This window comes from Sphingopyxis sp. GW821-FHT02C12 (assembly GCF_059421785.1).
This window is the reverse complement of sequence record NZ_JBWKVQ010000002.1, coordinates 57,672-115,342: the sequence shown is the minus strand read 5'-3', so window position 1 is coordinate 115,342 and position 57,671 is coordinate 57,672. Positions and strand designations below refer to the sequence as shown.

50 protein-coding genes (2 of these 50 cut by a window edge) are annotated in these 57,671 nt (G+C 64.3%); 23 read left to right on the top strand and 27 right to left on the bottom strand.

Annotation, left to right across the window (positions count from 1 at the left end; genetic code table 11):
- From cobT to AC07U1_RS15640, 7 genes are all read left to right on the top strand, one after another.
- Positions 1–872: the final stretch of a cobaltochelatase subunit CobT gene (gene cobT, locus AC07U1_RS15670; RefSeq protein ID WP_495178378.1), read on the top strand. 952 nt of this gene lie to the left of the window's left edge; the window shows 872 of its 1,824 coding nt (coding positions 953–1,824); the start codon falls outside the window, past its left edge; it ends in the stop codon at positions 870–872.
- Positions 873–897: 25 nt separating this feature from the next.
- Positions 898–1,131: a hypothetical protein gene (locus tag AC07U1_RS15665; protein WP_495178379.1), complete on the top strand. Its 234-nt coding sequence runs from the start codon at positions 898–900 to the stop codon at positions 1,129–1,131.
- 159 nt (positions 1,132–1,290) lie between these two features.
- Positions 1,291–2,937, top strand: a complete 1,647-nt coding sequence (locus AC07U1_RS15660; RefSeq protein ID WP_056348827.1) for an acetolactate synthase large subunit — start codon at positions 1,291–1,293, stop codon at positions 2,935–2,937.
- 60 nt (positions 2,938–2,997) lie between these two features.
- A complete protein-coding gene (locus tag AC07U1_RS15655) occupies positions 2,998–3,291 on the top strand; it encodes a GIY-YIG nuclease family protein (RefSeq protein WP_495178380.1) in 294 nt (97 codons plus the stop codon).
- Positions 3,292–3,340: 49 nt separating this feature from the next.
- Positions 3,341–4,780, top strand: coding sequence for an aldehyde dehydrogenase family protein (locus AC07U1_RS15650; protein ID WP_495178381.1), 1,440 nt, complete (start codon positions 3,341–3,343; stop codon positions 4,778–4,780).
- Between the two features lie 243 nt (positions 4,781–5,023).
- Complete coding sequence (locus AC07U1_RS15645) at positions 5,024–5,905, top strand: UDP-2,3-diacylglucosamine diphosphatase (RefSeq protein WP_495178382.1); 882 nt, start codon at positions 5,024–5,026, stop codon at positions 5,903–5,905.
- Positions 5,905–6,960 (top strand): glycosyltransferase family 4 protein, encoded by a 1,056-nt coding sequence (locus AC07U1_RS15640; RefSeq protein ID WP_495178383.1) that lies wholly within the window; start codon positions 5,905–5,907, stop codon positions 6,958–6,960. The genes AC07U1_RS15645 and AC07U1_RS15640 overlap by 1 nt, the downstream gene beginning before the upstream one ends.
- Here the strand turns inward: AC07U1_RS15640 and AC07U1_RS15635 are convergent.
- Positions 6,957–9,446, bottom strand: coding sequence for a TonB-dependent receptor (locus tag AC07U1_RS15635; protein ID WP_495178384.1), 2,490 nt, complete (start codon positions 9,444–9,446; stop codon positions 6,957–6,959). The genes AC07U1_RS15640 and AC07U1_RS15635 overlap by 4 nt on opposite strands.
- Positions 9,447–9,792: 346 nt before the next feature.
- On the opposite strand from AC07U1_RS15635, the gene guaA reads away from it, so the two are divergent.
- Together guaA and AC07U1_RS15625 are read left to right on the top strand one after the other, a co-directional pair.
- Complete coding sequence (gene guaA, locus AC07U1_RS15630) at positions 9,793–11,352, top strand: glutamine-hydrolyzing GMP synthase (protein ID WP_495178385.1); 1,560 nt, start codon at positions 9,793–9,795, stop codon at positions 11,350–11,352.
- Positions 11,353–11,944: 592 nt separating this feature from the next.
- Positions 11,945–12,775 (top strand): 23S rRNA (adenine(2030)-N(6))-methyltransferase RlmJ, encoded by an 831-nt coding sequence (locus AC07U1_RS15625; RefSeq protein WP_495178386.1) that lies wholly within the window; start codon positions 11,945–11,947, stop codon positions 12,773–12,775.
- Positions 12,776–12,902: 127 nt separating this feature from the next.
- Here AC07U1_RS15625 and AC07U1_RS15620 read toward each other — a convergent pair whose 3' ends face one another.
- The 3 genes from AC07U1_RS15620 to AC07U1_RS15610 form a co-directional block, all read right to left on the bottom strand.
- The gene (locus AC07U1_RS15620; RefSeq protein ID WP_492739887.1) at positions 12,903–13,223 is read right to left on the bottom strand and encodes a hypothetical protein; all 321 of its coding nucleotides are present in this window, start codon (positions 13,221–13,223) and stop codon (positions 12,903–12,905) included.
- Positions 13,224–13,452: 229 nt separating this feature from the next.
- Positions 13,453–13,773, bottom strand: coding sequence for a 2Fe-2S iron-sulfur cluster-binding protein (locus AC07U1_RS15615; protein ID WP_056348803.1), 321 nt, complete (start codon positions 13,771–13,773; stop codon positions 13,453–13,455).
- Between the two features lie 3 nt (positions 13,774–13,776).
- Complete coding sequence (locus tag AC07U1_RS15610) at positions 13,777–15,051, bottom strand: aromatic ring-hydroxylating oxygenase subunit alpha (RefSeq protein ID WP_495197809.1); 1,275 nt, start codon at positions 15,049–15,051, stop codon at positions 13,777–13,779.
- 94 nt (positions 15,052–15,145) lie between these two features.
- On the opposite strand from AC07U1_RS15610, the gene AC07U1_RS15605 reads away from it, so the two are divergent.
- Positions 15,146–15,862 (top strand): SDR family NAD(P)-dependent oxidoreductase, encoded by a 717-nt coding sequence (locus tag AC07U1_RS15605; RefSeq protein WP_495178388.1) that lies wholly within the window; start codon positions 15,146–15,148, stop codon positions 15,860–15,862.
- Between the two features lie 47 nt (positions 15,863–15,909).
- Positions 15,910–16,410, top strand: coding sequence for a lactoylglutathione lyase (gloA, locus tag AC07U1_RS15600; protein ID WP_495178389.1), 501 nt, complete (start codon positions 15,910–15,912; stop codon positions 16,408–16,410).
- Between the two features lie 8 nt (positions 16,411–16,418).
- Here the strand turns inward: gloA and AC07U1_RS15595 are convergent, their stop codons facing one another.
- The 5 genes from AC07U1_RS15595 to AC07U1_RS15575 all read right to left on the bottom strand — a co-directional run bounded on the left by AC07U1_RS15595 (position 16,419) and on the right by AC07U1_RS15575 (position 23,307).
- The gene (locus AC07U1_RS15595) at positions 16,419–17,204 is read right to left on the bottom strand and encodes a FadR/GntR family transcriptional regulator (RefSeq protein WP_082545088.1); all 786 of its coding nucleotides are present in this window, start codon (positions 17,202–17,204) and stop codon (positions 16,419–16,421) included.
- A gap of 63 nt (positions 17,205–17,267) precedes the next feature.
- Positions 17,268–18,593 carry a spinster family MFS transporter gene (locus tag AC07U1_RS15590; RefSeq protein ID WP_495178390.1) on the bottom strand — a complete coding sequence of 442 codons (1,326 nt, stop codon included), beginning with the start codon at positions 18,591–18,593 and terminating at the stop codon, positions 17,268–17,270.
- Positions 18,590–19,372: an SDR family NAD(P)-dependent oxidoreductase gene (locus AC07U1_RS15585; protein ID WP_495178391.1), complete on the bottom strand. Its 783-nt coding sequence runs from the start codon at positions 19,370–19,372 to the stop codon at positions 18,590–18,592. Before AC07U1_RS15585 ends, AC07U1_RS15590 begins: the two co-directional genes overlap by 4 nt.
- A gap of 12 nt (positions 19,373–19,384) precedes the next feature.
- Positions 19,385–20,920, bottom strand: a complete 1,536-nt coding sequence (locus AC07U1_RS15580; protein ID WP_495178392.1) for a class I adenylate-forming enzyme family protein — start codon at positions 20,918–20,920, stop codon at positions 19,385–19,387.
- Positions 20,921–20,979: 59 nt separating this feature from the next.
- A complete protein-coding gene (locus AC07U1_RS15575) occupies positions 20,980–23,307 on the bottom strand; it encodes a TonB-dependent receptor (protein WP_495197741.1) in 2,328 nt (775 codons plus the stop codon).
- A gap of 242 nt (positions 23,308–23,549) precedes the next feature.
- Here AC07U1_RS15575 and AC07U1_RS15570 point away from each other — a divergent pair, with 242 nt between their 5' ends.
- The 6 genes from AC07U1_RS15570 to AC07U1_RS15545 all read left to right on the top strand — a co-directional run bounded on the left by AC07U1_RS15570 (position 23,550) and on the right by AC07U1_RS15545 (position 29,495).
- Positions 23,550–24,854: a cytochrome P450 gene (locus AC07U1_RS15570; protein ID WP_495178394.1), complete on the top strand. Its 1,305-nt coding sequence runs from the start codon at positions 23,550–23,552 to the stop codon at positions 24,852–24,854.
- A 6-nt stretch (positions 24,855–24,860) separates the two neighbouring features.
- Entirely contained in the window at positions 24,861–26,561 is a 1,701-nt protein-coding gene (gene dld, locus AC07U1_RS15565; RefSeq protein ID WP_495178395.1) for a D-lactate dehydrogenase, read from the top strand.
- Positions 26,562–27,046: 485 nt separating this feature from the next.
- Positions 27,047–27,208 carry a hypothetical protein gene (locus tag AC07U1_RS15560; RefSeq protein ID WP_156377640.1) on the top strand — a complete coding sequence of 54 codons (162 nt, stop codon included), beginning with the start codon at positions 27,047–27,049 and terminating at the stop codon, positions 27,206–27,208.
- A 149-nt stretch (positions 27,209–27,357) separates the two neighbouring features.
- Positions 27,358–27,672 (top strand): hypothetical protein, encoded by a 315-nt coding sequence (locus tag AC07U1_RS15555; RefSeq protein ID WP_495178396.1) that lies wholly within the window; start codon positions 27,358–27,360, stop codon positions 27,670–27,672.
- Between the two features lie 141 nt (positions 27,673–27,813).
- Positions 27,814–28,680 carry a hypothetical protein gene (locus AC07U1_RS15550; protein WP_495178397.1) on the top strand — a complete coding sequence of 289 codons (867 nt, stop codon included), beginning with the start codon at positions 27,814–27,816 and terminating at the stop codon, positions 28,678–28,680.
- A complete protein-coding gene (locus tag AC07U1_RS15545; RefSeq protein ID WP_495178398.1) occupies positions 28,677–29,495 on the top strand; it encodes a Stf0 family sulfotransferase in 819 nt (272 codons plus the stop codon). The genes AC07U1_RS15550 and AC07U1_RS15545 overlap by 4 nt, the downstream gene beginning before the upstream one ends.
- 11 nt (positions 29,496–29,506) lie before the next feature.
- Here the strand turns inward: AC07U1_RS15545 and AC07U1_RS15540 are convergent, their stop codons facing one another.
- From AC07U1_RS15540 to AC07U1_RS15530, 3 genes are read right to left on the bottom strand one after another with little or no spacing between them, the layout of a single operon-like run.
- Positions 29,507–29,782 carry a PqqD family protein gene (locus tag AC07U1_RS15540; protein WP_056346462.1) on the bottom strand — a complete coding sequence of 92 codons (276 nt, stop codon included), beginning with the start codon at positions 29,780–29,782 and terminating at the stop codon, positions 29,507–29,509.
- Positions 29,783–29,794: 12 nt separating this feature from the next.
- On the bottom strand, positions 29,795–31,702 hold the full coding sequence (locus AC07U1_RS15535; protein ID WP_495178399.1) for an asparagine synthetase B family protein: 1,908 nt from the start codon (positions 31,700–31,702) through the stop codon (positions 29,795–29,797).
- On the bottom strand, positions 31,699–31,986 hold the full coding sequence (locus tag AC07U1_RS15530) for a PqqD family protein (protein WP_056346457.1): 288 nt from the start codon (positions 31,984–31,986) through the stop codon (positions 31,699–31,701). Before AC07U1_RS15530 ends, AC07U1_RS15535 begins: the two co-directional genes overlap by 4 nt.
- A gap of 52 nt (positions 31,987–32,038) precedes the next feature.
- On the opposite strand from AC07U1_RS15530, the gene AC07U1_RS15525 reads away from it, so the two are divergent.
- On the top strand, positions 32,039–33,997 hold the full coding sequence (locus AC07U1_RS15525) for an acyltransferase family protein (protein ID WP_495178400.1): 1,959 nt from the start codon (positions 32,039–32,041) through the stop codon (positions 33,995–33,997).
- Here AC07U1_RS15525 and AC07U1_RS15520 read toward each other — a convergent pair.
- On the bottom strand, positions 33,987–34,598 hold the full coding sequence (locus tag AC07U1_RS15520) for a 2OG-Fe(II) oxygenase (protein WP_495197740.1): 612 nt from the start codon (positions 34,596–34,598) through the stop codon (positions 33,987–33,989). The genes AC07U1_RS15525 and AC07U1_RS15520 overlap by 11 nt on opposite strands.
- A 100-nt stretch (positions 34,599–34,698) precedes the next feature.
- Here AC07U1_RS15520 and AC07U1_RS15515 point away from each other — a divergent pair, with 100 nt between their 5' ends.
- Positions 34,699–35,790, top strand: coding sequence for a 50S ribosomal protein L11 methyltransferase (locus tag AC07U1_RS15515; RefSeq protein ID WP_495197739.1), 1,092 nt, complete (start codon positions 34,699–34,701; stop codon positions 35,788–35,790).
- Here the strand turns inward: AC07U1_RS15515 and AC07U1_RS15510 are convergent.
- From AC07U1_RS15510 to AC07U1_RS15480, 7 genes are all read right to left on the bottom strand, one after another.
- On the bottom strand, positions 35,738–36,751 hold the full coding sequence (locus tag AC07U1_RS15510) for a lasso peptide biosynthesis B2 protein (RefSeq protein WP_495197738.1): 1,014 nt from the start codon (positions 36,749–36,751) through the stop codon (positions 35,738–35,740). The two genes, AC07U1_RS15515 and AC07U1_RS15510, sit on opposite strands and share 53 nt — an antisense overlap.
- A 664-nt stretch (positions 36,752–37,415) precedes the next feature.
- Entirely contained in the window at positions 37,416–38,837 is a 1,422-nt protein-coding gene (locus AC07U1_RS15505) for a sodium:solute symporter family protein (RefSeq protein WP_495178404.1), read from the bottom strand.
- 52 nt (positions 38,838–38,889) lie between these two features.
- Positions 38,890–40,062: a mandelate racemase/muconate lactonizing enzyme family protein gene (locus tag AC07U1_RS15500; RefSeq protein WP_495178405.1), complete on the bottom strand. Its 1,173-nt coding sequence runs from the start codon at positions 40,060–40,062 to the stop codon at positions 38,890–38,892.
- A 29-nt stretch (positions 40,063–40,091) separates the two neighbouring features.
- Positions 40,092–40,784 (bottom strand): SDR family NAD(P)-dependent oxidoreductase, encoded by a 693-nt coding sequence (locus AC07U1_RS15495; RefSeq protein ID WP_495178406.1) that lies wholly within the window; start codon positions 40,782–40,784, stop codon positions 40,092–40,094.
- A 4-nt stretch (positions 40,785–40,788) separates the two neighbouring features.
- A complete protein-coding gene (locus tag AC07U1_RS15490) occupies positions 40,789–41,733 on the bottom strand; it encodes a dihydrodipicolinate synthase family protein (protein WP_495178407.1) in 945 nt (314 codons plus the stop codon).
- A gap of 22 nt (positions 41,734–41,755) precedes the next feature.
- Positions 41,756–42,568, bottom strand: a complete 813-nt coding sequence (locus tag AC07U1_RS15485) for an IclR family transcriptional regulator (protein ID WP_056351946.1) — start codon at positions 42,566–42,568, stop codon at positions 41,756–41,758.
- A gap of 209 nt (positions 42,569–42,777) precedes the next feature.
- On the bottom strand, positions 42,778–45,705 hold the full coding sequence (locus AC07U1_RS15480; protein ID WP_495178408.1) for a TonB-dependent receptor domain-containing protein: 2,928 nt from the start codon (positions 45,703–45,705) through the stop codon (positions 42,778–42,780).
- A 362-nt stretch (positions 45,706–46,067) separates the two neighbouring features.
- Between AC07U1_RS15480 and bla the strand changes: the two genes are divergently transcribed.
- The 3 genes from bla (at position 46,068) to AC07U1_RS15465 (ending at position 49,506) form a co-directional block, all read left to right on the top strand.
- The gene (bla, locus tag AC07U1_RS15475) at positions 46,068–47,051 is read left to right on the top strand and encodes a metallo-beta-lactamase (protein ID WP_495197737.1); all 984 of its coding nucleotides are present in this window, start codon (positions 46,068–46,070) and stop codon (positions 47,049–47,051) included.
- Positions 47,048–48,469, top strand: a complete 1,422-nt coding sequence (locus AC07U1_RS15470; protein WP_495178410.1) for an LVIVD repeat-containing protein — start codon at positions 47,048–47,050, stop codon at positions 48,467–48,469. Before bla ends, AC07U1_RS15470 begins: the two co-directional genes overlap by 4 nt.
- A gap of 296 nt (positions 48,470–48,765) precedes the next feature.
- Positions 48,766–49,506, top strand: a complete 741-nt coding sequence (locus tag AC07U1_RS15465; protein WP_495178411.1) for an SDR family NAD(P)-dependent oxidoreductase — start codon at positions 48,766–48,768, stop codon at positions 49,504–49,506.
- Positions 49,507–49,515: 9 nt separating this feature from the next.
- On the opposite strand, the gene AC07U1_RS15460 is transcribed toward AC07U1_RS15465, so the two are convergent.
- From AC07U1_RS15460 to AC07U1_RS15430, 7 genes are read right to left on the bottom strand one after another with little or no spacing between them, the layout of a single operon-like run.
- The gene (locus AC07U1_RS15460) at positions 49,516–49,917 is read right to left on the bottom strand and encodes a GFA family protein (RefSeq protein ID WP_495178412.1); all 402 of its coding nucleotides are present in this window, start codon (positions 49,915–49,917) and stop codon (positions 49,516–49,518) included.
- Complete coding sequence (locus AC07U1_RS15455) at positions 49,914–50,684, bottom strand: TetR family transcriptional regulator (protein ID WP_495178413.1); 771 nt, start codon at positions 50,682–50,684, stop codon at positions 49,914–49,916. The genes AC07U1_RS15460 and AC07U1_RS15455 overlap by 4 nt, the downstream gene beginning before the upstream one ends.
- Positions 50,681–51,178, bottom strand: a complete 498-nt coding sequence (locus AC07U1_RS15450; RefSeq protein ID WP_495178414.1) for a hypothetical protein — start codon at positions 51,176–51,178, stop codon at positions 50,681–50,683. The genes AC07U1_RS15455 and AC07U1_RS15450 overlap by 4 nt, the downstream gene beginning before the upstream one ends.
- A complete protein-coding gene (locus AC07U1_RS15445) occupies positions 51,148–52,161 on the bottom strand; it encodes a hypothetical protein (protein WP_495178415.1) in 1,014 nt (337 codons plus the stop codon). The genes AC07U1_RS15450 and AC07U1_RS15445 overlap by 31 nt, the downstream gene beginning before the upstream one ends.
- Before the next feature lie 11 nt (positions 52,162–52,172).
- On the bottom strand, positions 52,173–52,970 hold the full coding sequence (locus AC07U1_RS15440; RefSeq protein ID WP_495178416.1) for a crotonase/enoyl-CoA hydratase family protein: 798 nt from the start codon (positions 52,968–52,970) through the stop codon (positions 52,173–52,175).
- A 19-nt stretch (positions 52,971–52,989) separates the two neighbouring features.
- Complete coding sequence (locus AC07U1_RS15435) at positions 52,990–54,213, bottom strand: acyl-CoA dehydrogenase family protein (RefSeq protein ID WP_495178417.1); 1,224 nt, start codon at positions 54,211–54,213, stop codon at positions 52,990–52,992.
- 11 nt (positions 54,214–54,224) lie between these two features.
- Entirely contained in the window at positions 54,225–55,325 is a 1,101-nt protein-coding gene (locus AC07U1_RS15430) for an acyl-CoA dehydrogenase family protein (RefSeq protein WP_495178418.1), read from the bottom strand.
- 161 nt (positions 55,326–55,486) lie between these two features.
- On the opposite strand from AC07U1_RS15430, the gene AC07U1_RS15425 reads away from it, so the two are divergent.
- On the top strand, positions 55,487–57,671 hold the 5' portion of the coding sequence (locus tag AC07U1_RS15425) for a CaiB/BaiF CoA-transferase family protein (protein ID WP_495178419.1). 119 nt of this gene lie beyond the right edge of the window; 2,185 of the gene's 2,304 nt are visible here — the first part of the coding sequence; the start codon lies at positions 55,487–55,489; its stop codon lies beyond the right edge, outside the window.

Below are 57,671 nucleotides of genomic sequence, written 5' to 3'. Positions count from 1 at the left end.
ACCTGTGCGACGCCGACGAACTGACCCGTCTGCGCGCCTATCTCGACCAACAGATGCAGCATCTGCAGGGCGCGGTGACCAAGCTCGCCAACCGGCTCCAGCGCCGCCTGATGGCGCAGCAGAACCGCGCCTGGGATTTCGACCAGGAGGAAGGCCAGCTCGACGCCGCGCGGCTCGCGCGCGTCATCGTCTCGCCCGGCCAGTCGCTCTCCTACAAGATCGAACGCGACACCGATTTTCGCGATACCGTCGTCACCCTGCTGATCGACAACAGCGGGTCGATGCGCGGGCGGCCGATCAGCATTGCGGCGATCAGCGCCGACATCCTCGCGCGCACGCTCGAACGTTGCGGCGTCAAGACCGAAATCCTGGGCTTCACCACCCGCACATGGAAGGGCGGGCAGAGCCGCGAAGACTGGCTCGCCGCAGGGCGTCCGCCGCACCCCGGCCGCCTCAACGATTTGCGTCACATCATCTACAAGCCCGCCGACGAACCCTATCGCCGCGCACGCAAGTCGCTCGGGCTGATGATGCGCGAGGGGCTGCTCAAGGAAAATATCGACGGCGAGGCGCTGATCTGGGCGCACAGCCGCATCGTCAACCGCCCCGAGGAACGCCGCATTTTGATGGTGATTTCGGACGGCGCCCCGGTCGACGACAGCACGCTGTCGGTCAATCATGGCGCCTATCTCGACCAGCATCTGCGCCAAGTGATCGAATGGATCGAGAATCGCTCGCCGGTCGAGCTGTGTGCGATCGGCATCGGGCATGACGTGACGCGTTACTACAGCCGCGCGGTGACGATCATGGATGCCGAGCAGCTCGGCGGGACGATGGTCGAGCAACTCGCGGGATTGTTCGACATCGATTGATCACCGCTCGCCGGGAGGCCTTGATATGGTGAAGGTGGGCGAGTTGACCTGGGACGGCGACGGGCACTCCCGCATCCGAAATGGCCGCCGCGGCGACGCGGTGGTTGCGCAGCTCGTGAAGAATTTCAACCACACGCACAGCAACGATGGAATATGGTCTGTCCATGTAATGGGTCAAGCCTTGAACGAGCGCTTCCGCCATGCGCGTGACGCGCAATCGGCCGCGTGGGAAGCTTATCAGCGCCATCGCCAGCGCTAGGGTGACAACCCCTTTTCCCCTCGTTACAACCGCTTCCCGATGCAGCAGGGACTCGCGGCCTGACGACGAGCGCCGCTGTATCGATACTTGTGCTGAGGGTCGCCGGCACACACTAGGGGCCGCACCGATGGGGTGCATGGCTGAGGGGGCGACTGTCACATGAAAAAAGCATCCGACCTGTTCATCGAATGCCTGGAGGAAGAAGGCGTCGAGTATATTTTCGGCGTCCCGGGCGAGGAGAATCTCGACTTCCTCGACAGCCTGTCGCGGTCGACCAAGATCAAGCTGATCCTGACGCGGCACGAACAGGGCGCGGGCTTCATGGCCGCCACCTATGGCCGCCACACCGGCAAGACCGGCGTCTGCCTCGCGACACTCGGCCCCGGCGCGACCAACTTCGTCACCGCCGCCGCCTATGCCCAATTGGGCGGCATGCCGATGATGATGATCACCGGACAAAAGCCGATCAAGAAATCGAAACAGGGCCGGTTCCAGATTCTCGACGTCGTTGCGATGATGGGGCCGATCACCAAATATACCCACCAGATGGCCTCGTCGGACAATATCCCGAGCCGCGTGCGCGAAGCCTTTCGCCTCGCCGAGGAAGAAAAACCCGGCGCGGTGCATATCGAACTGCCCGAGGATATCGCCGACGAACATACCGACAGCCTGCCGATCAAACGCAGTCATTCGCGCCGGCCAACCGCCGACGTCAAATCGATCCGCGAGGCGGTGAAGGCGATCGAGGAAGCGACATCGCCCGTCCTCGTCATCGGTGCCGGCGCGAACCGCACGATGACCAGCCGCATGCTGCTGCAGTTCATCGAAAAGACCGGCATCCCTTTCCTGACGACGCAGCTCGGCAAGGGCGTGATCGACGAGCGCCATCCGAAATTCCTCGGCTGCGCCGCGCTGTCGGCGGGCGATTTCGTCCACCGCGCGGTCGAGGCGTCGGACTGTATCGTCAACCTCGGCCATGATGTGATCGAAAAGCCGCCCTTCTTCATGAAACAGGGCGGTCCGACCGTCATCCACGTCTCGACCAAGACCGCCGAGGTCGACCCGGTCTATTTCCCCGATATCGAGGTGATCGGCGACATCGCCAATGCGGTGTGGCAGATCAAGGAAGACATCGTCCCCAACGGCGGCTGGAAATTCGACCATATGCTCGCCTTCCGCAAGGGCGAGGTCGACCATACCGCACCGCTGGCACAGGACGCGCGTTTCCCGATCTTCCCGCCGCACCTGGTGCAATCCGTGCGCGATTCGATGCCCGACGATGGCATCATCTGCCTCGACAACGGCGTCTACAAAATCTGGTTCGCGCGTGGTTACACCGCCTATCGCCCCAATACGGTGCTGCTCGACAATGCGCTCGCGACGATGGGCGCGGGGCTGCCGTCGGCGATGATGTCGGCGATGGTCTATCCGGGGCGCAAGGTCATGGCGATCTGCGGCGACGGCGGTTTCATGATGAACAGCCAGGAAATGGAGACCGCGGTCCGCCTGGGGCTCAACATCACCGTGCTGATTTTGAATGACAACAGCTATGGCATGATCCGCTGGAAACAGGCGAACATGGGTTTCAAGGATTGGGGGCTGACCTATGGCAACCCCGATTTCGTCAAATATGCCGAAAGCTATGGCGCCCACGGCCACCGCGTCGAAAGCGCCGCGCACCTGAAGGAACTGCTCGCGCATACCCGCGACACGCCGGGGGTGCATCTGATCGATTGCCCGGTCGATTACACCGAGAACGACCAGATTTTGAACATCGACATCAAGAAGATATCGAAGGAAATGTAAGCGCCTGCCACCGCCCGCTGTTTCTTGTCATCCCCGCGAAAGCGGGGACCCAGGAGCGAAATGGAACAGACCTATCACGTCTATATCCTCGCGAGCGGGCGCAACGGCACTCTCTACACGGGCGTTACCGGCAACCTGGCACAGCGATGTTCGCAGCATAGGAACGGCCGAGGGTCGAGCTTCACGAGGCATTATGGCGTGCATCGGCTGGTGCATGCCGAAGCCTTCGCCGATGTGAACGAAGCGATCGCGCGCGAGAAGGCCGTAAAGAAATGGCGCCGCGCTTGGAAACTGGAATTGATCGAACGAGGCAATCCGCAATGGCTCGATCTCTATGATCGGCTCAACGGCTGAGCTTGGCACCCTTGGGTCCCCGCTTTCGCGGGGATGACATGGTTGGAGAATGATTGTGAAGTTGAAAGACGTCTACCCGCTCTACCTCAACAACAAGGCGGTGCAGCCGAACACCGACCTCGAGGTCATCGACAAATATACCGGCGAAGTTGCGTTCCGCACCGCGCTCGCGACCCCCGACGTGATCAACGAGGCGATCGCCGGTGCCGTGCGCGCCGCCGAGCCGATGGCGCGGCTCGCGAGTTTCGAGAAGCGCGATGTGCTCACCCATTGCGTCGGGCGCTTTCAGGAGCGGTTCGACGAACTCGCCTATGCGCTGTGCGTCGAGGCGGGCAAGCCGATCGCCGACGCCGAGGGCGAGGTCAGCCGCCTGATCGACACCTTTCGCATCGCCGCAGAGGAAGCGGTACGCAACTATGGCGAGATCCAGCCGCTCGACATTTCGGCGCGCGCCAAGGGCTATATGGGGATGTGGAAGCGCGTGCCGATCGGCCCGTGCAGCTTCATTTCTCCGTTCAACTTTCCGCTCAACCTCGCCGCGCACAAGATCGCCCCGGCGATCGCGATCGGCTGTCCGTTCGTGATGAAACCCGCGTCGATGACGCCGTTGGGCGCGATCATCATGGGCGAAGTGCTTGCCGAATGCGATATCCTGCCCGAGGGCGCGTTCAGCATCCTGCCCGCGAGCCGTGCGGGGGCCGATTTGTTCACCACCGACGAGCGGCTGAAATTGCTCAGCTTCACCGGCTCGCCCGGTGTCGGCTGGGATTTGAAGGCCAAGGCGGGCAAGAAGAAGGTCGTGCTCGAACTCGGCGGCAACGCCGCGGTGGTCGTCGACAAGGACGCCGACCTCGACCATGCGCTCGCACGGATCATCTTCGGCGGCTATTACCAGTCGGGGCAAAGCTGCATCCACGTCCAGCGCGTGATCATCCATGAGGATATCTACGATCGTTTCCGCGACATGCTCGCCGCAAAGGTCAAGACGCTGAAATCGGGCGATCCGAAGCTCCACGACACCTTCATCGGCCCGATGATCTCGGTCAAGGAAGCGCAGCGGCTGAAAGGCTGGATCGACGCCGCGGTCGCCGCAGGCGCGACCCTGCTCGCGGGCGGCGGTTGCGAAGGCAATATGCTCGAAGCGGCCTTGCTGGAGAATGTGCCGCGCGACGCCGATGTGGTGGTCGAGGAAGCTTTCGGCCCCGTCGTCGTGCTGTCGAAATTCTCGAAGTGGGAGGACGCCCTCGCCGAAGTCAACGACAGCAAGTTCGGGCTCCAGGCCGGGCTGTTCACCAGCGACCTGCACAAGGTGCTCGAGGCCTGGGACCATCTCGAGGTCGGCGGCATCGTCGTCAACGACGTGTCGAGCTACCGCGTCGACAATATGCCCTATGGCGGGGTGAAGGACAGCGGGCTGGGCCGTGAGGGCGTGCGTTTCGCGATCGAGGATATGAGCGAAATCCGGAATTTGGTGATCCGGCGGGTCTAGCCCGCAATAAATCTCGTCATTGCGAGCGGAGCGAAGCAATCCAGGGCGGTTTGCGCCTACGCTGGATTGCCGCGTCGCCCCGGATCAAGTCCGGGACTCCTCGCAATGACGAAGATTGAAACCCTCCGGGCCGTCACACAACCGCCGCCAAACTTTCTCCAAACTGTCGCGGCTTCGATTCCCGCCGTGTAACAAAACTCCTGTCTAGGCCGTGGGCAGCTAAGGCTGTCCACGGAGCATGACATGGCATCGATTTCGACCCTGCCGATCCCCGCCCGTTTCCCCGACCCCTTCACCACCGACCCGCATATTCCCGAACGGGTCATCGGCGAACGGCGGAGCTATCGGACGGTGTGGGTCAGCGACATCCACCTCGGCACCCGCGGCTGCAACGCCGCGATGCTCATCGATTTCTTCGACCATGTCGATTGCGAGACGCTCTACCTCGTCGGCGATATCATCGACGGCTGGCGATTGAAAAAGCGCCATTTCTGGCCGCCCGAGCATAATGACGTGGTGTGGTGCGTGCTCAAGCGCGCCAAGCGCGGCACCCGCGTCGTCTATGTCCCCGGTAATCATGACGAGATGATAAAGCCGTTCGACGGTTTCGATTTCGGCGGGGTCGAAATCCGCCGCGAGGCGATCCACGAAACCGCCGATGGCAAGAAACTGCTCGTCGTCCATGGCGACGATTTCGACGCGGTGATGCTCGCGCATCGTTGGCTCGCCTTCGTCGGCGACGCCGCCTACACCGCGCTGATGAAGTGCAATGTGATGGTCAACCGCATCCGCAGCAAGCTCGGGCTGCCCTATTGGTCGCTGTCGATGGTCGCGAAGCACAAGGTCAAGAACGCCGTCCAGTTCATCGGTCGCTACGAGGAAGTCGTCGCGCATGCGGCACGCTCGCGCGGGGTCGACGGGGTGGTATGCGGCCATATCCACAGCGCCGAGATGCGCGAGATCGAGGGCGTCGACTATTATAACGACGGTGACTGGGTCGAAGGCTGCACCGCGCTGGTCGAACATCACGACGGCACGATGGAAATCCTGCACTGGGCAGAGGAGGTCGCGGCCCGCGCCGCGCCGACCCCGCTGGCGCTGCCCGCCCCGGCACGGGCGGCCTGATGCGGATCCTGATCGTCAGCGACGCGTGGGAGCCGCAGGTCAACGGCGTCGTCCGCACCTTGCAGGCGACGATCGGCGAATTGCGGCGCGCGGGGCACGAGGTCGGCATCGTTTCGCCCGACCTGTTTCGCTCGATCCCCTGCCCCTCTTATCCCGAAATCCGCCTTGCCTTCGCCGGCTGGCGCAAGGTCGGGCGGCATATCCGCGCCTTTGCCCCGCAGGCGATCCATATTTCGACCGAGGGTCCGCTCGGGATGGCGGCGCGGCGCTGGTGTATCCGCAACAAACTCCCCTTCACCACCGCCTATCACACGCGCTTTCCCGAATATGTCGCGGCGCGATTACCGCTGTCGCCCGCCTTCGTGTGGCGCTTCATCCGCTGGTTCCACCGCCCGGCGCGCCACATCATGGTCGCGACGCGCAGCCTCGCCCGCGAACTCGCCGACCAGGGCCTGACCCAGACGATGCTGTGGGAACGCGGGGTCGACCATGACCTGTTCCGTCCCGACCGCGCCGCCCATTCCGCGCTCGCGGGACTGCCGCGCCCGATCCAGCTCTATGTCGGCCGCGTCGCGGTCGAAAAGAATATCGAGGCGTTCCTCGATACCGCCCAGCCCGGCACCAAGGTGATCGTCGGCGACGGCCCGGCGCTCGCCGAACTCAAGGCGCGTTATCCGGGCGCCGTCTTCCTCGGCAAGCAAACCGGCGAGGCACTCGCTTCGATCTATGCCGGCGCCGACGTCTTCGTCTTTCCGAGCCGGACCGACACCTTCGGCCTGGTGATCATCGAGGCGTTGAGCGCGGGCACGCCGGTCGCCGCTTATCCCGTCCCCGGTCCGGGCGACATCGTGGCCGGCGGCGCGGGCGCTCTCGACGCGGATCTGGGCCAGGCCATCGCCGCGGCGCTGCGATGCGACCGCCGCGACGCGGCGGCGCTCGGCGCGCGTTACAACTGGCCCGCCTGCACCGCGCAGTTCGCCAAGGCCCTCACCTTCGTGCCCGCCGAAATGGCGCACGAAGGCGCCGTGCTCGGCACGACGATCCTCTCCGCCTAAAAGGTCTTGCGCCACTCCAGCTCGATATAACGGCCGAGCGGATCGATATAGCCCGGCTGGTAGTTGAGCGGCACGATGCCGTTGCCGTCGGTGATCTTGCGCTGCGCGTCGAAGATGTTGTCGACCGCGAAGCGCAGGCGCGAACCCTTGAGGAACGGCATCTTCTCGATCAGCTTCGGCTTCTGGCCCAGATCCATGAAGACGCGCAGGTTGAAGGTCGCGAGGTCGCCGAAATCGAGGTCGCCCGCGGTGCCGCCGGTCACGGTGCTGCCGCTGTCGTACTTCGCGCTCAGCCGCACCCCGAGCCCCTTGTTGAACACGCCGCCGTCGAGTTCGACGAGGTGTCGGTTGCTGCCGCCGCCGCTGCCCGTCGCCGAGCCGTCGAGCAGGTCGAGTTCGGGCACGCCCGGGCGGATGAAGATCGTGTCGGTCAGTTTGACCGTGTGATAGAGCGAGACCTGCCAGCGCCCGCCCTGCGGGCCGCCGAGCATGCCGCCGGGGCCGCCAGGACCGCGACCGCCGCCGCCCGCGCGCGGACCGCCGCCACCGGGGCCGCCCGGACCGCGCTGTGCGCCGGGTCCGCGTTCGCCGCCGGGCGGACGTCCGCCCGCGCCTTCGGGCCGCGCGCCGCCAGGGCCGCCGGCAGCGCCGGGTCCGCCCTGCTGTTGCTGGCCGAAACTCTTGCCGAAGTTGAAACCCCAGCGAATCTGCGAATTTTCGGTGCGGTCGAAATTGACCGGCCGCTGGTCGAGCGCGATCAGCACACCATCGGCATCACGCGTAACCCGGTCGGGGAAGGCCGCCTCGATCTCGGGGGTCAGCAGCGGGAAGCTGTTCGCGGTGTCATAGCTCTTGTTCTTGTTGTAATTGACCGAGAAGTTCAGCCCCTCGAGCATCGGCGGCGACCAATTCAAGCCCAGCTTAAGGTCGCGGCGCTGCTCGGCGAGCAGGAAGGGGTTGCCGCCCGTGGTCGTCGTGATCTGCACCGTCTGGCCGGTCGAAAAATCATAATAGGTAACCCCCGGGGTCACCAGCGGCGCGGCGCCGAGTTGCTGGATGCCGGGCGCCGCCTCGTCATTGTTGAAGCTCGCGACGAGCGACAGATTGTCGGTGATCCCCCAATTGAGGTTCGCGCCCCAACTCTTGAGCGCCGCGAAATCGCTCGGATCCTGATATTGCCCGCTGAGCGTGAGCGACACGCGGCCGATATTGCCCGCGCCATATTCGGGGTCGAGCAGCGGGATCGTCAGCGAGCCGAGGACGCCCGGCAGGTCGCGCGCGAGATCGGTCGTCGTGACCGCCAGCGCCGTTTGCGACCGGCTGTCGAAGCGCAGTCCCGCATAATTCGCGGTCGCCGACAGACGGATCGGTCCGGCCCAGCCGTCGCCCATCCCGCCCGAGATATTGGCGGTGCCGCCGAAACTTTGCTGGCTGCTGTCGAACCGGTCGCGCGCGCCGCTGACGCGATCTGTGAAGATCAGCGAATCGGCGTCGGCATAATTGGCCGCCGCCGACCAGCGCCAGTTGCCGAGCATGCCGTTGATGCTGGCGGTCGTCGACAGGTTGCGGCTGCGGCTGTCGCGCGTCAGCGGGTCGGTGACACCGCCGACGCCGGGGCCGATCAGCGACAGGCTGTCGGTCTGGTCGAAACGGACATTGAGCGAGGCGTCGGTCAGCTTGTTGAGGCTGCGCTGGACCGTACCGTCGATCTTGTAGGTGTCGCTCGCCCCGAGCAGGCTGCGCGCCGGGGCGCCGGCAGCCAATGCCTGGCCGTCCGCGTCTGAAGCATAGTCGAGGTTACGCTCGCTCTCGCGCAGCATCGTCTGATGCTCCCACCCGGTATTCAGGTTGAAGCGGCCATTCGCGCCGATCATCAAGAAGCTCGGTTCGATTTCGCTTTGGAAGCGTCCGCCCTGCGTCGGAATGCCGCCCTCGGCCTCGACCGCGACTTGCCGGAAATTGGGCTTGAGCACGAGGTTGACGACGCGTTCGTCGGCCGCATAGCCATATTGCAGCGCGACCTCTTCGGGGAACACTTCGACCTTGGCGATCGCTTCGGGGGGCAGGTTGCGCACTTCGCCAAAACCGCCGATGCGGCGCCCGTTGACGAGGATGATCGGTCGCCCGCTGCCGCGCCCGCGGCCCGAACGCGTCTGGGGCGCGAGTGCGGTCAGCAGTTCCTCGACGTTCGACACGCCATAGCTGGCGATCGCCGCCTCATCGAGTTCGGCCTCGGCGGTAAAATCGGTGTCGAGCTGACCGACGAGCCGCGGCGCGGTGACGACGATTTCGTCCTCATAGCCGTCGTCGTTGCTGTCCTGCGGATTGGCGGCGGCACCGTCGGCGGGCTGGTCGGCCGCGACGGTGGTCGTCACGGCGACCGCGATCGGACTGTCGACGGCTTCGGCCATCGCCGGGCAGGCGAACGAAGCCCCCGCCGCGAGCAGGGCGGCCTTGACCGACAGCGAGGAGGAGAATTTTGGCATGGGAGAGACGAGCCTTTTTCTTTTGTCTTTGTTTTCTTTAGCGAAGCAGGCTGAACCCGCCCTGACGTCCAGTTGCCCCGGCCGTTCAGCTAGGCGGCGTTTGTCGCAACAATATGGCAGTGCAACAAAAGTTCCACGAACGGCGGTTAGGCGCCGCCCGACAGCAGTCCCATGCTCGAACGGAAAAGGGGCGCCCCTTCGGGACGCCCCTTTTCTATCCCGATGCGCGGCGCTCGGTCTCCGAACTCGCCGCCTTCATCAGCCGCTGCCGGCCCTATTGCACCATAGCCCATGGTCGAGACCTAGAAATACTGGACAGCGCCGGGGTCCATCCTTAGGTGGCGCCATGTCCATACAACCTCCCGAATCCATCCTGATCGTCGACTTCGGTAGCCAGGTGACCCAGCTCATCGCGCGCCGCGTGCGCGAGGCCGGGGTCTATAGCGAGATCGTCCCGTTCAACAGCGCCGCCGAGGCCTTCGCGCGGATGCAGCCCCGGGGCGTGATCCTGTCGGGCGGCCCCGCGTCGGTCACCGACGACGGCAGCCCGCGCGCACCGCAGGCGATCCTCGACAGCGGCCTGCCGATCCTCGCGATCTGCTATGGTCAGCAGACCTTGTGCGTCCAGCTCGGCGGCACGGTCGAAGGTGGGCACGCCGCCGAATTCGGCCGCGCCGACGTCGAAATCCTGAAAGCCAGCCCGCTGTTCGACGGCTTCTGGGAGGTCGGTCAGAAATATCCGGTGTGGATGAGCCACGGCGACCGCGTCACCGAGGCGCCCGACGGGTTCGAGATCGTCGGCACCTCGCCCAACGCCCCCTTCGCGATCTGCGTCAACGAGGCGAAGCGCTATTATACGACGATGTTCCATCCCGAGGTGGTCCACACCCCCGACGGCGCGAAATTGCTGTCGAACTTCGTCCACAAGATCTGCGGCCTCGCCGGCGACTGGACGATGGCCGAGTTCCGCACCAACAAGATCGCCGACATCCGCGCCCAGGTCGGCGACCAGCGGGTACTCTGCGGCCTGTCAGGCGGGGTCGACAGTGCGGTCGCCGCGGTGCTGCTCCACGAAGCGATCGGCGAACAGCTTACCTGCGTCTTCGTCGATCACGGCCTTCTGCGCCTCAGCGAACGCGAACAGGTCGAGCGGCTGTTCCGCGACCATTATAATATCCCGCTGGTCGTCGTCGACGCCGAGGAACGCTTCATGGCCGGGCTCGCCGGCGTTTCCGACCCCGAGGCGAAGCGCAAGTTCATCGGCAAGACCTTCATCGACGTCTTCGACGAGGAAGCGCAGAAGCTCGGCGGCGCCGATTTCCTCGCGCAGGGCACTTTGTACCCCGATGTCATCGAATCGGTGTCGTTCACCGGCGGGCCGAGCGTCACGATCAAGAGCCACCACAATGTCGGCGGTCTGCCCGAACGCATGAAGATGGCGCTGGTCGAACCCTTGCGCGAATTGTTCAAGGACGAAGTGCGCCTGCTCGGCAAGGAGCTCGGGCTGCCCGATATCTTCGTCGGCCGCCACCCCTTCCCCGGCCCCGGCCTCGCGATCCGCATCCCCGGCGAAGTCACCAAGCCGAGCTGCGACATTTTGCGCAAGGCCGACGCGATCTATCTCGAAGAGATCCGAAGCGCGGGTCTCTATGACGAGATCTGGCAGGCGTTCGCGGTGCTGCTCCCCGTCCGCACCGTCGGCGTGATGGGCGATTACCGCACCTACGATCAGGTCTGCGCACTGCGTGCGGTGACCTCGACCGACGGCATGACCGCCGACATCTACCCGTTCGAAGCCGCCTTCCTGTCGCGCTGCGCGACGCGCATCATCAACGAGGTGCAGGGCATCAACCGCGTGGTGTATGATTATACGTCGAAGCCGCCGGGGACGATCGAGTGGGAGTGACGATAACAATCGATATCGATCGACTACAATCGATACCAGCACTTCGATTGCTCATCTGAGTTACCCTGGCCCGATCTCAAATATGATCGGCGCCGACAAAACGAGCGGGAGCCAGCTTCGGGACTTTGAGTTACTTGTCGGTTTGACCGGCGAAGTTCTGCTTCGAGGGATTTTGGGTGCGGGCGCCACCTTCGCACGACCTTCCAGGCTGCTTTGGCGACACGCTCCGATCCAGGTCATTCGACATTGAGCGGGTGCAGATCCGCTCCTGACAGACGCGGACGTCGAAGCGCCGCAATTCTGATCATGCGCTGTTATATGAATGTTCGGCCGACATCAGGCGACCGGGCGCTTCGCGGCAATGCCAATCGCATCCGGCTCCCCGATGATCGAACCTTCGCATGCGGCCCGGAGCCCGGCGCCTCCACCTCTGGTGACGGTCGCTAACGCGGGCTTGAGGCCTTGTGCAGAATGCTTTGAAGGTTTCCGCCCGACGCTATACGGGCACCGGATGGGTTGCTTCCCTCGCCTCGCGCTCGGCTTCCGCGCCCGGCCGTTCGATGAAGGCAGATCGCCAGGATTTTGAATTACAATGAATTATCGCCATAGCTTCCATGCCGGCAACAGCGCCGATGTCGTAAAGCACAGCCTGCTGATCGCCCTCGTGCGGGCGTTGCAGCTCAAAGAGAGCGCGCTCACCCTGATCGACACCCATGCCGGTTGCGGGCTGTACGACCTTGGCGGCGAGGAGGCGAGGCGCACCGGCGAGGCCACACAGGGCGTGCTGCGGGCCTTTGCCGACCCGAACCCCTTGCTGGACGACTACCGCGCCGCCGTTCAGGCCGTGAATGCCGGGGACGAGCTTCGCTTCTATCCCGGATCGCCGCGATTTCTGGCGCAGCTTCTGCGTCCGCAGGATTTTCTGATCCTGAACGAGAAACATCCCGACGACGCCTATGCCCTGCGCGGCGCGATGCGCGACACATCCGCCGCCGTGCACGAACGCGACGCCTATGAGCTTTGGCTGGCGATGCTGCCGCCCCGCACCGCGCGCGGCGTGGTGGTGGTCGACCCGCCGTACGAGCAGACCGATGAACGCGCCCGTATCACCGCCACCATCGCCGCGGCTACCCGCAAATGGGCGCATGGCGTGACGGTGGCCTGGTATCCGCTGAAAGACCGCGCCACGCATGTGCGTTGGAAGCAGCAGTTGCGCAACCTCGGCATCCCGAAATTTCTGGTGGTGGAGCATTGGTTGTACGATCGCGATCAGCCCGACATCTATAACGGCGCGGGCCTCTTTATCATCAACCCGCCCTATGCCTTCATGCAGGCGCTGCCGCCTCTGCTGGGAGCCCTGCGCACCGCGCTGGCGCCCGAGGGGCATAGGGGCGAGATTACAAGCGATTGGTTGGGCGATTAAAATTAACCCTCATCTTCCCCTTCTCCCAAAGGAGGAATTGGGGCGCTTCAGATTTTAAACAGATTTGCTCACGCTGAATTTGAAACGCGGTTTTCGCGCCGAATGCCAGTGCGCCAGACGATTGCGCTTAGTGGCCCTCGGCATCAACCATGAAGACCGTCGGCTTGCCGCGAGACGCCGGGTCCCATCCTGCCGACAATGCCGCTCGCACCCCTCGCGAGGCTATCGCGTCGTTGATGTGCGACCGCCCTTTCGGCAATCCTTTCAACAGGCGCTTTGGCGTCGGAAATTCCAGCACGGCTTCGCGGGGCATATCTCTCTGGCGCAAGGCGACCGTCATGCCCTTCCAGCCTTCGGAAGAGGACAGTTGGGGCTCGCTCAGGAGTTCCCAGTCATATTTGACACCATCGATTTGGACGGTGCCGCCGCGGCCGTGCATGTGAAGCATGGGATGCCCATAGCATGTTAAGCGCGGCGCTCCAGTCGGTTCACATCAGAGATCGGCTACCGGACCGTCTAGCGGCCAAGACAGCCGCTCCGCAGCCACGATTGGCATGATTGCAGACCGCCTGCAATCAAGCCGATTACCCCGATTAGCGGACGCGCAGTTCACGCTGCGAGTGGAGATTTCGCGATTTCGACGCAAGTTTTATCACTATCCGAAGACTGGGAGCACATCATCGTTGCTCCTCTGAAAGCTTGACGGTTAGACCGTCCAATTCGGCAGAGACATCGATCTGGCAAGAGAGGCGGCTGTGTTCGTCTCGACCTTCGACGAATTCGAGCATCAGATCTTCGGTCTCGCCCAATGATGGCAGACGGTTACGCCATGCGGGGTCCACATGGACATGGCAGGTCGCACAGGAACAACCCCCGCCGCAATCAGCCCGGATCGCATCGATGCCATGCCGTAGCGCCGCTTCCATCAGTGAATGGCCGACCTCCGCCTCGACATTGCGCTCGGTTCCATCGGGCTCGACAAAAATGACTCTCACCATGCCTCAGTCTTCGGCCGCGAGATATTGATCGAGGCTGTCGTAGAAATGGCGCAACCGGCGCTCCTGCCGGTTGAAGAGCATTCCTTTGAACCCCTTGGAATTGACGCCCTTCTGAAGCCAGGGGATGTTGCGCGCGTCCTGGTTATAGACCTCATTCTCGAACTTATAGTCGAGTCCGCGCCCGTGTACCGTCTTGGGCCGCTCCACCGTCATCCCCGGCTCTGCCGGACGTTCGAACTGCTGGACCCAGAAAGTCGCTCGCCCAGGATCGTCGGCATGCGGCATGTAGCGAAATATCGAGAAGCGCTCGGCGAATGTGTTGATCGTGATATTGGGAAAGATGAAATAGTGGAAATCGTCGGTCATCTGATCGTCCGACAGCGCCGCGACGTCATAGCCCGCTTCCGTCAGCTTAGCCCGCATGCCGCGCTGCATAGCCAGCCGCATGTCGTCGAGCCGCCCCTCATATTCATCAGCATCGACCCCAGCGGCAGCCGCCATCGCCTTCAGCCCCGGCTGTGCCTTGCGTCGCTGCTCCTCGGGCAGGCGCGAACAAGGCGCGCCCATATGATAGAGGCCGCGGCTGTGGAGACCATAAAGATCGATCGGCATGTCCTCCGCGTCTTCCAGATAGAATTGCAGCTGCGGGTGCGTCACCGGGCCGTGGTAGCCCTCCTGGAATGCATCCGCGGCAATCTTCCAGTTGCAGTCCCATTCAACGATCTGCTCGCCGACGAAATTATAGGTATCAAGCCCATACCCGGCGAGCTGGCGTCCCGCCTCACCCAGAAACTCCTCGAGGCTACCGGCATTGGGATCGAGATTGATCCAGACGAGATTCTGCCAGACCTGACAGCGGATCGGCGGCAGGGCGACATCCTTCTCGTCGGTATAGCCCTGAAAGCTCTCCTTATCGGGAATGTTGCGCAACGACCCGTCGAGGTTCCACTCGAAGCCATGGAACCAGCAATAGAGCGAGCGGATGTTGCGGCGCTCGGTGACGATCTGGCGCCCGCGATGCTGGCAGACATTGTAGAAGGCGCGGATCGCGCCATCGTCGCCATGCACGACCACCACCGGCTCCTTGCCGATCATGATCGGAAACGCATCGCCGGGCCTTGCGACGTCCGCAACAGGACACGCCAGGAGCCAGACCTTCGAGAAAACCTTTTCGAACTCGTCGGAAAGCACATCGCGACCAGTGAATCTATGAGGCGAGATTCGCGACGTCGAAAATCCATCCGCGTCAAAAACCCCTTTATTTTTGGCAAGAATCATCTCTCCGGTCATATTCGACTTTCCTTTTTCATCCTCTTATCTAGTATCATAAATATAAGAAGATCGGATGGAGGGCAAGAGGATGAAGACTGCCGTGATTACCGGCGCCGCATCGGGTATCGGCCGGCACATCGCCATCGCACTGGCTTTGCGAGAAGCTGAAAGGCTGGTCCTGATCGACGTCGATGTCGATGGCATGAAAGAGACAGCGAGCCTTGCCTCGGGTGCGGAAACCATGCTGATCACGGCGGATCTTACATGCGCCGACGCCATCGCCTCGGCCTTTGCCTCGCTCGCCGACGACCAGATTGTCATCGATCTCCTGTTCAATTGTGCCGGCATACCCGCCGGCACGCCGGCTTGGCCCGACACGCCTGCAGCGCGAATCCACACCATCATCGATCTCAACCTCGCAGGCACGATTCTCAGCGTCCAGGCGGCGCTGCCGTTGATGCGCTCACCCGGCGGCTCGATCGTCAACATCGCGTCGGTCAGCGGCCTCAATCCCTATGCGACCGGCGCCGTCTATGCCGCGAGCAAGGCCGGCGTGATCATGTTTACCCGCTGCTGCGCCGAGCTTGCGGTCACCCATGGCGTCCGGGTCAACGCGCTTTGTCCGGGCATTGTCGATACGCCCTTCCTCCGGAAGACGGGGCCTAGTGGCCAGACGGCAGACTGGCTTGCCGAGCGCCTCCGTGACCGTTCGATCCTCACCGCAGCCGAGGTAGCGGACGCGGCGATAAAGCTCGCGCTCGAGCCCGACACGGCGGGCGAATATGAAGTGCTGGTCGCCGGCACGGCCGACGCCTAATCACCTGCCTCACGCCTCCCTTTCCCCTCCGACAAGGATTTTCTTGCATGACCACCTCATCCGAAACAGCCGGATATGCGTTGAACCAGACGATGCTTCGTGTGCGAGATCCCGAAGATTCCCTGCGTTTCTATCGCGACATACTGGGCATGACGCTCCTCCAGCGGCTCGATTTCGAGGACATGCAATTCTCGCTCTACTTCCTTGCCTATCTCGGTGAAGGCGAGATCATTCCATCGGATCCAGCAGAGCGGGCGCGATTCATATTCGATCGCGAAACGACGCTCGAGCTGACGCATAACTGGGGGAGCGAGAAGGAAATCGCTACGCCCTACCATAATGGCAACAGCGAACCGCGGGGGTTCGGCCATGTCGGAATCAGCGTGCCCGACGTCCATGAAGCATGCCAGCGCTTCGAACGGCTGGGTGCAACCTTCGTGAAGCGCCCGGATGACGGCAAAATGAAGGGGATCGCCTTCGTTTCCGATCCCGATGGCTATTGGATCGAAATCCTCTCTTCGCCGCGCATGACCGACTTCCTGACCTGAGCGCCGTCCTAGAGGGGGTCGAGATCAGGATCGAAATCGGCGAAGGAAACGGTCCGCGCGACTTCGCTCGGAAACAGCTGGCGCATGTCCGCCAGATAGCCGTCGACAAGGCCACTCATCGCCCGGCGCGCCTCTTCGGCATCGCGCGCGCGAACCGCATCGAAGACCTTGCGCGCGCGCTGGAGGGCGAGAACCCGAAAGGGCTCGGCAGGGACCATTCCGCCCGACCGGGTCAAACGTCGCAGGGCTGGCGCCAGCATCTCGATCAGCGGATTACGCGTCGCATCGGCGACGGCGTTCCAGAAGCGCGAATAGGCACGATAATAAGTCGGATAATCACCGACCGCTGCGTCCATGTCGGTGATCGCCTGCGCCATCCGATCGCAGTCGTCGGCCGTGGCGTTGCGCGCCGCAAGCGCGATCATCCCCGGCTCCATCGCCGCGCGCGCAATCATGAGCGAGTCGACCGTGGCACCCGAAAACTGGAGAACAAGCGCCAGAGTCGAAGCAAGCTCCTCCCAGTTCGGCTTGCCGACATAGGTTCCGCCCCCTGGCCCGGACTTTATCTTGATTACGCCTTGGATCTGGAGGAAACGCAGCGCCTCGCGCAACGCCCCGCGCGATACACCGTGGAGGGCCAGCGCCTCGGCCTCGGACCGGTAGCGGTCTCCGGGCTTCATGCCGCTATCGTAGATTTCCTGGGCTATATCACGCGCCAGGTGCAACGCCGTACCACCGCGCGGGCGCGCATCCCCCCGTTTGTCCTTCGCTCGCTCCCCTGCCATGCCTTGCATTCGTCTCCGCCGCCAATCTCGCCTAGCTAGTCAGTCCGGCGGCATATGGAAAGGCCGCAGCGTTCAGAGCGGTATCGCGTTCCGGCGCATGTGGCGCGATCCGAGCAGGAAATGCAGCGCAGACCACAGGGAGAAGGGGACGAGCAGAAGCATGGCCGAAGACAATCCGTCCTGCCCGCTCGCCCGTTGAACGATATCGCTCGCAGCCCCGATCAGCAGCGGCATGCAGCCAAAACCGATGATATTATAGGTGAGCAAAAGGAGGGCGGCGCCCATAGCCCGCGAGTCCAGCGGTGATTGCGACTGCACGGCGGCATAAGTTGGTCCGAGCCAGATCCCGCCCACCAGAGCAGGGAAAGCGTAAAGCCATAGCGCTGTGGTCGTATCGTCGACGGTCAGGAACAAGAACAGAGCCGGAAGCGCGATGACCTTCGCGGCGGCGGCGACCCAGAGCCGGCGCGCGGGATCGGTTCGGCCGAGCCGATCGGCGACCCAGCCGCCGATGATCATGCCGCTCGACCCGATGATGCCGCTGAGCAGGCCGAGTGCCAGCCCGACATCCAGCGCCGACATCTGGTGCGTCCGCATCAGATAGGTCGGCACGAACAAAATGGTCGAGGCAGAAACGCCCGCTGCCAGCGAAGCGCCGATGAAGACATGGCGCAGCACGCGGTCCTTCCAGATCAGCGCGACGTTGCGCGTGAACGCCCCACGCAGCGCCGAAGAAAATACCGCAACCCTTGTACGCGCCCGAAAGACGTCCTTTGCCGCCATGGCAACGAGCGGCGCCAGGAGAACGCCCGGCAAGCCCACCGCAACAAAAGCGAGGCGCCAGCCATATTCCTGTACAAGCCATGCACCCAGCAGATAGGAGAGCGTCAGGCCAGCCGAAGCGCCGGCGGCATAGACCCCAAGCGCCAGCGCTCGGCGATCGTCGGGAAAAAGATCGGCGATCAGGCTGTGCGCCGGCGGACTGCATCCCGCTTCCCCGAGCCCCACGCCCGCGCGCACGAGCAGCAACTGTACGAAGGACGTCGCCGCGCCGCACAGCATCGTCATCATGCTCCAGACCGCGAGCGAGATGGCGATGATCCGGGACCGGTTGCTGCGATCGGCCGCAAAGGACACGAAAATCCCGCCGATGCCGTACATCAGCGAGAAGGCAAAGCCCCCGAGCAACCCGAGCTGCCAATCCGCCAGCGCAAATTCGCCCTGGATCGAGGGCAACAGGATGGCGAGGATATTCCGGTCGATGTTCGCGAGCACAAAAACCGCCGTCAGCAGAAGGAGTGTCGTCCAGGGCCGCGGCACGCCCGTTATGGCGGTGGGCAATTCGCTTGAGTTCGGCCGTTCCAAGATGATCCTCTCCCGCTGCTTCCAGGGCTTCAAAAGACGGTGTAGCCGCCGTCCACGACGATCGAATCCCCGGTGTGAAAACTCGAGGCATCGCTCGCGAGGTAGACCGCAATCGCCGAGAAATCGTCGCCATCCCCCCATCGCCCGACCGGCGCACGCGCCACGACATTATTGTTGAATTTGTCCCAGCCCTGCAGCCTCTCGGTCATGTCCGATCGGGTCCAGCCGGGCAGGATGCTGTTCGCCCGGATCCCCAAGGGACCGAGCTCGACCGCCATCGCGCGGGTGAGCGAGACGACCGCGCCTTTCGTCGCGCCATAATGTTCGTTGCGTGCCGCGCCATGCATCGACGCGGTCGAGGCGATCGAAACCAGCGATCCGCCGCGCTCGCCCGTCTCGCCGCGCGCGATCATATGCCGGGCCGCCTCGCGAAGCGTGAAAAAGACGCCGTGAACGTTGACGTCCTGGATACGACGAAAATCCTCGAGCGAAATGTCGAACATGTCCTTTCGGGCGATGCTGAGTCCGGCGTTGGCGATCGCCTGATCGATCCGGCCGAATTCATCCATGATCGCCGCGATCCCGGCCGCGACCGCCGCCTCGTCGGCGACATCGACCGATGCACAGCGCACTTCGCCGCCGAAACCGCGAAGCTCTTGCACCGCCCGCTCGTTCTTTTCGGGCTTGTTGCCCCAGATGACAACGGTCGCGCCGTGCATGGCCAACCCCTTCGCCATGCCGAGACCGATACCGCCGTTGCCCCCGGTCACCAGCGCGACCTTGCCGGTCAAATCGAACAACCCCTTTGTCATAAAATCTCCCGTTCAGGCGGCGCGAAAACGATCGCGCAATTCGGTCTTGAGAATCTTGCCGACACCCGACAATGGCAGTTCGTCGACAAGCGAAAGCGATCGCGGCAGCTTGTAACCCGCGAGCGATGCCCGGCAATGATCCTGAATCCCGGCCAGATCGAGTTCGGCATCGGGCTTCGGTACGACGACCGCATGAACGCGCTCGCCCCAATTCGCGTCGGGCAAGCCGATGATCGCGAGCGCAGCTATTCCCGGATGGGTGGAAAGCACCGTCTCGACCTCCGCCGAATAGACATTCTCGCCCCCCGTCACGATCATGTCCTTCAGCCGGTCGACGATCGTGACATAGCCATCCGCATCCATCCGCCCGACATCGCCGGTGTGCATCCAGCCGTCGCGCAGCACCGCTGCGGTTTCCTCGGGTCGCCCCCAATAGCCGAGCATGACGTTGGGACCGCGAACGGCGACCTCGCCCGACACCCCTCGGGGGGCCTCGCTGCCATCGGGTGCAACGATCCGCACTTCGCAGATCGCCGTCGCGCGGCCGGCCGAACGGGCGCGGCCGTTCGCGAACGCCTCTGGACCATGGTCGGCAGGCGCGAGAAGGCAGCATGTCGGCGACAATTCGGTCATGCCATAGGCCTGGCAAAAGCTGGTCTGCGGAAATGCAGCGACGAGCCGGGCGAGCAATGCCTGGTCAATCGTCGATGCTCCATATCGGATCAGACGCACGCTGCCGGTATCGAAATCGGCGAAGCGCGGATGATCCACCAGCATCCGGAGCATGGTGGGGACAAGGAAGAGATCGGTCACCTTGTGCGTCTCGATCGCGTCGAGAACCTGCAAGGGATCGAAGACAGGCAGGAAGACGCAGGTCGCGCCCGCGAAGAGCGAGAGAAACAGTCCGGCGAGCCCGCCAATATGGAAAAGCGGCGCAGAGTGGAGAAAGACCTTGCCGGGCGTCGCCCCGGGCAAAGACAGGGTGGCCAATTGCGAGAAGGCGATGCCCGAATGGCTGAGCATCACACCCTTGGGTTTACCCGTCGTCCCCCCCGTATATATGATCGCGGCGAGATCCGCGCCGCGGCGAAGCGCATCGGGAACAGCATCAGCGACGTCGAGCCACGCATCGCGGCCCGCGACTCCATCGACAGTGGATGCACCGATCGACACGATGCAGCGCAGGTGCGGAGCGGCGGCGCGGATGTCCGGGATCAGCGCGTCGAAAAAGGGATCGGCGATGAGGACCGATGTTTCGCAATCGACGAGCGAGAAGGCAATCTCGGCGCTCGACCAGCGCGTGTTGACCGGGTTGATGACCCCGCCCGCCCAGAAGGTGCCGAGAAGATATTCGGCATAGTGGTTCCCGTTGCGGGCCAGAAGCGCCACCCGGTCGCCCGGCTCGACGCCCAGAGCCCGTATCGCGCCGGCGAAGCGCGCCGCCCGGTCACGCAGTTCCGCCCAGCTCAACCGCTCGTCGCCATCGACAAGCGCGATGGCATCCGGCGTTCGCTGTACCATTCTGTGCAGGCATTGAGTCAGATACATGGGACCGTCCGACAGGGAGAGAGGCGGCGCGGGGCGGCGCGCGCCGCGCCGCGCCGCAATCAGAAGCGGGCCTTTGCTTGCACGGCGATGACGCGGGGCTGGTCGACCTGAACCGTATAAGCGCCGGCGACGAGCGGAACGTTGAAACCGAAGCTCGGCACATATTCGTTGGTGAGATTCTTGCCGACCAAGGCCAGTTCCCAGCGTCCGTCGGCATCTCCGACACCAATGCGCAGGTCGTAGAGGGCGACCCCGCCCGTGATACGGTTCGGATCGCCGTCCGGCCCATATTCCTGGCTGGTCCGCGCCGAGACGCGGCCATCGGCTATTGCGACCAGGCCGCCGCCCACAGGCTGGCGCAGATTGACGAAGAGCGATCCCGACCAGTTCGGAGAATAGGCCAGCGTATGTCCGCTCAGATCCTGACCGCGCGATCCACCCGTCGTCACGCACCCCAGCGCCGCGGTCTGGTTCGCATAGCAAGGCGCATTGAGGTAGGAGACATAATAGGCATCGAGATAGGCCAGGTTGCCGCCGATGGTGACACCGTCGACGACCGCGAATTCCGCCTCGGCCTCGACGCCGCGACTCCGGGCCTTTGCGGCGTTACGAACCGTAAAGCCGACGCCATTGAAGGAACTCAGCTGAAGATCGTTGAAGGTGCTCGAAAAGGCGCTGACATTGAGGCGCCCCCGCCTGCCGAACAGGCTGGTCTTATAGCCAAGCTCGAAGGATTCGGCCGTCTCGGGCAGAAATTGATATGTGGCGTCGGAGAAGGTCGCGATTGATGAATCGAAGCCGCCTTGCTTGAAGCCGGTCCGGTAGCTTCCGTAGAGAAGACCGCCCTTGTACGGCTCCCACTCGATCGAGACCGAGGGCGTGAACTTGCTTTCGCCCGAGGAACGCTTCACGTCGAAAGGACGCTGCCCGAGGACCGCGGCGGCTGTGGCGAGCACGACCGGGTCGGTGCTGGGCGTCGTCCCCGTGCCCGGGGCCGGAACGACGCGGATGTTGTGGATGTTGCGATCCGAGGTCTGATAGCGTCCGCCTGCGGTGAGGCGGAAGCCGGGCGCGAACTCGAATGTGCCTTGGGCAAACACGCCCATCGTGGACTCGTCGCGATAGGTGGTCGTGCAGCCCCTGATCCTGGTCGTGCGTCCCAGCACCCCCAGGTCGAAGTCGCTGCAGGAATCGATCGAGTCGATCTGCATGTTCTGGAAGTAGATACCGCCGATATAGGTGAAGCGCTGGTTCGGATCGGATTCGATGCGCAATTCCTGGCTGAACTGCTTGGTCGACTGATTGAGGAACGTGTTGACGATCGGCAGCGGCGTCGCGTCGGCATCGATCTGCTCGCGCCATTTGCTATCGATATAGCCGGTTAGCGAGACGATCTTGGCAAAGTCGACATCGAGCGTTGCCCGGAAAGTTCCGATGACGGCGCGATCCTTTCCGCATTCGTCGCAGGCGTTCGGATTGCGACCGGCCGAGCGGAATCGACTCGCAGTAAAATCTTCATCGGCGTCGAGTGCGCGCACCTGTGCGACAAAGCTGTTCACATTGGCGAAACGCGTATCGACGAAGCCAATCTGTGCGGAGCGACCGAAGCTGGTCGCGCGGCTCGCCTGCACCGATGCGAAGAGTTCGAGATTGTCGGTCGGATTGGCAAGCAGGCTGAAGCGCCCGGAGATGCTCTTCTCCTCGGGCGCGCGTTTGTCGGTGTAGCTGTTGAAGAAGGCGCCGTCGGACGTCGACGCCTTGACCGCAAGGCGCGCAGCGACCCGGTCGCTCAACGGCCCGGTCACATAGCCCTCGAGCGAACGACGCGTTCCCCCGTCGATATCGACCAGGCCGACCGCCTGCCCCTCCAGGATAAAGCGCGGCTGGCCCGACGTGATGTTGATCGCGCCACCGATCGTGCTCTTGCCGAACAGCGTGCTCTGCGGCCCTTTCAGAATTTCGACCTGCTCCGTGTCGAGGAAGGCGAGACGCGACAGGCGGGCGACGCCCATCGAAATACCGTCCTGAAACAGGCCGACCGACTGTTCGAAGGCGGCGCTCGATCCCGAGCCCACGCCGCGGACGAACAATTGCTCGCTGAGCCCGCCGTAGCTGATGTGGAGTGTCGGAACCGACGTCGAAAGCGCTTCAAGCCCGGTGGTGCCCTGGTTGACAAGGGATTCGCCGCTCACCGCCTGCACCGACACCGGAACGTCCTGGAGGCTCTGCGCGCGCTTTTGCGCTGTGACGATGATTTCGGTCAGCGCAGGACCCTCCGATGCCGCGTCGGCTGCGTCGGCCGCGTCGGCGCCGGTTTGCTGCGCGTGAACAGTCGCCGGCGCAATGGCCCCCGCCGCCAGCGCCGCGAGCGCGCAGTGCGCGAGCATCCGCGCCCGACCTTGGTACAAACGCGGCGCTTGAATCAGCCCCTCGAGCATATCCCTCTCCCATGTTCGCCATGCTACGTCGGGTGACGCGCACAATCTAGCATCCTTGATTACTCGGAGTCGATGACATGTCAAGCATTGCGTAATCCATATTACGCGCTGTTTAATGTCAGTATATCTCAGACATGTTGACCAAGACCCGTATCAAGGATACCTGATATGAAATTATTGGGAGATGATTGATGCAAGAAGGGAGCGCCCTGCTCGATCCCTATGCGGGGCAAAAAACGACGCCGGGGCCGGTTCACGCGCCGCTGTTCGACGTCGACCTCAGGATCGACCTCAAGCGTCACGACCTCTATCTCGGCGGGACGCCTGCCGAGGATGTGCGTGCGCTACGCAAGGCCGCCCCCATATTCTGGCATCCCGAGGATGAGCAGAACGAGCCGGGTTTCTGGGTTTTAACGCGCCACGCCGATGTTCAGGCCGTGAGCAAGAATCCCGAACTCTTCTCTTCGGAGATCGGCGCGGGGGCCTTGCTGTCCTTCGACGAGAGCCGCCGCCAGCACCTCACGCCCGAGACGCTTGCCATCCGGCGTGCGAACATGGTCAACATGGACCCGCCCGACCATCGCACCTATCGCTCGCTCGTCATGCCCTATCTCGCCGGCCCGGCCAGCAAGCGCCTCGAGCCAGCGGTGACCGAGCGGATATCGGGACTGCTCGACACGATCCAGGCAGGCGAGAGTTTCGATCTGGTCTCAGAATTTTCTGCGGTCACGCCTGCGGCAACCATGTGCCACCTTCTCGGAGTGCCCGACGAGGATCGCGACATGGTGGTCGAATGGGGCGACAAACTCGCTGCGGTCGGCGACCCCGAACTTGCCGATGAAGTGGCGGCGACCCACGCCAAGGTCTATAAATATGGAATGGACCTGTTCGAGCGAAAGCGGACCGAGCCGAGCAACGACCTGCTCAGCGCAGCGCATGAAGCGCTCGCCAAGACCGACCGTCCTTTGCGCCCCTATTCGGTCGAAAGCCTCTTCTCGCTCATGATCGTGGCGGGCCACCGGACGACGCGCAACACGACCACCTCGGGACTGCTCGAACTCTACCGCCATCCGGATCAGCTCACGCGGCTGCGCGGAAAGCCCGAATTGATCGGCAATGCCATCGAAGAGATATTGCGTTATACGACGGTCGTGCCGCTATTCCGGCGGACCGCCACAGCCGATACCGAAATCGCGGGGCAGAAAATCGCAAAGGGTGAAAAGGTCGTGATGTGGTATTCGGCCGCCAACCGTGACGAGAGCGTTTTCCCCGATCCCGACCGGTTCGACATCGAGCGACCCGAGGCCCGCAAGCATCTGACTTTCGGGCACGGCGAGCATATGTGCGTGGGCAATATGGTGGCCCGCCTGCAGCTGCGCATCGCCATCGCGGCCTTCGTCAACCGCTTCGACACGCTCGAAGTCGTCGAGCCACCCGAGTATCTGCGCACCAACCAGGCGGTTTCGATCAAGCGGGTCATGGTGCGGGCCGGTTGAGACGCGATGGCGAACGCCGACCTCGCAAGGCGCCTGATTGAGATCGTCGGCCGACGATATGTCGTCACGCGCGCGGCGGCGATGCGGCGCTTCACCAAGGGGTATCGCTTCGGCGAAGGCACAGCCTTGGCGGCAGTGAGCCCCGGGACGCTCGTGGAACTCTGGCGCGTCCTCAGGACCTGCACCGACGCCGACGCGATCGTGATCATGCAAGCGGCCAATACCGGACTGACCGGGGGTTCGACGCCGTTCGGCGATTACGACCGGCCGGTGGTCCTTGTCAGCGCGCGAAGGCTGCGGACTGCCCATCTCATCGATGGCGGGCGCGAGGCCATCAGCCTGCCGGGCGCAACGCTCGACCAGCTCGAGCGGATACTGGCCCCGCTGGGCCGCGAGCCCCATTCGGTGATCGGCTCCTCCTGCCTCGGCGCATCGGTGATCGGGGGCATCTGCAACAATAGCGGCGGCGCACTCATCAAGCGCGGCCCCGCCTTCACGCGGCATGCCCTGTTCGCGAGGCGCGGCCCATCGGGTGAGCTCGAACTGGTCAATCACCTCGGCATCGAACTGCCCGCCGGCCCCGAGGACATGCTAGCCGCTCTCGAGGCGGGCCGCTTCGATCCCGGGGTGATCGTTGCGCCGCCGCCCGAAGCCGCGATCGACTATGAGAACCGGGTGCGGAGCGTCGACGAACCGACGCCTGCACGCTACAACGCCGACCCGTCCTTTCTGCACGAGGCATCGGGCAGCGCGGGACATCTCGCCGTGTTTGCGGTGCGGACGGACACCTTTCCCAGGGCGGAGAGCACGCAGGTCTTCTACATCGGCACCAACGATCCCGCTGACCTGACGAAGATCCGCCGCGACATTCTCTCAACCTTCGCCACGCTTCCAATCTCGGCCGAATATATGCACCGCGGCACTTTCGATCTTGCCGCGAGCCACGGCAAGGACATGTTCCTTGCTATACGGCTGCTGGGAACGCGCCGGCTGCCGCTCATCAACCGAATGAAAGAGTGGATCGACCGGGCAACGGCAAGCTTGCCCCTGATCCCGGCCAATCTCGCCGACCGGCTGCTCCATGCGATCGCCTCCCTCCTCCCGAACCATCTCCCGAAACGTCTTCGGCAGCTTCGCGACCGCTATGAGCATCATCTGCTGATCCGCACCGCGGACGAAACGACCGCCGAGATGGCAACATATCTCGGTAGCACGATCCCCGGCCTCGCCGCCGAATATCTGATCTGCTCGCCCGCCGAAGGCGAGGACGCTTTTCTCCATCGCTTCGTAGCGGCGGGTGCGGCCATCCGATATCGCGCACTCAATCCAAAAACCTCGGCGGGACTTGTCTCGCTCGATATTGCGCTTCCCCGTGATAAGCAGGACTGGGCCGAGACCTTGCCGCCGGAACTGGCAGGGCAAATCGCGCAAAGCCTGTCCTACGGACATTTTTTCTGTCACGTCTTCCACCAGGATTATGTCGCCATTGCGGGCTGCAACCTTGAAAGCCTGGAAGAGCAACTCCTTACTTTTCACAATGCTCGTGGTGCCAAATATCCCGCAGAGCACGGCGTCGGCCATCTCTACCATGCCGAGGAAACGCTCGAGAGGCATTTTCAAGAACTCGACCCCACCAACAGCTTTAATCCCGGAATCGGTCGGTTGACGCGCGGGAGGAATTGGTTGCGCCGGGCCAGTCCAGAATAGGTCGGTCCTTCTTTGCTCGCTACTGCAATCAGCATCTCGTCGGGTGTTCGAGGGAAGTAGCGTTGATGCTAATGGCCGTTCACGGACTGGCAGGTTTCGGGAAGGTGAATGGCTATAGCTGCCGTTTCCGCTCGCACCATCGAGGACCAGGCGCCGCTGACAAGGCCAACATCCAATGGCACAGATCGGCTCGTCAGACGATGCCGTCCAACACGCACCGTGGCAGCTTAGGGAGGGGCCCTGCGAGACGGAGCGCTCTTGGCGATGCGAAGGTAGACCGTGGTTCGATAGTCGCCAATTGGGGTTCGCCTGGGTCCTGAGACTGATGATGATGCAGAAAATTCTCTGAAGCACAGATCACGGTTCGGGGCAGCCGAACCGCAACCCCGAACAATCAACAATCGGTCATAGTTTGTAACTGGCGTAATCGCTTGTGCACCCGGCAATCCCCGCTTATGGTAACCGAGTTCACTAGGGGAAACGGCATGTCCAACAAAGAAACTGCAGACATTGTTCACAACACGAACGAAGTCTTGGCGAGTGCGAAGGAAGCGTGGATCAAGCCGGAAATCGCCGATTTTCAGCCGGTGACGGTTGCCCGCGGGATCAGCTACCGCATCGGCGACGGCATCAGCAACCTGAGCTGAGCCGCACCAAAGCCCTGGACAGGGGCTTTTGTTTTGACCGATCCCGCCTGCTCGCAGGCCTTTCGTGATCGAACGGCGATCGCATGCTCTTATGAATTCGGCGGCCTGCGCTTGTCGTCGTCGTTCGTCTGCATTTTCTGGCAGCGCTGATGGCCGAGACCGCTCGCGCCGTCGCCGATATCCATATCGAGCCGTCGTTCGATGTCCTGCGCGACGGGCGCTGGGCCCATCAGTCGGTCGGCCACCGCTTGTGCGCGAGGCAAGGCTCGCTTATGCTGATTGAGGGCAACAGAGGAAACGACATGGCCGATAAGGAAATCGCAGATACTCTTCACGACGCGGACGATGGGGTGGCTGGCGCCCGGGAAGTGTGGATCAAACCCGAAATCCTCGATTTTCAGCCGGTGACGGTTGCGCGCGGGATCAGCTACCGCATCGGCGACGGCTTCAGCAACCTGAGCTGATCCGCCCCAACGCGACGGATTGGGGACTGTATTTTGACCGATCCCGCCTGCTCGCGGGCCGTTCGTGATAGACCGGCGGCTGTATGCTCTTATGAATTCGGCGGCCTGCGCTTGTCGTCGTCATTCCCCCTGCCTTTTCTGGTGACGTTGCCTGCCACCAACACTCGCGCCGTCGCCGACATCCATATCGAACTGTCGTTCGACGACCTGCCCGACGGGTCCCTGGTCCATCAGTCGGTCGGCCGCTATGGTCTGGCGCTCCATTCCTTCGGGTCGGACTGGATTTTCCGCCATCGGGCGACAGGCGTCCGTGTCGATGCGACGGGGCGGCGGCTGGTCTGTCATTGTCCGCAACCCTCGGATCTGTCGCTGCTTGCCGAAATCCTGGTGCGCCGTATCTTCCCCAAACTTTGCTATTTGCACGGCCGCCTGCCCATTCACGCGGCGACCCTGGGCGACGACGCCGGTGCCTTGCTGTTGCTTGGAGCCTCCAGCTCGGGCAAATCGACGACGACCGCGGCCCTCGCGCGCAATCTGGGCTGGCGGATTTTCAGCGACGACATGTCGATCCTCGACGATGGCGACCGTCCGCTGGCGCTTGGCGGCGTGCCCGGCGTGTCGCTGTGGCAGGATGCGGTTGACGGGCTGGATATTTCCGCCGCGCATCTGTCGCCGATGGCGGGATATGAAGGAAAATATGCCTATCGTCCTGCGGCGGGTCCGTCGGCTCCCCTGCCGCTGAACGCCATCATTCTCCTGTCGGCGGCAACCGACGACAGCGCGATCCGGCTGGAACCGCTGGCGGGGCCTGAGGTGCTGGTGATGATCTGCTCGCAGATCGTCCCGTTCAATCCGCGCGACCCCGTCGAAAACGCCGACCTGATGCGCCGCTTCAATCGGGTCGCGACGGACGTGCCCGTCTTTGCCCTGTCCTACCCCCGGACCTATGCCATGCTGCCCGCCGTCGTCGACACGGTCGCGCCGCTGATCGATCGGCGGGCGGCGTGACCCAATATGACCTTTCGCTGGCCGCGGCCGACTATGCGCCATGGGCCGGTGCGCCGCGCAAAAGCCTGATCATCGCCAGCCATCCGCGATCGGGCAGCACGCTGCTCGGCGAAGCCATCGCCTTTGCCGGCGGGCTGGGATGCCCGCTCGAATATCTGCATCGCGGATTTCGTCCCACCCTCGCCGAACGGTGGCAGACGCCCGATCTCGATCGCTACGTCGCCGCGATGCACCGCCACCGCACCGACGCCAATGGCACCTTGTCGATCAAAATGTTCTGGCAGGATATCGCCGAACTTGTTCTGGAAACGCAGCCGGATCACGACCCGGCGCGACTGGAACGCCCCGCCGACGCGGTCCCGGCGGAGGATTATCGCGCGATGGCGGCGATGCTGACGGCCATCCTGCCCAATCCGCACTATGTCTATCTCTATCGCCGCGACGGCCTGCGTCAGGCGGTGTCGTCGCTGGTCGCCACGCAGACCGGTATATGGCGCGTGATCGACGGATCGCAGGCCAGGTCTGCCTCGGGGCAGGCCGCCTATGATTATGATCGCATCATGGACCTGCTCGCCTTCGGCGCGTTCAGCCATGGCCACTGGCGCGGCTTCTTCGCCGCCAATGGCATCGCGCCGCGAATGATCGCCTATGAGGATATGGTCGCCGATCCCGAAGGCGTCATCGGTGCGCTGCTGGTCGATCTGGGGGCGACGAACCCCGTGCCCCTGCCACAGCGGATGCGGCGCCAGTCGAACGGCACCAGCGACGCCCTGATGCTGCAATTCCTCCAGGACCACGCCGCCCGAACGGCATGACGCGCCGCCGGTCAGTTGACCGTCAACAGCCCCTTCGCCTGCATCGCGCTCACGAATTCGACCACGTCCGCCTGCCCGTCGGCGGCATCCATTTCGAACCGGTCGCCCAGATGGCGGCACAGGGTCGCCAAGTCCTTGGGTGTATCGAGCAGGTCCCAGATGCGCGACGCGCTATGATTCAGCCGAAAGAAATGGCCGCTCTCGATGCTCATGATGACGACCTCGCCATCGACTTCCGACGACACCATCGTATCGACACGCGCCACCACGCTGGTTTCTGTCATCATCGGGATCGTCCTTCATTCGTCGCGTTCATTTTCGAACGCATATTCAAGCCACATGTCGGTCGCAACCATGTTCCAGACCGCCGCATAGGCCGACACGGGCGGCGCGCCGCCGCCCGCCCCGCGCCAGACGAGATGTTCGGCCTGGATTTGCTCGAGAACAGCCGCATCGACCCATCCGTTGCGGACCCCATGCATATCGCGAAAGGGGCGCTTTTCCAGTCTTTCCGTCACCGCGTCGATGATCGGGGCCGAAATATTGGCCTTGTCGGTCCGCTGCCGGATCCTTTCGGGCAGGGCGTCGCGCATCGCTTCGCGCAGCAGATATTTCTTGCTGTCGCCGCGCCGCAACATGTCGCCCGCCGCGCCCATCAGGAAACGCGTCAGCCGCAGATCGTGAAAGGGATGGCGAAACTCGATGCCCCGGCTCGCGGCATAGCTGAATACATTGTCCATGTTGATGTGCCGCCGCGCCAGCGAATAGACGCGATAGCGCTGGGTCTGCGAGAAGGAGCCGAGCGCCGGCGGGCGCGGCGCGTCGGCCCAGCGATCCGCAAGGTCGATCCGGCGGGCCCAGTCGGGCGAAAGCCATGGCGGCGTGTCTTGGGAAAAATCGAGATGCGGGCGCAACAGCCGTTCGCGCCGCGATCGTGACACCAACGGTCCTACCGCACCGGCCAATATCGCCCGCGCCGCGCGCACCGGCCGGCCCCATCCCGCGCCGGCGGCCCCGGCTTCGCTTGCCAGGCCGCCCCATCTTCCGCGCCGGAACAGGTCGGGCCAGTGCGCGCGCGATCCGGCCAGCCAGTCGTCGCCGCCCTCGCCCGTCAGGGCGACGCGCAGACCGCGATCGTTCAGATGGCGGCACACCGACTCGACCGTCCCCGCCGTGTTGGGGCGCAGCGGCAGGTGCAGCGTCTGCGCGCACCATGTCGCTGCCTTCATCGCATCGAACGGTGCCCCTTCGACCATGGTCGATCGAATCCCGCATTGCGCCTCGACCTCGGCGATCCATTCGCCTTCGTCACAGATTTCGCCGGGGTAGCGCGCCGATACCGCCTCGACCATCGCCCCGATACGCCCGTCGCGGACGAGCTGGTCGATGCGGCAGACGACCGCCGATGAATCGAGGCCGCCCGACAATTGCGCCGCGACCGGTCGCTCCGACCGCGTCGTCGCGATCAGCGCCTGGTCGAACAGCGTGCGAAACTGTTCGACATGTTCCGATTCGGACAAGTCCATATGGTCCGCGAACGGCCCCGCGTTCCAGCACCAGCTCCGCACCCTGCCATCGTCGACCCAAAGCGCATGTCCCGGCGGCAGGCGGTATATGCCGTCCCACAAAGTCTCCGTATCGGTCACGAAACGCGCCGCCAGATGCTCGCCGAGCGCGCCTTCGTTCAGGCGCTTCGGCAAGCCGAGCCCGCGGATCAGCGTCGACGGCTCGCTCGCAAAGGCGAAAAAACCGTCCTGCCGCGTCCACAAAAAGGGGCGCATCCCGACCGGCGAACGCGCCGCGAACAGGCGGCGCGTGCCCGGTTGCCAGATCGCCAGCGCATAGTCGCCGACCAGCCGTTGCGGCAGTTCGTCGCCGAAACGGCCATGCGCGGCCAGTACGATGACGCAATCGGGTGCCGCCGCACCGGGATCGGCGGGCCCCAGCGCCTCGCGCAACGCGTCGCGATTATCGAGGCGCCCGTCGAACAGGATCACCGCGCCCGACGCGCGATCGGCGTGCGGCTGCGCTTCGGTCGTCGCCTCGGGGGTGGTGTGCAGCGCAAAGCGGACGAAACCCGCAGGGCCGTCGTGCCAGCGGCCGACGCCATCGATCCCGAGGTGCGGGGTGGCGGCGGCCAGGCGGTCCAGCATGTCCGCCGTGACCGGCCGGCCGCCGACAAAGACCAGCCCGGCGATACCGCTCATGCGCGAACGACGATCAGGCCGCTTGCCGTCGCGCTGTCCAGAAAATCGGCGACATCGGCCGCGAGGACGCCCTCCGGCGCTTCATAGGATGACGCCAGCGCCGCGACGATCTGCGTGCGGTTCGCGCCGTCCGCGATCATCCGCCACATTTCCGACGCCTGTTTGTTGAGCGAGTGATAGCTGCCCCGGTCCTGGTCGAACAACAGGATCGGGCCGCCATTGTCGGTCCACACCATTGCCTTGCTCGGGGCGAAACGCCGCTCATCTCCGTCCACGTCATGCATCCCCGGTCTGGCATTCGGCCGACATCTTGTCGGAATTGACCTGACGATAACAGTGCGCGACAAGTCCGCCAATCCTGTCCGCTCGATCCCCGGCATCTTCTTGGAGCGAAACCCTATCGCGCGGACCACCGAATATCGTGCCGATATCGACGGCCTGCGCGGGATCGCGATACTGGCGGTGGTCGCCTGCCACATCAACCTGCCCTTCGCCGCCGGGGGATTTGTCGGCGTCGACATTTTCTTCGTCATTTCGGGTTTTCTGATCACGCGGCTGCTCGCGGACGAATATGATGCGCACGGACGGATCGGCCTCGCCGATTTCTACGCGCGGCGCGTCCGGCGCCTGCTGCCCGCGCTGCTGCTGGTGGTCGCCGCGACGCTGGTGGCCGGCTTCCTCTGGCTGCTGCCCGACGAACAGGTCGCGCTCGCCCGATCGGCGATCATGGCGCTGCTCTTTGCCGCCAATATCCATTTCTGGACCGTCGGGACCGGCTATTTCGAGCCCGCCAGCACACTGCTCCCGCTCCAGCATCTCTGGACGCTCGGCGTGGAGGAACAATTCTACCTGCTCTGGCCGCTGGCGTTCGCCGGCACCGCAGCGCTGGCACGACGGCGAAACCGGCCTGTCCTTCCCGCGCTGCGCCTTGTCCTCATCGCCGCCGTCGCGGCCTCGCTGGCCCTCGCGATCGTGCAGGGTCCTTCGCGCGCGGCCTTCTTCCTGCTGCCCGCCCGCGCCTGGGAGCTCGGCGCCGGTTGCCTGCTCGCCATGGCCCCGCCGCTATCGGCCGCGCGCGCGCGCTGGCTCGCCCCGCTCGGGGTCACGGCGATCCTCCTCGCCATCCTCGTCTATGACGCCAACACCCCCTTTCCCTCCTTCCGTGCCGCCCTGCCTGTCGTCGGCAGTGTCGCGCTGATCGCCGCCGGCGGCGCCGACCCGCGCGGGGCCGTGCCGCGATTGCTGTCGCAGCGCTGGATCGCCGGTCTCGGCAAGGTCTCCTACGGCTGGTATATGTGGCACTGGCCGCTGCTGGCCTTCGCCCGCATCCAATGGGGCGGCGGCTTCCATGTCGTGCGCGACACCGGCCTCGTCCTGCTCGCCCTGCTGCTCGCCATCATCATGTACCACCGGGTCGAAATGCCGATCCGCGAGCGGCGCGTGGCGGGGTTTGGCGACACCACCCGCTCGCTCGCAAGCGGCGGTGCGCTGCTCGTCGCGGGCCTTGCGCTCGCTGCGGCGCTGTGGGTCTGGGCCGCCCGGCCGAGCCCGGCGGGATCGCTGATGGCGCAATATCGGACGGCGCGCAGCGGCGCGGTGCGCGACTTTCCCTTTTGCAACGATCCCGCGCCCTGCGCGTCGGGCGCTCCGGCAGGTGGGCCGGCGCTGTTGCTATGGGGCGATTCGCATGCCGCCCAGCTCGGCCACGCGCTCGACCTCGCGGGCAGGCAGGCGGGCATCCACATCCTGACGCGGACCGAAGGGGGCTGCGCGCCGGGCGGTTCGCCCCTTGGTGTCCGCCGGGGCGATCCGCGCTGGATGGCGTGCGCGGCGTTCGAACATCGGGTCCGCGCCGAACTGGCCGGTCTTCGGGGCCATCGCAATCTGCGCACCCTGCTGTTCGCGGGCGGCTGGGACGCCCGGCAGGCTGGATGGGAGCGGCAGCTCGCCGCCGACGTCGACGCCGCGCGGCGCCTGGGCCTGCGCGTGATCATCGCGCGCGACGTGCCCCTGCACAGCCGCGACGTCCTGCGCTGCACGGTCCGCCGAGGCGCCGACAGCTGCGCCGAGCCGCGCGCCGCGATCGAGCGCCGTGCCGCCGCGGTCGATCGTGCCCTCGACGAAATCGCGACCCAGCGCCCCGATGTGCGCCTCTGGTCGCCGCTCGACCGCCTGTGTCCGCACGACCGCTGCCCCGCCGCCATCGACGGGCGGCTGCTTTATCGCAATCAGGGGCATCTGACCCTCGACGGGTCGGCCTATCTGGCGCCGGCGCTGCGGCCCGTCATCGGCTGAGCCAGCCCCCGAACACCCGGCGCGGTCCGCCGCCGGTCAGCGGGGTGACGCGGTGGTGCAGCCGCGGGCCGATACGAAACAGCGTCATCGTCCCGGCGGGTCGGGCATCCTGCCGGAACAGCGTGCGGTCCGAACCCTTTTCGCGAATCTCGAAACTGCCGCCTTCACAGGGCGCATCGCTCAGGTGAACCGTCACCGCCAGCCGGCGCAATCCGCCGTCGTTCAGATCGTCGTGCCAGTCGAGCCCCTGCTGCGTCCCGGGCGCCATTTCGCCGATCAGGCCGGTCACATGATGCAGCGTTTCGCAGCCGGCGATCGCCTGCGCCCAAAGGAGGAAGCTTGGCCGCTCGAGCAGGAAGCGCAGCAGCCGCCCCGCCTTGTCGCCCCCTTCATATGTCCGCTCCCCCACGCGCGCTATGGTTTCGGGCAGGAAGTCGGCGGCCCGGCACAGTTGCAGCAGCGTGTCGAGCAGCCCGTCGTCCCACGCCGGCCGGAACGACACCGCGCCATCGCGCAGCAGCGCCGCGCGCATATCGGCGATCGTCGCGTCGCTCTCGTCGACCTCGGTTCGCGCGATGCCGATCCGGAGCGGACATACCAAGCTGGGTTCCACCATGACCGGCTCTTCTTCCCGACAACCGTCCCGGCGTAAAGCCGCAACTTTTGCTGGTGGCGATGCCGCGTCCCGATATATTGCGCCGATGAACAAAGATGATCGATTGCACGGGTTTGAAGCCCTCGTCCGCCAGGCCAACGGCAACGCCCCCGCGCTCGCCGCCCTTTCCCTGTTGTTCAGCAGCGACGGCTGGAAATCGCGTGCGGGCGAAATCGCGGCGCAGGTGCTGGCTTTGCCCGACGGCGATGTGGCGGCGCGCACGATCGCACGCCACGTCATCACGACCGACGTGCCGCAATGGCATTTCGTCATCGTCGCCGATCTGGCGCGCAACCTTGCCTATGACCAGGCGCTGCAACGCGCGGTGACGCCGGGCAGCCGGGTGCTCGAAATCGGGACGGGCAGCGGATTGCTCGCGATGATGGCGGCCCGCGCCGGGGCGGCGCATGTCTATACCTGCGAAATGGAACCGGCGGTGGCGATGACCGCGCGCGAAATCGTCGCGCGCAACGGATTTGCCGACCGAATCACCGTGATCGACAAACATTCGAAGGATGTCGATGTCGGCGAGCTGGGCGGCCCGGTCGATATCCTCGTCTCCGAAATCGTCAGCAATGAAATGCTCGGCGAGGGGGTGCTCCCCGCGATGGAAGATGCCATTGCGCGCCTCGTCAAGCCGGGCGGGATCATCATTCCGGCACAGGGCACGATCCGCGTCGCGCTCGCGCATCTCGCCGATTTCCCCAAGACGATCGGTACAGTGTCGGGCTTCAACCTGTCGGCCTTCGACGACCTGCGCGAACCCAATTTCCGTATCCCCACCAATCGCCGCGGCCTGACGCTGGCGAGCGATGCCGTCGACCTGTTCGCATTCGATTTCACCTCGACCGCCCCATGGAGCGGCGACCGCGCGCAGGCGACGCTGCGCGCGACAGGACAACCGGCCAACGGCCTGGTCCAGTGGATCACGCTCGATATGGACGGCGTCACCGCTTATGAAAACCGGCCGTCGACCGAAGCGCCGCCCTCGGCCTGGGCGGCGGTGTTCCACGCCTTCGAAACCATGCTCGACCCGCAGGACGGACAGGTCATTTCCGTCCTCGGCCAGCACGACATGGCGAATGTCAGGCTGTGGATCGATCCGCCGGTGCCAGCGGAAACCGCGCCAGCTCGGTAAATTCGTCGATCCCGTTGCAACCGACGACGTCGACATCCCCGGCGCGCACCCACACATGCGCGACCATGCCTTCGTCGGCGCGGTTGGCCACGCCATAATGGAGGGTGGTCGGCACATGCCGGCGCGTCAGCAACCATTGCGCGGCGAAGCCCTGCTCGAAACATTGCGCGCGCCAGGGAACGCGCCGGGCCGCCGCCCAGATCGCCCAGCGGATCGCCGCGATCAGTTCCTCTTGCTGCGCCGGGGCCGCATGGGGCGCGTCCGGATGCCGCGTCCGCGCGGCGATGGCGCGAAAGGGGAAAAAGCGGCGCAGCAAGGCGACAAGGGCGAGCATCAGCGTCGCCATGACCAGCAATTTCTGCCTTTCGAACGGCAAGCGCGCGAAGCCGGTCACCGGTGCGACCGTGGCGCAGCATCCGCTGATCGCACTGCGACTGCGGCCCCAAGGGATAAGTAGCCCCTCATGGCAGCGTCCGACGGGAGCGGGGGCAGCGCATGGCGCGGTTTTAATACCGAACTCAGTCGGCACAAGAGTTTGATCGCTACGAAGCAGCCCGTGGCCCAATTTGCCTTCAGGAACCGAGGAAACACCGTTCGGGTCAATTCGGATCCTAGGGTTCCAGCGAGGCTCGGTCCTCACGGTGCATCGCACAGCTTTTTGCGATTTCTTGGCGCCAATTCTCGCATTTTCAATCATGTTCGTGTTTTGATGCCGCATTTCAGCGGCATCGGAGATGGCCCGCCATGCTTCCGGGCTTCCGGCTTTTAGCGTCCGAACGCCACCTTCCCATATTGACGGCTCCGCGGTGATCTGCTCGGCATTGCGTGCGGCGATATTGCGATGCTTTTCGATGCGCTCGTCTTCGAACTCACGCCCATCCATGCTCGATGCGGCGGCGCCGATCCTGTCCAGCGGTTCGAGGGCGATGTCTTGCGCTTCGAGCGAGCGATGCGCTTCCAATCGGTGCAGGCCCACATGCCGGGGCCCCGCCTCTAGTTGGCCGCTTGTTCCAAGCCTCCGTAGCCCGTTCGCTGACGCATTGGCCGATGAGACTGGCTCCCCGTTCGGAGATATAGACCTTGCCGTGCAATCGCTCGAGATGCTTCAAACACGGATTGGAAGGTGCACCGAGGTTTCGAAGTTCGTCCGAATTGGTAGTGCCCATCGAGATGTCGCACAGGATCTATGCCGCTTCAGGGAGCCGCGACCCAAAAGTTGCTCAACGGCGCCCGAACCCCAAAAGGCGACTGCGCATCGCGGCCGTACGGGGGCAGAACAGGGGAAGGAAAGCGATGTTCGACGAGGAGGGCAATCGTGACGACGTCATTTCTCACCCGAGATGCGTTGGCTCGCGCGCAGCGGGATCGATATCTGCTTTCAAAGAAAGACCGAGACGATCTCAATGCCTAGCCATCACGATCCTTCAACAAAGGTTGAGAAGTTTCAGCGGCGCCGGCGCCTGAACGGCAGCTTTCAGGCCTCAATTGGCTACGATTCGAACGGCCGACAATTATCAGCATATTGCGGATCTCCGAATATTTGAGTGGAAATGATCAAGAGCTAGGTTTCACCTCTTCCGAATCTCGATCACCCCTATAGCGGGCAAGCAGACTTGGACGCCCTTTCATCGCGGGTCCGCGTTTCCTGACTCAGCGGCAGTCCCTGGCATGGCAGGCGGCCCGCCGCGGACCAGTCTTTCCATGATGATGACGACGAGCGGCACGACGAGCGAGATATAGATGTTGTCGATGCCATAGGGGTTATCGAGCATGTACCAGATCGTCGTCAGGATCGCCGAACCGGCGAGCGCCAGTGTCGCCCCGCGCGAGCTGGCGTAAAAGGGCAAGGTGAAGCCGATCACCGCGACGATCGAGATCGAAAGGCGTAGCGCGCGGGTGAAGAAGCTGAGCTTCAAAACCTCGGGCACGAACAGCGCGAAGATCAGCGGCACGAAGGCGATGACAATCGCGGCGATGCGGGTCATCCGGAACTGCTGGGCTTCGCTGGGATTGCGATAGGGCACATAGAAATCGCGGATCACGAGCGAAGCGATCGCGAGCGCGACGGTGCTGACGCTGACGAAGATCGACGCGACCAGCGACACGGTGACGAGCGCCGCTGCCCAGGTCGGCATGATTTCGAGGAACATCGGCAGCGCATAAAGGCTGTCGAGGTCGGGGCGGAGGTAGCGCGCCGCGACGCCGATCGCGGCGAGCGCAAAGCCGATCGGGAAGCAGAAGAGCGCGGCCCATAGAGCCGCCTTGCTCGCGTCGGCCGGGCTCTTCGTCGAGGAGATCGCCTGGATGATATATTGGGTCGAGAAGATCGCGCCGATCGTCGAGATCGTCCAGGCCGCGATCGTCGCGAAGCCGATCGTCCCGTCCCAGGTGAAATAATGCGCGGGAAGCGCCGCTTGCATGGGAACAAAGCCCTTGGTCGCCATCAAGGCCACCGCCGCGATGATCGCGATGCCGATCAGCTTGATCGCGCTGTGCAGCAGCGTCACATAGGCAATGCCCTTCAGTCCGCCGAAGAAATAATAGAAGGTGCTGACAACCGCGATGATCGCCATCGCCGGCAACAGGCCGATCTTCATCACCTCCTGAATGGCCGCCGCGCCGCTGATGTAATTGCCGACGTTCACCAGCAGCAGCGCATAGATCATGATCAGCGAGACGACGGTCATCGTTTTGCGGTCATATTTCTTCTCGATCGCCGCCGAGATCGTATATTCGCCCGACCCATAAATCTTCTTGGCAAAGAAGAGGCCGAAAAGCAGGAAGCCGATCGAGGCGCCGAGCACCGACCAGGTTGCCGCCATGCCCGAGTTGAACGCCTCCTGCGCGGTGCCGACTGTCGACTTGGCGCCGATGAACTCGGACATCAGGAGGACACCGACAACGATCGCCGGGAGCGCCCTTGAACCGACCATATAATCGGCATTGCTCTTGCTTCGCAGCCGATAGGTCAGCCAGCTGGTGAAAGCGATGTAGAGGACGACCGCGCCCATGATGACGATGGTTGCCGACGGCGCAAAATTACCCATTTCTCTCTCCCGTCCCGCCATTCAGCCGTACGTGCGGCGGCGGTAACCCAAATTATTCAGCGAGTTCGCGCATCACCTTGATGAGGTCGCTTTTGCCTTCGAAACCGATGCCCGGAAGGTCCGGCATCACGATATGACCGTCCTCGACCTTCACCGTGTCGGGGAAGCCGCCATAGGGCTGGAACAGGTCGGGGTAGCTCTCGTTTCCGCCGAGCCCCAGGCCCGCCGCAATATTCAGTGACATCTGGTGACCGCCGTGCGGGATGCAGCGCGACGGCGACCAGCCGCATTCGGCGAGCGCGTCGAGGGTGCGCAGATATTCGACCAGGCCGTAGGAGAGCGCGCAGTCCATCTGCAGATAGTCGCGGTCGGGGCGCATGCCGCCGTAGCGCAGCAGGTTGCGCGCATCCTGATGGCTGAAGAGATTTTCGCCCGTCGCCATCGAGCCTGGATAGAATTCGGCAAGCGCCGCTTGCAGCTTGTAATCGAGCGGATCGCCCGCCTCTTCGTACCAGAAGAGCGGATAGTCGCGTAGCGCCTTGGCATATTCGATCGCGGTCAGCGTGTCGAAGCGGCCATTGGCGTCGACCGCGAGCTGCGCGTCGCCCTCGATTTCGTGGAGCACGGATTCGATCCGCCGACGATCGATCGCGAGGCTCTCGCCGCCGATCTTCATCTTCACGACATTATAGCCGCGATCGATGTAGCCACGCATCTCGGCGCGCAGCGCGTCGTCGTCCTTGCCCGGATAATAGTAGCCGCCGGCCGCATAGACGAAGACGCGCGGGTTCGCCTCGCGGCCCTTCATGTCGGCAAGCAGGCGGAAGAGCGGCTTCTCCGCGATCTTCGCGACCGCATCCCATACCGCCATATCGATCGTCCCGACCGCGACCGAGCGTTCGCCATGACCGCCCGGCTTCTCGTTGGTCATCAGCGTCTTCCAGATCTTGTCCGGATCGAAATTCTCGCCCGTCGTATCGAGCAGACTTGCATGCTCGGCTTCGATCAGCCGATCGCGGAAGCGCTCGCGAATGAGACCGCCCTGCCCGTAACGGCCGTTGGAATTGAAACCGTAGCCGACGACACGGCGGCCGTCGCGAACGACATTGGTCACCACCGCGACGAGGCTCGCCGTCATCTTGGAAAAGTCGATATAGGCGTTGCGGATCGGAGACGAGATAGGCTTGGTCACTTCGACGATGTCGATGATCTGGGGCTGGGTCACTTTTTGTACCTTGGAGCTGATGGCGAGCGTCAGAGCGACGCGCCGCCACAGATGAGAATATCCTGGCCGGTGATCGCGCCGGCCTCGTCGCCAAGCAGGAACGCAACCGTGGCTGCGACCTCGGCGGGTTCGATGTAGCGGCCTATCGGCGGCAGTATGGGCGGAACGCCGGCCCGGTCGCCCCGCGTCAGAAACGGTGTTGCCGTCGCGGCGGGCGAGACGATGTTGGCGGTGATGCCGCGCGGCGCGAGCTCGATCGCGAAGGATCGCACCAGCCCGGTCAGCGCCGCCTTGGTCGCGGCATATTGCGCCTTGCCCTTTGCGCCGCGGCTGGTGCGGCTGCCGATCGCAACGATCCGTGCACCCGCGCCCATGCCCGGTGTCAGGTTTTGGACAAGAAGCGCGAGCGCACGGACATGCACGGCGTACATGAGTTCGCCGACGGCGGGATCGAATTCCTCGATGCCCCCGGTGGTCATGAACCCCGCGGCATGAACAATGGCGCCGACCGGACCGAGGCTGGCGGAGAGACCCGCCAGCGCCGCCATGTCGGCCAGATCGACGACCTCGAACCGCACGCCATCGGCAGGCTCGGCAGGCTCGGCCGGCGTCCGGTCGAGCCCGATCACCGACCAGCCATCGCGGACGAGGCGCTGCGTTATCGCCGCCCCTATGCCCGAGGCGGCGCCGGTGACGACCGCGATGCGAGGGTCGGATGTCATGGCGTCAGACCAGCGCCGGTTCGACCAGGCCGGCGCCGCGCACCGCGTGCTCAATGCGGCGGAGTTCTTCGGCGCTCGGCGGCACCGTCGGCGGACGCACGGTACCGCGCGCGATCAGCCCGGCGACGGCCATCGCCGCCTTCATGCAGGCATGCGCCTCGCCCGTAGGCTCGCCATCGCCATAGACCGCCTGCTTGAGCGGATCGATCAGCGCCTGCACGCGCTGCGCCTCGACCAGGTCGCCCTGCTGCACGGCATCGAGCAGGTCCGCGATCAGGCCCGGGATGACCGAGGCGAAGCCGACGAGCGCGCCATCGACACCCTGGACCATCGAGGCGAGCAGATATTCATCATGACAGGTCAGCAGCGCCTTGCCCGGCGCCGCGGCGCGGATCGCCTTCAGGTCGCGATCATATTTGTTCATCTCGCGCGTGCCGATCTTGAACGCCTGCACCGCGTCGAGGCGCGCAAGTTCGGCGAGCAGTTCTGACGAGAAGCTCGCCTTGGTCCATGCGGGATAGACATGAACGATCAGCGGCAGCCCCGAAGCCTTGCCGATCGCTTCGAAATATTCGGTGACGTGCGACGGACGGAAACCAAAACGCAGCCAGTGATGCGGGGGCATGATGTCGAGCGCGCTGGCGCCGGCTTCGCGCGCGATCACGGCCTGTTCGCAGGCATCCAATATGCCCTCGCACACGATCGAGGAAATGACCGGGATGCGGCCATCGACCGCCTTTGCAACGATCGACGTCACCTGGGCGCGTTCAGCGGGGGTCAGCGAGAAGACCTCTCCGGTGTGACCGTTCGTCATGATCGCCTTGATGTGGCGCTGTTCGGAGAGCCAGCGCGCAAGCCGCGTAAGGCCGCCTTCGTCAATGCTGAAATCCTCATTGAACGGAACGGCGATGGCGGGGATCAAGCCCTTGAAATCGATAGCGGAAGTCACCGGTAAAAGTCTCCAATTGTTGCTATGGTGCCAAAGATTGAGCCGCCGTGCCGCCAGCGGCGCGAACGGCGAACGAAAGCTGGCGCGCGGCTTCGCAGGTGATGTCGCGTGCGCGGTCGACGAAATCGTCGAGAGTCTGGCCGAAGGACGGCGCCGCAACGCTGAGCGCCGCGAGCGGAACGCCGTCCATGTCGGTGATCGGCGCCGCGAGAACGCGCAGGCCCGTCACCGTTTCCTGGTCCGATACGGCGAAGCCGTCTTCACGAACCTTGGCGATCTCGTCGAGCAGCCGGTCGATGTCGACCATCGTATATTCGGTGAGCTGCTTCGGCGGGTTGGATTCGAGGATTTCGCGTTCGGTCGCGACGGGCAGATGGGCAAGGATCGCCCGCCCCAGCGCCGACGAGAAGGCCGGGACGCGATTGCCGACCCGGACGTCGACGGCCAGCCGTTGCAGCCCGGCCTGGATACGCTCGATATAGACCACCTCATAGGCATCAAGGACCCCGATCGAGGCCGCCTCGATATGGTCGTCGACAAGCGAGCGAAGCAGCGGCCGCCCGAGGCTGCGGATGTCGGATCGCGCAATAGCGTTGAAACCGAGATCGAGGCATTTGAGCGTCAGGCGAAAGCGCTTGCTCTCCCCTACCCGCTCGACATAGCCGAGCGACACCAAGGTATTCAGCATGCGAAAGGCGGTCGCATTGTCGGTCCCCGCCGCGCGCGCCACTTCGGCAATGACAAGCTCTTCGCTGTCGAGTCCGAAGGCATTCAGGACCGCAAATGCCTTGGCCACCGACTTGACCGTATTCTTGTCGTTCTTCTCATCGCTCATCAGGATGCTCCCGCTCGATTTTGTCATGCGGCCTGTTCCTATCAGCGCGGCGCGGCCAAAAATAGCGGGTGACGCAAGGGTCCATCCTGGCGCGCGCCGGGCTTCACCGCGCGCATGACGCGCGGCGACCCGGAGCCGGGGAGGACGAGATCCGGCCGCCGATTGTTCGGCACCCTTTGCTCGCCAGGATGGAAGAGGATGCGCCATCGTCAGAAGGAGAAGCGGGCGCCGACCTTGTACGTACGCCCGAGGACGTCGTAGAAGGTGCCATTGGTGTAGGAACTATACTGGGCAAACTTGCCCGGCAGCCCGAACCAGCCGGTCGCGCCGGTGCCCGGCGAGAAGGGCGGCTTGGTATTGAGGATGTTGTCGACGTTGGCGAACAGCTGGACCTTCGCCTTGTCACCCGAGACGATATTGTAACGGATGTTCGCGTCGAGATAGAAATAGGCCGGAATCTTCTCGTCGAGATAGGTGTTCGCGGCCGCGAACTTGTACCGGTACATGCTGTCGATGAAGTTGCCGCGCAGGCTCACCCCCAGCTTCTCGTCATTATAGGCCAGCGTTGCGTTCCAGCGCCAATGCGGCACGCCCGAAAGGTCGCCCGCGAGATCGCGCGGATTGAGACCCGAGCTGTTTTCTTTGTATTTGTCGACATAGTTGGCGAGGAGCCGGGCCGAGAACTGGCCCGTCGAGCCACCGAACAGGACGTCGGCGCCGAAGCGATAGCCAAGGTCGAATTCGATACCCTGCGTCTCGATCGAGCCGAGATTGAGGAAGGGGTCGATAATCACGGTCTGGTCACTATTGATGAGACTGCAGAGCCCTTGGTTCGGTTCGCGTCCCGCGGCGGTGCCGCCGCCGAAGCAGCCGTCGATGATGCCCTGCGCGCCGAGCTTGCCGATGACGTCCTTGAGCTTGATGCGGTAGCCGTCGATCGAGAGCGTGAGGCCTCGCGTCAGCACATCTTCCATCGTAATGCCGACGGTGGTGCTGTAGGCGCGCTCGGGGCTGAGATCGAGATTGTTGCGTCCTGGCGAGACGGCGTTCGCCGAACCCGTTTCCACACCGCCCGGACCGCGGGTGATCACCGAAGAATAAGTGGTGTTCGCTCCGAAACTCTCGAAAAGCGAAGGCGCACGAATATCTTTCGAATAGGCGGCGCGGAAGCGAAGGCCCGAGACGGGTTCGTAGGTGGTCCCGACCTTCCAGGTAACAACCGTGCCGCTCGTGCTGTAATCGGTCACGCGGATCGCGCCGTTGAGATCGAGCGATTCTGCGCCCTTCACGTCAGCGAGCAGCGGCACGACGACTTCGCTGAAGCCTTCGACGACGGTATAGTTGCCGGCGAAGCTCTTCGGATTGGATTGCTGGAAGCCCCCCGAGGCGAAGAGCGGCGGATTGACGAAGTCGGCGTAGAAGCTGACGTCCTGCGCGACCTTCTCATAGCGATAGTCGACGCCGGCCGCGAAGGACACGGGACCAGCCCAGGTCGAGAAGGGCTCGCCGTTGATCGACGCGCCTGCCGCGACCTGCGTATAGACCGAGCTTTGATAGAGATCGTCGACGATATAATCCTTCGCCGAGGCCAGCGACCCCGGTCCGAAAGGATTGGCGGGAACACAGAGGGCGGCCGCGCCATAAGCCGCCTCGCCCGGCGCTGCGGCCCCTTCGACATTCACGCGGCAATCGGGCAGCCCGGTCCGGGGATTGATGACGACGTCGGTTGCGGCGGCAAGGTTCGAGACGACGATATTGTTGCCGAGGATCGTGTCGTACCAGTCGCGCCCGAAGGTGCCATAGGCCTTCCACGACCAGCCTTTGCCCATCTGACCTTCGAGGCCGGTGGCGACGCGGAAGACACGGTTGTTCGAATCCGAGGTCGCCGAACCGAGTTCGGGCGTCAGTTTCGACAGATAGATGGTGTCGGTGCCATTGGCGTTCATGATCGCCTGGATGTCGGCAGGGATGTACGGATTGCCGTTCCGGATCGCGATCGGATAGTCGGTCGAGGACGGGATCGCGTTCAAGAACAGGTCGGTTTCGGTACCCGACTCGCCATAGGAGGCTTCGATGAATCCGGTAAGGCTCGGCGAAAACTCATAGAGTGCGCGGCCGAAGAGGATCTTGCGCTCGAGCGGAGCCTGAAGGTTTCGCACACCGCGCCATTCGCCGTCGCCGCCGATCGACACGCTGCGATTGATCGGTCCGACCTGGCCATAGTCGAACGGCGCCGAACTGGTCGAATTGAGGAACTGACGCCCATAGAAGGGGTCGGTCGACGCGAGCGGGTTTCCGTTGGCGGCGACGAGTACGCCGCCGCGCGTGTAGCTGTTGTGCGTCAGGCCGCAGGTCTGGAGCCCGAGATAGAAAGTGCCGTTCACCGAACCCGGGAACCAGCCGCACTGATCCTTGCCATAGGGCCGATCGTTGGTCGTCGGGACATCCCACGACTTGCTGTACTCGCCCGCGAGCATGAGCTGGCCGCGACCATCCGCGAACGAGGTGCCGGCAGCGAGACTGAGGCTGACTTCCTGCGCGTCGCCATAATCGGAGACGCCATATTGCACCTTGCCCTGGATGCCTTCGAGCTTGCGTTTCAGCACGATGTTGATGACGCCCCCCACGGCGTCGGAACCCCAGGCCGCCGAAGCGCCGCCGCTCACCACATCGAGACGATCGACAAGCGCTTCGGGGATGAGGTTGATGTCGACCGAACTGCCGCCTGAGTTCTCCGCGCCGTTCGAGGGAACGAAGCGGCGACCGTCGACGAGGGTGAGCGTACGCGTCGCGCCAAGGCCTCGCAGGTTCACATAGTTGCCGCTGGCCTGCGACGTGGCGGGAAAATTCGGCGAAGGGCGAACCGAGGGAATGTCGTAAAGGACGTCCGCGATCGTCGTAGCGGCCTGAGCCTCGATCGCATCGCGCCCGATCGCGGTCACCGGCGTCGGCGCGAGATAGCCTTCACGGTTGACGCGCGTGCCAGTGACGATGATCGACGCGTCGTCGGCCGGCGCGCTTTCGGTAGCCTCGGCGTCCGGAGCGACTTCCTGTGCCATCGCCGGGACGGCGGAGAGGAGGATCGCGGCGGTCCCGCATGCGAGCCTGATTTTCGACGTAAACAATGCCTTTTTCATTCATCCCTCCCGAGCGGGTTTCCCAAAGCGTGCCCGGTCGCCGGGCCATCCTGCCATCCGAGTGCGAAATTCACATTATTCGGATAGCGAACTTATATTCGCATTTCTAAGCATATGGATTTTCGACAGCTTGTAAATACCCCCGAGACAAGTTGAAGAAGTCGCTGATTTACTTGATCTTCGCGCACCAAGGCCGCCCGGATGCCGACGATGGGAAGGCCGCGGGTGCGACAGGATGCGACACGGTGATGGCGAGTCGAAGGGCAACGCGCGGACCTTGACATCGAGCGCCGACCCGATATCAAATCGCTATTGACGAATATTAATTCGCTATCCGAATACACGGGAGAAGATCGATGGGCATGAAGAAGGCAATGTCGCGGTTCGCCGTATCCTTGGCTGCGCTGGCAATGGGCCAGGCCGCACTCGCCGCTCCCTCCGCGCCGCCGCTCGCGAAGATCGCCGCCGACTCGCCCCTCCTCAGCATCGACCCGAACGAAGTCGCCTGCGGTCGCCCCGCAATCGCCCTCATGGACGCGACGCGCATCACGACGGGCTGGGATCACCGCAAGTTCCCCGCCTTCAAGGTCGTCGGCAATACCTATTCGGTCGGCATCTCGGCGGTCACCGCCTATCTCGTCAAGACGAGCGACGGCCTGATCCTGATCGACACGACGTTCGACGAGACGGCGCCATGGGTTGCGGAGTCGATCGAGAAGCTCGGCTTCAAACTCGCGGATATCAAGATCATCCTCGGCAGCCACGCGCACCTCGATCACCAGGGCGGCAGCGCGTGGATGAAGGTCCATGCGCCGGACGCGAAGTTGATGATCATGGAAGGCGACGCCGAGACGGTCGAAAAGGGTTCGCCGGCGGTCGAAGGGATCGGCCGCGGCATGCCGCCGGTAAAGGTCGACCGCGTCCTGCACGACGGCGACAAGGTGACCCTCGGCGATGTGACCGTTTCGGTTTGGAAGACCGCCGGCCATACCCGCGGCGCCTCATCCTTTGAATGGCAGACGACCGAAAATGGCAAGACCTATGACGTGTTGCTGATGGGAAGCCAGCAGGCCGTCACCAAGCTCGTGCCCGAAGAATATCCCGGGATCGTCAAAGACCAGATCGACGGCTGGGAGCGACTCCTGTCGCTCAAGCCCGACGTCTGGTTCGGCGGCCACCCCTGGCAGCACAATAATGTCGACAAATATGAAGCGATGCTGGCCGAACCCGGAAGCAATCCCTTCATCGATCCCAAGGGCTATCGCTGCCTCGTGGCCGCGCGCGCCTTCGATTTTGTCGAGGAACTCAAGAAACAGGAAGCCGCAGCGGCCAAGGGCGGCAAGTGAGCGCGCGCGCGGCGCGGCTGCTCGCTGTTGCCGCGTGCGCAGCGCTTGCCGCCACACCATCGGCCAGCGCCTCCCCCTCTTCTTCGGGCGGGCCGAAAACGCCGAGCCGCGCGACGGCGCTGTGCGGTCCGGGCGACAATCCCGAGCCCGGCATGCAGGGCGAGACGCCGCTTGCCGACCTCGAGGCCGGGCGCATCGCCACGCCCTACGTCTGCGGCATGCGCATCGTCGGCAAGCTCGACCCGTGGGGACGCGGCGACAATGCGATGCTCAAACGATCGCGCCAGTGCGCCTATGTTTACGGCGGCGGTGAACGCAAAGGAATCGCCGTCATCGACGCGAGCGACCCCAAGGCACCCAAGGCGGTGGGTCTGCTCGACACGCCGGGCGCGATCGGGGGATCGGAGACGATGGACGTCATCGACACCGGCACCCGCCACCTGCTCGTCGCGGGCGACTATAGCGGCGGCCTCAGACCGCCCGGCCCCGCTCCCCTCGACATCTACGATATCAGCGACTGCACCACGCCGAAGTTGCTCACGACCTTTTACTGGCCCGCAAACATCCATGTGCCCAAGATCTCGCCCGATGGCATGCGGGTCTATGCGAGCCGCGAATATGGCACCGATGGCCTGATGGTCCTCGACATCAGCGATCCGGCAAGACCCATTTATATGGGGGAATATCCGCTAGTCCTTCCCGGCGGCAAGGCACAGCGCTGCCACGACATGTGGATCAACGATGGCCAGACGCGACTGATCTGCGCCGGAAGCGTGCCGATGATCGAGGCGCGCAAGGGCGATTCCGCGCCCAGCATCTGGGACATCACCCAGATCGGCAAGCCGAACCCCGAATGGCCGACGATCAGGTTCGTCGGCACCAGCGACATCCGCGGCCAAGGCGATCATCATGCGCCGCTGCTGCGCGTCCGCGGCCGCCAGTATCTGGTGGCTGCGAATGAGCTCCGCTGCACCGCCTTCCCGCGCATCTTCGATATGACCGATGAAAAGTCGCTGCGCATGGTCGGCGAATTCCGGCTTGAGGCGAATGACCGCTGCCTCAATGATCCGGCATGGGCCAAGGCGAACGCCGCCGGCTCCTACGGCCTCCATTATAATGCCGTTGTCGACGATGCTTGGGGCGGCGTGGCGCTCGGCCTGTTCAGCTTCATGGGCTCGGGGGTCCGGATCGTCGACCTCCGCGATCCGACGCACCCGTACGAAGTGGCCTATTACCATCCGGGAGCCATCGATGCCCCCTCCCCTCGCGGTCCCCTCGCCGGCAAGACCGACAGCTGCATGTCGATCAACAGTTTCGTGCCAGAGACCGGCCATATCTGGTTCGTCTGCCGCAGCGGCTTTTACGTCGCCGAACTTTCAAAGGCCGTTCGCGCCAAGCTTGGCGCATCCGTGCCATGAGGTGGCAACGCCTTGGCTGATAGATGGGTCGGGCGCTTCGGCCACGGCGCATAGCGCGGACTTTCTCGGCCTTGCGAGAAAGGATGAGGATAGCCGGCGCAAGTCATTGCTGAAGGACGGGTATTAGTCCGGCCAGCCGACCAAGCCTCCTCCTTGGGGGCAGTTCGCCCCCCGCCGTCCTTTTCCCCAACGCCTCTGCCATTGTAATCGGGAGAACATATCTATATATCATAGATATTAGACCCGGATGGTCCAGAGGATCGCTTCGGTGGCGCAAACCTGGTGGGAGAAGATTGATGGCAGGCCGATTGTCTGGGAAAATCATTCTTCTGTCGGGCGGAACCCGAGGGATGGGCGAAGCGCAGGTCCGCGGCATGGTGCGCGAGGGCGCCGAGGTCATTTTCGGTGGCCGGGATCGGGCCGCGGGGGCGGCGATCGAGGCATCGCTCGACAGCAAGGCGTACTTCATACCGCTCGACGTCACGAAACCCGAAGATTGGAAGGCTGCAGTCGAATTCGCGGTGAAGCGGTTCGGCCGGATCGATGGTCTCGTGAACAACGCCGGGGTCGGCGCCACGCACCCGCTGATCGACATCAGCGACGAAGAGTGGGCCGGCGTCGTCGCGGTCAACCAGAACGGCGTCTTTTTCGGGATGCGCGAGGGGGCGCGCGCGATGCTGGCATCGGGCGGGGGTTCGATCGTCAATGTCGCATCGCCAGCGGGCACGAAGGCCCATGCAAATCTGGTCGCCTATTCGGCCGCGAAGGCGGCGGTGATCGGGATGTCGCGGGCGGCCGCCAAGGAACTCGCGCCCAGCGGCATTCGCGTCAACGTCCTGATCCCGGGCTTTGTCGCGACGCGCCTCCTGACCGAGACGACGAACAGCCAGGCCCTCATACGCGGTGCGCAGTTGACCCCGCTCGGACGCGTCGCACAGCCTGAGGAGAGCGTTGGCGCTGTCCTGTTCCTGCTATCCGACGAAAGCAGCTTCGTGACGGGCACGCAGATCGTCGTCGACGGCGGCTACACCGCGTGACCGGACAGGTCAGGCGTTTTTTCCGAACGCATATTGGCCTTCGGGCAACACCACCCACGGCAGTGCGGTCGATGTCCAGACGCTGACCGTCGGAGCGAAGGGGGCCGGATCGTCGAGCGTTCCGGCCTTGACGATCAAAAGCCCCTTGCCGTCGGTCGGCTCCGAGAAGATCGGCGACCCGCAACGACCGCAGAATTTGCGCAGCACCGCGTTGCCCGAGAATGTGTCCTTATCCTCATAGACCGACAGGTCGCCTTCATGGCTGACCGCGGCCCCCTTGAAGAGCAGATTGACCGAGAAGGCGCTGCCCGATTGCCGGCGACAGTTGGTGCAGTGGCATTGCGCCACCACGATCGGGTCGCCGTCGGCACGGTAGCGGACCGCCCCACAATTGCATCCGCCCTCGATCATATGGCTTTACCCTTCTGTCCGTATCGAAATCTGAAGCCGTCGAGCAGCACCTCGAGCGTCTCGACGAACAACGCCTCGTCGGACACCGGAGATTTGGCGATCGCTGCGGCAAGCAGCGGGTAACGCGCCGGATCAACCGTCGGCATCGCGGCGTGGTCGTGCGCCTTGGCCGCCGCGTCGAAGAGCGCCTTGCCATAGGTCAGCTTTTCGAGCGCCTCGAGAACCGCCAGATGATGCTCGGGCGGGTAAGGACAGTCCGACAGGCCGCGCTCATAGGCACCGAGCATCAGCTCGCGCGGGAAGAAACGCAGCATCAGCGGCCCGGCGTGCGCGTGGTTCAGCATCACGCGGCGGGTCGCAACCGCGAGGTCGATCGCCCGCTCCTCCCACGACGACCCCGGCTTTTCCCCCTGCCCCACCTCGACCAGCAAGGTCCGGGCCATCATGTGGAGAAGTTCGTCGCGGTTCTTGAAATGATAATAAAGCGACGGCGCCTGGACGTTCAGTTCGCGCGCCACCGCCTGCACAGTCAGCGCGTCGAGGCCCTGGCGATCGAGCAGGTCGATCGACACAAGGATCGCCGTTTCGCGCGTGATCAGCGGCGTCAGCGGGCGCCCCGGCCCCTTTTTTCTCTTGGCTTGGCTGGCGGGCAAACTTATCCCTTTCCCTATCGGCATTAGGCCGACAGATGCCATCATTGCCCGGCTTTGAACAGCCAAGAGGCTGCGACGCGCCAAATGCCCGTCAATCCCGCCCGTCGCGATCATGCAAAGCGCCATTCCCGAAGCCCCGCGCCCTCGACGATCCGGCCGGGCGCGCCCACAGGCTCCGCATCCGCATCGGCGAGCCGTCGCAGGACGTCGCCTTCGCTCGGCGGAACATGCGCGAGCGTCCGCTCGCCCTCCGGTGTCCGCGCAACCACGACGCCCGCTTTTGGCATCCCGTCGCGCCTGTAGAGGATCGTGTAGCTTTCGATCGTCGCGTCACCCAGATAATCGCGCGCCAGCGCCGGAATTGCATCGCGCATCGCATCTGCCTCCTCCTGATAATCGTAACTGCGGGGAAAAATGGCGGCCGCAAGCGGCTTGCTGCTGATCACGATGCTGTGATTGTGCGTCGCATAGCCGCCATTTGCGAACAGCAGCCCCGTCCCTTCCTCGGCACGCAGCCGATCGGTCATGCTCGCGATGGCATGGCCCATATAATTGCCGATCGGCCCGCCACCAAAGGTCAGACCGTCGCAGGCCGTTCGGCCGGCCAATCGATGATCCGGCGGGCCAGCTTGGGAATGCAGGGGAAACAGCTGTACAGTTCGACCATATCGAGCCGGGACGGATCGACCCCGTTCAAGGCGAGCGCCCGGCGGATCGAGACCTCCATGCTCGCGCTATGGTCGTAGCGATCGCGCTGCAACGGGCTGTTCGGTTCATGGGCCGCCGCACCATTACCGACATAGATCCAGCGGTCCTCGGCGATCCCGCGCCGGCGCGCCTCGCCGACGCTCGTCACGATGAAGGCGGCACCCTGGTTGACCGAGGCGTTGGCGACCATCAGCTTGTTATAGGGAAAGGCGATCGGCCGGTTGCTCTCGGTCGGCGTGATCACGTCAGCCGGGCTGACCGGTTTCCGAATCCATGCATGAGGATTGGCGGTCGCAACCTCAGAAAAAAGCGACCAGATCGTCCCGCTTTCGGCCTGCGCCTCGGCGAAACTTTGTCCGAGCGATGCGCGGAGTGCATTTTCGTAGAGAGGGTAAACATCGACCGGCGCGACCAGCCCATATTGCTGCGCATAGCTTGGCTCGCGCCGCTGCGCGGCTTCGCGCGTCGCATCGACGCGGCGGCCGGACTCCTCTGCCGCCGCCCTTGCTGCCGCGGTTCGCAGCGCCTCGGCGCCGCACACCAGCGCGATCCGGCACTCGCCGGCCCCGATCCGGTTGGCCGCTTCGTTGAGGAGCAGGACCGGGCTATCGCCGTTCGGCCCTTCGCTTTGCATCATCGTCGCGGGCGCGATGCCGAGTTCGCTCGCCAGAGACTCCCGCGCATCGCGAATGTCGCGGAACGATATCTGCTGGACGATCCCCAGAAAATCGGCGTCGGCGAGCAGCGCCCCGCCAGCGTCCTTTTCGGCGATCCGCAGCGCGTCCGCCATCAACACGACGGGATCGCGGCCATCGGCGGGGTTTTCCGGCCGATCATTGATCTGGCCGACACCGACGATGATAGGTCTGTTATCGTCCGGCATGCTTTGTTTCCTCAACGAGCCTGCCAGACGGGCTGGCGTTTTTCGGCAAAGGCGCGCGGGCCTTCGCGCGAATCCTCGGAGGTGAAGACCACACGCGTTTCGCGCTTGTTCGCCTCCCAGAACTCGGCGTCGCTGGCGATCTGGCCCTCGGCGATACCCATGGCGATGCGCTTGCTGGCCTGCACCGCGAGAGGGGCGTTGACCGCGATGCGCTCGGCAAAGTCGAGCGCGGTGTCCATGAGCTTGTCCAAGGGCACCACTTCGTTGGCGAGGCCGAGATCGAGCGCGCGTTGCGCCGAAATCGGCTCGCCGGTCAGCAACAGCTGCATCGCAATCTTGCGTGGCAATTGCTGGACGATGCGAAACGCGCCGCCCGCCGCCGCGATGATCCCGCGCTTGACCTCGGGCAGTCCGAATTGCGCATGGTCGGCCGCAATCACGATGTCCGAGGCCAGCGCGAGTTCGGTGCCGCCGCCGAGCGCGAAGCCGTTGACCGCCGCGATGATCGGTTTGCCGATCGGGTGCCGCACAAAACCCGCGAAGCCCCAGGCGCGCTGCGCCTTGTCTTCGGGTTCGAGCCGCTCGCCGCGCGACAGGGCTTTCAGATCGGCGCCAGCGCAAAAGGCCTGGTCCCCCGCACCGGTGACGATCACCGCGCGGATGTCGGGATCGGCCTCGGCCTGTTCGAGTCCTTCGCCCAGCCCGATATGGACCGCGGCATTGACTGCGTTGCGCGCGTCGGGGCGGTTGATCGTCAGGATCAGGACATGGCCGCGACGTTCGGCGAGCACGGCGGGAGCATCGGTCATCTTGTTTCTCCGATAGGGGCTAGAGGCCCATGATTTTGGCGATAATGTTGCGCTGGATTTCGTTGGTCCCGGCATAGATCGACGCCGCGCGTTCGCTGACGTAGCGCATCGGCGCGATCGCGGCCTCGCGCGGGCCGACGAAAGCGCCCTCGGCGTGCGGGAAATGGACCGGCCCTGCGGAGACCCCCGCCTGCGGCTGATAGGCCATGCCATAGCGGCCTGCGGCGAGCAGGCGCAGTTCGGTGATCCGCTGCTGCAATTCGGTGCCGCGGATCTTCATCAGCGACGGGGTCGCATGCGGATAGCGCCCCGCCCCCGCGTCGCTCATCGCGCGGAATTCGAAGATTTCGAGCGCGAGCACATCGATCCGCGCCTGCGCGATCGCATCGGCGAAGGCGCTGTCGTCGATGAGGCGCCCGCCTTCGTCGCCGCGCACTTCGCTCGCGAACTGCGCGATCTCGTCGAGGTCGATCTGCAAGCCGGGCGCATAGGCCACGCCGCCGCGTTCGAATTCGAGCAGATATTTGGCGACGGTCCACCCGTCGCCGATCGCGCCCACGACATTCGCCTTGGGCACACGGACGGCGTCGAGGAAAATCTCGTTCTGGATATTCTCGCCCGCGGGCGAGACCGTCGGCACCACGGTGACGCCGGGGCTGGTCATGTCGATCAACAGGAAGCTGATGCCCTTTTGCGGCCGGTCGTGCGTCGACGTGCGGACGAGGAAAAAGCCCCAGTTGGCGGCGTGGGCATGGGTGCTCCACAATTTATGCCCGGTAACCACCAGATCGTCGCCATCCTCCTCGGCACGGCATTGCAGGCTGGCGAGGTCGGAGCCCGACCCGGTTTCGGAATAGCCCTGGCACCAGAAATGCTCGCCCGACAGCATGCGTGGCAGGAAATAGGCCTTCTGCGCGTCGCTGCCATGGCCGATGATCGCGGGGCCGCACATCTGCACCCCCATCGGCGACACCGGCGGCGCGCCCGCCGCGATACGCTCGCGCTGCCAGATATAGCGTTGCGCGAGGCTCCAGCCGGTGCCGCCATGCTCGACCGGCCAGGACGGAGCGACCCAGCCCTTTTTGTGCAAGATCGCCTGCCAGGCGCGCGCATGATCCGGGTCGGCGTAGACGCTGGTCATATTGGCACCGCTCGCGCGCAGATCGTCGGTCAGCTTGTCGGTAAGAAAGGCGCGCACTTCGTCGCGAAAGGCGATTTCGTCGGCGCTCCAGGCGATGTCCATCGGCTGTCTCCTCAGGCCGCGCGCGACAGTGCGACGAAGCGGCGGCGGTGCCAGTCGGCCGAGCCGAATTCGCTCTCGATCACGGTCGCGCGGCGGAAATGATGGGTGACGCGGGCCTCGTCGGTCATCCCCATGCCGCCGTGGAGCTGGATTGCATTCTGGCCGACAAAGCGGCAGGCGTCGGCGATGGTCACCTTCATCGCGGAGACGGCGCGGGCGCGGTCGGCCGGCGCGGCGTCGAGGCAGAGCACCGCGCGGTACACCGCCGAGGTCGCTAGTTCGAGCTGCATATACATGTCGACCATGCGGTGCTGGACGACCTGAAAGGTCGAGATCGCCTGCCCGAACTGGCGGCGCTCCTTGGTGAAGGCGATGGTATCGTCGAGCATCACGCGCATCACGCCAAGCGCCTCGGCACCAAGCATCGCGGTTGCGACGTCGCACAGCCGCTCGATCGCCTCGGCGCCGCGTGCGATGAGCGCGCTGTCGGGGATCGCAACGGCATCGAAGGCGACATCGGCGGCGCGCCGGCCGTCGATCGTCGGAAATGCTTGTTGCGAAATGCCGACCGCGCCGGCTTCGACGAGGAACAGCGCCGGCTCGTCGCCGACGCGCGCGGTGACGAGGAAATGCGTCGCCATAGGCGCCCCGCTCACGACGATCTTGTGGCCATCGACCCGCCAGCCGACCGTCGTGCGCAGCGCAATGGTATCGCGCGGCATGCGGTCGAAGCGCGTTTCGGCCTCGGCCCAGGCAAAAGCCAGTCGCATATCGCCGCCGGCGATCGCAGCATGTTCGGCCGTGTGCCCGGCGCCGAGCGCCGACGCGCCGATCACTGCGGTTTCAAAATAGGGTTCGACGAGCAGGTTTGCGCCAAGCTCCTCCATCACGACCATCATGTCGACCGCATCGCCGCCGATGCCGCCCGCACCTTCGGGCACGAACACGCCCAATATGCCGAGGTCGTCCGCAAGCCCGCGCCACAGCGATTCGCTCCAGCCGGACGCGCTACGCGCATTCGCCGTACGGACCGAAAATCCATTGTTGCGCTGAAGATACCCGCGCAACGCATCGCGCAACTGACGCTGATCGTCGGTGAAAGTGAAGTCCATCGGCAACTCTCCGTGGCGCGGCCGCTATCATAGAAGACGAGCGCCGCAAAACGAATTAGTCGATTAATTAACTTTTCTTCACGGTGCAGATATGGCAAGCGCCGGCGTGGCCAGCGGATCGTCTTCGCGTCCGCTGGTGTATCGCAGAGAAGGGTAAGTTCATGTCCGATCGGCCGCTGTCCGGCATTCGCGTCGTCGAAAGCGTCCAAGGGCCGCTGGCGATGATCGGACGCTATCTGGCCGATCTGGGCGCCGTGGTCGATCGCTTCGCGACCGAGGCCGACGCCGGCGCCGAGGCGGTCGTCGCCAACGCCGGCAAGCGGCTGCACACAGGCAATCTGGGCAGTCCCGAGGCCGCGACGGCCATCGAGAGCGCGCATATCGTCATCGCCGGCCGGGCGTCGGGGGACGATCTCGCCGCGCTCCGCCGCGCCCACCCCGCCCTGATCACTATGGCGGTCAGCGATTTCGGCGAAGACGGCCCGCTGGCGGACTGGCGCGCGACCGGTCCTGTGCTGCACGCGCTGTCCGCCGTGCTGTCGCGGTCGGGCATTCGCGGGCGCGAGCCGCTGCTGCCGCCCGGCGACCTCGCCTATCAATGCGCCGCCCCGCAGGCGGCGTTCGCGCTGCTCGGTGCGCTCTATCGCGCGCTCAGCGGCGGCAAAGGGGCGCATTTCGACTTCGCGGCGCTCGACGGCGCGGTGCAGGGGCTCGACCCGGGCTTCGGGATCAACGGCAGCGCGACGATGGGCAAGCCGGTCGGCCTGCTGCTGCGCGACCGGCCACGCGCGGGATTCCAATATCCGATCATGCGCTGCGCCGACGGTTATGTGCGCATCTGCCTGCTTGCCAAGCGCCAGTGGCGCGGCATGTTCCGGTGGATGGGCGAGCCAGCGCAATTTGCCTCACCCGATTTCGACCGGACGTCGCACCGCTATGCCTCGGCGGACTTGCTCCCTCATATTGCAGGCTTCTTCGCCGACCGTCTACGCGCCGATCTGGAACGCGAAGGACAGGACTATGGCGTACCGATCGCGTCGGTGCTGACGCTCGGCGAATTTCTGGACAGCGACCATGCCGCCGTACGCGAAGCGGTCACCACGCTGGCCGACGGAACGCGGCTGCCCAATGGCTTCCTGACCATCGACGGCGACCGCATGGGTCCGTTGCCGATTGCAGAGGCGGCCGAGTTTCCCGCAGCCGCCGGCGCGGCTCCGCTCGCCCCCTTTGGCGACCTGAAAGTGCTCGATCTCGGCGTCATCGTCGTCGGAGCCGAGGGCGCGCGGCTGCTCGGCGACCTCGGCGCCGATGTGGTCAAGATCGAGAGCCAGGCCTTTCCGGACGGCAGCCGCCAATCCTATCTCGAGCACGGCATGTCGGTCAGCTTCGCCGCAGGGCATCGCAACAAGCGCAGCCTGGGGATCGACCTGCGCAGCGACGAAGGACGCGCGCTATTCCTCGACATGGTCAGGCAAGCGGACGTCGTCTGCTCGAACTTCAAGCCCGGCACGATGGAGAAGCTCGGCCTCGGTGAAGCCGATCTGCGTGCCATCAACCCGCGGATCGTCTTGTCCGAAAGCTCGGCCTTCGGCGACACCGGGCCGTGGAGCGGGCGGATGGGCTATGGCCCGCTGGTTCGCGCATCGACCGGGCTGACGCTCGCCTGGCGCTATCCCGACGATCCCTTGAGCTTCAGCGATTCGATCACCGTCTATCCCGACCATGTCGCAGGCCGCATCTGTGCGATCGGGGTCGCGGCGCTGCTGATCCGCCGCCTGCGCACCGGGCTGGGCGGCGTCGCCAAGGTCGCACAATCCGAAGTGATGATCGGCCATTTCGCCACCGACGTCGTGCGCGGTACGCCGGCGGGCGGCGCTGCCACCGACTGGCCGTGGGCGGCCTATCGCGCCGCGGGCGACGACGAATGGTGCGTGATCACCGTCGAGAGCGACGCCGACTGGGCGCGGTTGTGCGAGACGATCGGCTATGGTGAAGGCTTGGCCTTTGACAGCGCCGCCAGACGGCTTGCCGCGCGCCGCGAGATCGACACGGCGATCGACGCCTGGCTCGCGGGGCGTAGCCGACACGCCGCCGCGGAGACGCTGCAGGCGGCGGGCATTGCTGCCGCCCCGATGCTGCGGCTCTCCGAACTGCCGGATTTCCCCTATTATGTTGAGCGCGGTTTCTACCGGATCGAGGATCATCCCTGGTTGCAGGAGGATGTGTTAGGCGACGCCTATGTGGTCAAGACCGCCGACCTGCCCGCGCCGCCTTTGCGCCCCGCCCCGCTGAGCGGCGAGCAAAGCGAAGAGGTCATCGCCGACTGGCTCGGCATCGATGCGGTGG

What these genes read in the sequence shown, in the direction of transcription:
- AC07U1_RS15665 (WP_495178379.1), top strand. Translation starts at nt 898, where the DNA reads ATGGTGAAGGTGGGCGAGTTGACCTGGGACGGCGACGGGCACTCCCGC.
- AC07U1_RS15660 (WP_056348827.1), top strand. Translation starts at nt 1,291, where the DNA reads ATGAAAAAAGCATCCGACCTGTTCATCGAATGCCTGGAGGAAGAAGGC.
- AC07U1_RS15655 (WP_495178380.1), top strand. Translation starts at nt 2,998, where the DNA reads ATGGAACAGACCTATCACGTCTATATCCTCGCGAGCGGGCGCAACGGC.
- AC07U1_RS15650 (WP_495178381.1), top strand. Translation starts at nt 3,341, where the DNA reads ATGATTGTGAAGTTGAAAGACGTCTACCCGCTCTACCTCAACAACAAG.
- AC07U1_RS15645 (WP_495178382.1), top strand. Translation starts at nt 5,024, where the DNA reads ATGGCATCGATTTCGACCCTGCCGATCCCCGCCCGTTTCCCCGACCCC.
- AC07U1_RS15640 (WP_495178383.1), top strand. Translation starts at nt 5,905, where the DNA reads ATGCGGATCCTGATCGTCAGCGACGCGTGGGAGCCGCAGGTCAACGGC.
- AC07U1_RS15635 (WP_495178384.1), bottom strand. Translation starts at nt 9,446, where the DNA reads ATGCCAAAATTCTCCTCCTCGCTGTCGGTCAAGGCCGCCCTGCTCGCG.
- guaA (WP_495178385.1), top strand. Translation starts at nt 9,793, where the DNA reads ATGTCCATACAACCTCCCGAATCCATCCTGATCGTCGACTTCGGTAGC.
- AC07U1_RS15625 (WP_495178386.1), top strand. Translation starts at nt 11,945, where the DNA reads ATGAATTATCGCCATAGCTTCCATGCCGGCAACAGCGCCGATGTCGTA.
- AC07U1_RS15620 (WP_492739887.1), bottom strand. Translation starts at nt 13,223, where the DNA reads ATGCTTCACATGCACGGCCGCGGCGGCACCGTCCAAATCGATGGTGTC.
- AC07U1_RS15615 (WP_056348803.1), bottom strand. Translation starts at nt 13,773, where the DNA reads ATGGTGAGAGTCATTTTTGTCGAGCCCGATGGAACCGAGCGCAATGTC.
- AC07U1_RS15610 (WP_495197809.1), bottom strand. Translation starts at nt 15,051, where the DNA reads ATGATTCTTGCCAAAAATAAAGGGGTTTTTGACGCGGATGGATTTTCG.
- gloA (WP_495178389.1), top strand. Translation starts at nt 15,910, where the DNA reads ATGACCACCTCATCCGAAACAGCCGGATATGCGTTGAACCAGACGATG.
- AC07U1_RS15595 (WP_082545088.1), bottom strand. Translation starts at nt 17,204, where the DNA reads ATGCAAGGCATGGCAGGGGAGCGAGCGAAGGACAAACGGGGGGATGCG.
- AC07U1_RS15585 (WP_495178391.1), bottom strand. Translation starts at nt 19,372, where the DNA reads ATGACAAAGGGGTTGTTCGATTTGACCGGCAAGGTCGCGCTGGTGACC.
- AC07U1_RS15580 (WP_495178392.1), bottom strand. Translation starts at nt 20,920, where the DNA reads ATGTATCTGACTCAATGCCTGCACAGAATGGTACAGCGAACGCCGGAT.
- AC07U1_RS15575 (WP_495197741.1), bottom strand. Translation starts at nt 23,307, where the DNA reads ATGCTCGCGCACTGCGCGCTCGCGGCGCTGGCGGCGGGGGCCATTGCG.
- AC07U1_RS15570 (WP_495178394.1), top strand. Translation starts at nt 23,550, where the DNA reads ATGCAAGAAGGGAGCGCCCTGCTCGATCCCTATGCGGGGCAAAAAACG.
- dld (WP_495178395.1), top strand. Translation starts at nt 24,861, where the DNA reads ATGGCGAACGCCGACCTCGCAAGGCGCCTGATTGAGATCGTCGGCCGA.
- AC07U1_RS15560 (WP_156377640.1), top strand. Translation starts at nt 27,047, where the DNA reads ATGTCCAACAAAGAAACTGCAGACATTGTTCACAACACGAACGAAGTC.
- AC07U1_RS15555 (WP_495178396.1), top strand. Translation starts at nt 27,358, where the DNA reads ATGGCCGAGACCGCTCGCGCCGTCGCCGATATCCATATCGAGCCGTCG.
- AC07U1_RS15540 (WP_056346462.1), bottom strand. Translation starts at nt 29,782, where the DNA reads ATGATGACAGAAACCAGCGTGGTGGCGCGTGTCGATACGATGGTGTCG.
- AC07U1_RS15535 (WP_495178399.1), bottom strand. Translation starts at nt 31,702, where the DNA reads ATGAGCGGTATCGCCGGGCTGGTCTTTGTCGGCGGCCGGCCGGTCACG.
- AC07U1_RS15530 (WP_056346457.1), bottom strand. Translation starts at nt 31,986, where the DNA reads ATGCATGACGTGGACGGAGATGAGCGGCGTTTCGCCCCGAGCAAGGCA.
- AC07U1_RS15515 (WP_495197739.1), top strand. Translation starts at nt 34,699, where the DNA reads ATGAACAAAGATGATCGATTGCACGGGTTTGAAGCCCTCGTCCGCCAG.
- AC07U1_RS15505 (WP_495178404.1), bottom strand. Translation starts at nt 38,837, where the DNA reads ATGGGTAATTTTGCGCCGTCGGCAACCATCGTCATCATGGGCGCGGTC.
- AC07U1_RS15495 (WP_495178406.1), bottom strand. Translation starts at nt 40,784, where the DNA reads ATGACATCCGACCCTCGCATCGCGGTCGTCACCGGCGCCGCCTCGGGC.
- AC07U1_RS15485 (WP_056351946.1), bottom strand. Translation starts at nt 42,568, where the DNA reads ATGAGCGATGAGAAGAACGACAAGAATACGGTCAAGTCGGTGGCCAAG.
- AC07U1_RS15480 (WP_495178408.1), bottom strand. Translation starts at nt 45,705, where the DNA reads ATGAAAAAGGCATTGTTTACGTCGAAAATCAGGCTCGCATGCGGGACC.
- bla (WP_495197737.1), top strand. Translation starts at nt 46,068, where the DNA reads ATGAAGAAGGCAATGTCGCGGTTCGCCGTATCCTTGGCTGCGCTGGCA.
- AC07U1_RS15465 (WP_495178411.1), top strand. Translation starts at nt 48,766, where the DNA reads ATGGCAGGCCGATTGTCTGGGAAAATCATTCTTCTGTCGGGCGGAACC.
- AC07U1_RS15460 (WP_495178412.1), bottom strand. Translation starts at nt 49,917, where the DNA reads ATGATCGAGGGCGGATGCAATTGTGGGGCGGTCCGCTACCGTGCCGAC.
- AC07U1_RS15455 (WP_495178413.1), bottom strand. Translation starts at nt 50,684, where the DNA reads ATGATCGCGACGGGCGGGATTGACGGGCATTTGGCGCGTCGCAGCCTC.
- AC07U1_RS15445 (WP_495178415.1), bottom strand. Translation starts at nt 52,161, where the DNA reads ATGCCGGACGATAACAGACCTATCATCGTCGGTGTCGGCCAGATCAAT.
- AC07U1_RS15440 (WP_495178416.1), bottom strand. Translation starts at nt 52,970, where the DNA reads ATGACCGATGCTCCCGCCGTGCTCGCCGAACGTCGCGGCCATGTCCTG.
- AC07U1_RS15435 (WP_495178417.1), bottom strand. Translation starts at nt 54,213, where the DNA reads ATGGACATCGCCTGGAGCGCCGACGAAATCGCCTTTCGCGACGAAGTG.
- AC07U1_RS15430 (WP_495178418.1), bottom strand. Translation starts at nt 55,325, where the DNA reads ATGGACTTCACTTTCACCGACGATCAGCGTCAGTTGCGCGATGCGTTG.